Below are 56,224 nucleotides of genomic sequence, written 5' to 3'. Positions count from 1 at the left end.
ACGAACTCATCGTTGCCCACCAGAGCATTGGCACGCAGGAACGCCTGCGGTCGGTGGAACTGGTTGCCGAAGTTGCGGGGCTTGTCAGCGCGTAAGGGCGGGCGTCGAAAATAAATTCGAAAGCTTTACGCATTTGCAATGATTCAGGCATGACGCGGTAACTCCACAGGCGGAGACTATAGCTATCTGCAGTGGAAGGATCCGCTATGCCTACGCCCTTAAACCAATCAGCCGCAGACTCCGCGCTGCTGATGAACTCGCTGCCGCTTGGTCTGCTCCGCACCTTGCTCCGGACGGACGCTCAGCAGGGCATCACACCGCAGTTGATGGCGGAGCTTAGGGCCATTGCGCGTGTCCCGGGCCTGCTGGTGGCGTGCAACTATGGCGGCACCCTTTGCTCAGCTGAAGGGACCTCCACCGAGACCCTGCCCCTGGACAGTGCCGCTGTGGCTCTCCGTGCGCTCGCAGCACTTCCCAATACGCATACGGCCATCATTTCCGGCCGGTCATTGCGCGACCTTGCTGCGGTGTCCAGGTTGCCGGCAGAGGTTCATTTGGTGGGCTCCCACGGCGTGGAGTTCGACATGGGCTATGCGTACACCCTGTCCTTGGCCACGGAAACCCTGCTCCAGCAGGTGGCCACGGCATTGACTGAAGCGGTCGCCTTCGAGAAGGGCATCAGCATCGTCCGCAAGCCGGTGGGCGTTGCTGTCCACACCCGGCCCGCGACGCCGGAAGTGGTGGAACGCGTCATCTTCCGTTCCCAGCAGATTGCCATTGAGTACGGGCTCTACTTCATCATCGACGGCTCCGTGCTGGACCTTACCGTTGAGGAACCGGCCAAGGGCCAGGCCCTGGAGCAGCTTCGCTCGCGCCTGGGTGTGAGCGCTGCCCTTTACGCGGGCGACGCCGAAAGCGACGAAAAGGCGCTCGCCACTTTGCGCGGCCCTGACTTGGGCCTTCACGTCGGGCCCGGGAGTACGACGGCGGCACACACCATTCCGGACCCGGAAGCCTTTGCACGTGTGCTGGCTTTGTTGTTCGAACTGCGGCGGGCGTGGCTGTTCGGCGAGGACGCCGTGGGGCTCGAGCGGCATTCGATGATCGGGAATGGCACGTCGACGGCGTTGCTCACCCCTGACGCCAAGGTTTGCTGGATGACCCACCCCCTGCCGGATTCCGGGTCCCTGTTTGCCCATATCCTGGGCGGAGAGCCGGCAGGCCACTTCAGCATCGAGCCAGTCAAACCCTCGCAGGTACTCGCCCAGCGCTATGTGGACAACACCATGATCGTGGAGACCCGTTGGGCCGACGTCACGGTGACGGACTATCTTGAGCCCGCGCCTGAAGGCATCACCAGCCTGGTCCGTGTTCTGTCCGGCACGGGCACGGCCCGGATAGTGTTCGCGCCCCGGCCGGACTATGCCACTGCCCCGTTCAGCATGGAGATCCGCGGCGAGGAAGTCCACATCATGGGCACCTCGGATCCCATCATCCTCTCGGCGCCCGGGGTTGCCTTCCAGCTCACCAGCGACGGCAGGTACGCCACTGCCACCGCGGAAGTGCCGCTGCAATATGGTCCCGTTGTGCTGAACCTGCGCTGCGGAGACACAGAGCCGCCACCCGCGGACCCGGTTGGAGAGCCGGCGCGGCGTGCCGCCGTCGGGCAGTCTGCCCGGGAGTGGGTCAGGACGCTGCAGCTGCCCACCATCAAGACCGCGCTGGTGCGACGCTCGGCGCTGGTTCTGAGGTCGCTGGTGCATGAGCCCACGGGTGCTGTCCTTGCGGCGCCAACTACTTCCCTGCCGGAGGGAATTGGCGGGACGCGCAACTGGGACTACCGGTATTGCTGGCTTCGCGACGGGTCCATGACCGTAAATTCCTTGGTGAGCTTGGGTTCCACAGAGGAGGCCGACGGGTTCCTTCGTTGGCTTGGCCGCATCCTGGAAACTGCGCCCGGGCCGGAGTGGCTCCACCCGCTGTACTCGGTGACCGGTGCCCCGCTGTCCACGGAAGCGATCGTCGAGAGCCTTCCAGGCTACGCCGGTTCGCGTCCGGTGAGGATCGGGAACGCTGCGGACCACCAGGTGCAGCTGGACGTCTTCGGGCCGATTGCCGAGCTGATTCATGATCTTGGCGAGCGGCGCGGGTACCTGCCGGATGAGCATTGGTTCCTGATGGAGCAGATGGCCCACGCCGTCATTGCCCGCTGGCACGAGCCGGACCACGGAATCTGGGAAGCGCGTCGACCGCCACGGCACCACGTTTACACCAAGGTCATGTGTTGGGTGACGCTGGACAGGGCCTTGCGGGCTGCTGCTTTGCATGGTCGTGTGCCACACGAGGACTGGGCGCCGACAGCCGCCAGGATCCGGAAGGAAGTCCTGCGGAAGGGCTGGGACGAATCCGCACGGTCCTACACCGTGGCGTACGACAGCCCCGACCTGGATGCCGCAGTGCTCCATATCGGCTTGTCCGGCCTGCTGGATGTCCAGGACCAGCGGTTCCTGGATACCGTAACGGCTGTTGAGCGCGAATTGCGCGTGGGTCCCACCGTCTTTAGGTACAGGTACGACGACGGCCTGCCGGGTTTGGAGGGCGGCTTCCACATCTGTACCACCTGGCTGATCGAGGCGTACCTTGCTGTTGGCCGCTTGGACGATGCCCTGGAGCTGTTCAACCAGCTGGTGGCTTTGTTCGGTCCTACTGGCCTGCTGCCGGAGGAGTACGATCCTGCCTCGGAAACGCACCTGGGGAACCACCCGCAGGCGTACTCGCACCTGGGCTTCATCCGGTGTGCACAGCTCCTGGACCATTACCTGGCCAGCGCAGACGTGGAGTAGCCCAACTGAGTCGCAGTTGAGCGCGTTTTGAACGCCCAAAACGCGCTCAATTGCGACCTAGTTGGGGGAGGCGGGGCACTCAGGTGAGCAGCAAGGCCACGGCGATCATCGCGGGCACGGCGACGATTGTCGTGATGAGCACGGTGTCCTTTGCAACGGTGACGCCGGCGCGGTAGCGGGTGGCGGCGACGAACACATTCTGGGCCGTGGGGAGTGCTGCCGTCACCACCACGGCGAACAGCGCGTGGCCGTCCATTCCCAAGGCAAAGCGGCCAAAAACGTAGGCGATTGAAGGGTGCACGAACAGCTTGAACCCGCTGGCCAGCAAAGTGTCCAGGCGGCGGCCGGCATCCTTCTGCAAGGGCCTTGACCCATTCAGGCTCATGCCGAACGCCATCAACATGGCCGGAATCGCAGCGCCGCCAATCAGGTGGATCGGCTCCAGAATGAGCGTCGGTACCTGGAAACCCGTTCCTGCCACCAGAAGCCCAAGCCCCGAGCCCACGATCATCGGGTTTTTCACGATCATGAGCAGGAAACGCAAGGGAGTGGTGCGGTGGGTACTCGTGCTCGCGTCCAGGGCCATCAAGTACAGGGGAGTGAAGAAGGCGAGCTGGAAGATCAGCAGCGGTGCAACGTAGCTCGCATCACCCAGGACAAACACCGCAATGGGGATGCCAAGGTTCGCGGAGTTCGCCAATGAAGAACTCATAGACGACATCAGGGCTTCGGGCAGAGAGCGCTTTAGCCAGAACTTTACGATCAGGAAAAACAGCAGCCCAGTGATGATGGCCCCCACTGCGGTGACCAGCAGGGGAGCGGCAAACACCTCGTGCAGCTTCGCCTTGCTCAGGGTTTCAAACAGCAGGGCCGGGCTTGCGACGAAGAACGTCAACGAGCTCAACACGGAGCGGGCATTCTCACCCAGGATCCCGCGCCGCCCGACGAACATGCCCACCAGGATGATGGCCCACACCACGAAGAACCCGGACAGGACGCCGATCATGAGGGCGTGCGGGCGGGGAAGCGTTGGGTCACGAACAACAGCCTAGCCACATCGCCGCGGCGAGTAAGCGTTTTCTGGCGAGAGTTCCGTCATACGGACACTCAACGCGCGACGTCGGCACTCACCTGAGCGCCGACGTCGCGCGCTATTTGCTGGCCGCCGGCCCGTTCGTGGCCTCGAGTGCAGATATCAGCCGACCGACTTGGGTAACAGCCGAGCGGATTTTGGTGGCATCGCTGATGGTGAGGAATTGAAGCATGAGGCCGTCCAGGGCGGCGAAGATGGCAAGCGACGCTTCGCCGCTGGTATCGAGCCCCCGTTGGCTCAGTGCTTCTTCCACCGTGCCCACATAATTCGCGTACAGCCGTTCAACCATGGCGCGAATCTGTGGATTGCGCCTGGACTCGAGGATCATTTCGAACTGGAACAGCTGCAGCTCCGGTTCCGCGGAGACCGTGGCTATGAGCGAGTCGGCAAAAGCCTCATCAAAGTCCGCGATCCCTGCCAGCCCGGTTTCCTCGATGGACCTTTGAACTGACCACTCCATGGTGGCGGCGAGGAGTCCCTCAATGGAGCCGAAGTGGTGGGTGACCAAGGCGTGGTTGACGCCGGCGCGGGCAGCAACTGATCGGTATGTAACGCCGCGCAGGCCTTTCTCCCCAACAACGTCCACGACGGCAGAAAGCAAGGCGTCCCTGCCGTCTCCGTAGGGCAACTTGCGTGCTTCCCGACTCATACAGCGAGTTTAGCGGTGTGGAAATCAGTGAGGGGAACCCATTGACACTCAGAACTATACAAACGTATAGTTCTGAGTGTGGCGGGCGTCACCTCCCGCACCAAGAGCAGCTTCAGCCTCGCCGCCCGGGCATTCGTCCCCAGCCGCAGGGCTCCCTATCCCTCCGCAGTGGCGATGGCGCCAATGCACTTAGGAAAGAACAGCCTCATGAACAAACCCAGCCAGATCGCTGCCGTAGACGGCGTCAAACATGCTGCTCCAGCCGCAGGCCCCGTCCGGCTCAGGGCGGACAAGCTTGGCGTCGTAGCCGTCGCCTTCTTCGCCATAGCGGCGGCAGCGCCGATGGCAGCCGTGGTCGGAGCCAGTCCCGTGATCTTCTCTGCCAGTGGGCCGGCAACCCCGGTCATATATGTCATAGCGGCCCTGTTGGTAGCGCTCTTTTCAGTGGGCTACCTCAGAATGAGCCAACACATCACCAATGCCGGAGGCTTCGTTGCGTACATAGCCAAGGGGCTGGGCACCAAGTGGGCTACAGGCGGCGCTGGAATCGCAATTCTCACCTATGTCAGCCTCCAAATCGGCCTGTGGTCGCAGTTCGGCGTCTTTGCCGGGCAGCTGGTGGAGAGCCTCACTGGCGTTGGGTTGCCGGTCTACTTCTGGGTTGTCGCGGTGCTGGCGCTCACCACTTGGCTGACCATGAAAGGCGTGGACGCCAGCCTGAGGGTGCTCGGAGTGCTCATCCTCGGCGAAACGCTGGTGGTTGCCGTGCTGGTCGGGTCACTGATAGCCCAGAAAGGGCTTGGAATCTTCACCTTCGCAGGGTTCACGGGAGAGAACATTTTTGGGCCGGGCCTTGGGATCTCCCTGTTGTTCGCCTTTGCCTGCTTCACCAGCTTCGAGGCGACCGTAGTCTTCGCCGAGGAGGCAAAGAATCCACGGCGCACCATCCCGCGGGCTGCCTACCTTGTCATCGCCTTTGTTGGCGTCTTCTACGCTGTTTCCACGTGGGCCATTGGAGGTGCCATCGGGATCGACGGCATCCAGGCGGTGGCCACGGAAAATCCCTCCGGCATGATCTTCGACCTTGCCGAAGCCAGCGCCGGTGCCTGGCTGAGTGTCGCCATGCAGGTGCTGGTTGTCACCAGCTTCATTGCGATGCTTCTGGGCCTATCCAACATGTTTTCCCGATACTTGTTTGCGCTCGGTCGATCCGGCGCGCTCCCGGCCAAGCTGTCTTCTGTTTCGAATTCCGGGGCACCATCCCTGGCGGGTCTGGTCAACTCCCTGGTTGTCCTGGCAGTGATCAGTGCGTTCCTGCTGGCCGGTGCTGATCCACTGGCCACCGTCTTCGCGTGGTTCGTGGCCCTGGGAACGGCGGGCTTCATCTCCATCCTGCTACTGACTTCCGCCGCCATCCTCGCCTACTTCGCCAAAAACCGGATTCGGGACAACCTCTGGGTGACCGTCATCGCGCCAGCGCTCTCCCTCTTGGCGTTCATCGTGGTCGCCTACCTGACCTTGGACAACTATGACGTCCTGCTCGGAGGCGCGGGAGACGTAGCACGCTGGCTCCTCCTTGGCATACCGCTTTTCTTTGTGGCCGGCCTGGTTCGTGGAACGCAAAAGCCCACCATCAACTACGCCGCCGAAATCGTCTGAACACCTCAATCGTCTGAAACCCAGGAAAGGGCCACTTACGTGATTACAACCGAACTCCAGGACTACATTCCAGAAGAAGAATGGCCGCCGGTATCAACAATGCTCGACGGCTTTGGGGACCAGACCCTGCCGGCCTCGGACGCGTTGTCCGGCACCACCCTCCGGATCGCGACGAACCACTCTGAAGTCAGCGAGTACCGCTTCCAGGACGCCACGACCCTGGAATGGTCCGAGCCCACTTCAAGCGGGAGCGCCACCTACAAGGCCATCGAGGCCCGTCCCGGCATCTTCATCATCGATTTCGTCCGCGGACAGCACAAGGAAGAAAAATCCGACGCCGAAAACGTCACCATAATCTTCGACAACAACACCGGTGCCGTCACCACCGCCGTGTCCGGATTCGTTACCCGGGATAGCAAAGTCCGCTGCACCACCGAATTCGTGCACTCCAACGTCAACGGTCCCGCGGACGCAATCCACCAACGTTCCCCCGGACTTATCGGAAAACGCATCTTCTACCGTTACAGCGACGTCGAAACCTACGAGCACATCTATCTAAACCAAGGAACCTTCACGTGGCATTGCGTGCGCGGAGGGGAAGCAGGACTGGCTGATACTGACCGGTGCATGACCTGGGCCGTTGCAGAGGACCTTTTTCTCTTCTTCTGGACGGAAAAAGTCATGACGGTTGACGCGGTACTCCTGATTGACCTTCGAGAACAGCGCTCCATAGGCCGGATGTTCGGCTGGGATGATCCCGCCGCGGAACCGGTGATCCTGCCGTTCAACTCACGGCTCAGCGTCCTGAACACCACGGGTTACCCGCAGGACACCCACAAGCACTAGTCGCGCAACAACGCAGAACAACCCACGAATGAGGAGCAACACCATGTCCCGGATCTTCCATGCCCATATTGACCCCACAGCGTTTGAACCCTTTGCGCTCGGCAGCGTCCAATGGCTTCGTCGCCCGGGCGACAACGGGAATGAGTCGTTGAGCGGAGGCATCTGGAAAGTCACCCCGGAGGAGACGCCGGAACCATTCGACCTACCGATTGACCAGGATGAAACCATTTATGTCGTTTCCGGCTACCTGCTCATCGAGGTTAAGGGAGGAGAGCGCCTTGAGCTCACGGAGGGTTCCATGGCTTCCCTCTCCAAGGGGGCGATGACCCGCTGGACTGTCCTCGAGCCGACCATCGAATTCTTCGTTTACAGCTGAGTGGGGGAGCCAAGTGGAAACCTCCGACGTCATCATTATTGGAGCTGGCTTTGCCGGGCTCACGGCCGCCCGCGAGCTGTCCAAGGGCGGCCACACCACTATCCTGCTGGAGGCGAGGGACCGGATAGCTGGACGGACGCATCTCGACGAGCGCCTTGGACGAAACCTGGAACTCGGCGGCACCTGGGTGCACTGGACCCAGCCGTACGTTTGGGCAGAGATGGGGCGTTACGGGATCAAGGCCGTTCCTGGTCCGGAGTTCACCAAGGCCTATTGGACGGCGGGTGGCCACCAACACGAGGGCGACGCCGTGAGTTTACTGGAATTGCTGGACGCGCCAAATCGCCGGCTCCTGGCCGACTCACGGCGCTACTTCCCCATGCCGTGGTCTCCTTTGGACAACCCGGACCTGGCGGACATTGACGGGCTCACGCTCTCGGAAGCCATCGATCGCTTGGAACTGCCCGAGGACCAGCGCCAGCTCCTGAGATCATTCTGGACATTGAACTTTAACGGCAGGCTCGATCAAGCCGCCTACACACAGGCACTCCGATGGTGCGCCGTGGCCAGCGGTGACTGGCAGCTCATGTTTGAGGCATGCGCGAGCTTCAAGATCGACGGCGGAACACGTCGTCTCGCTGAGGCGATCCTGGCCGATTCAGCAGCGCAGTTGCGCCTGAACCAACATGTGGCGTCCATCGAGCAGGACGAGGCCGGGGTGGTCGTGACAACCGAAGGAGGCAAGCAATACACAGCCCGGCAGCTCATTCTCGCCCTCCCGCTCAGCGTGCTGAACGACCTCGAAATCCGGCCTGCTCTTTCGCCCGGAAAAAGGCAGGCGGCGGCCAAGGGGCAGGCCGGCCGCGGCGCGAAACTGTGGGTCAAGGTCCAAGGCCGGCAGGAACGGTTCGTCGCTCTTGGCCCTGAGGCAGGTGCACTGAACTTCGTCCAGGCGGAGTACATCGACCGCGACAGCACCACGCTCGTCTGCTTCGGACCCGACGCCGGCGCCGTGGATGTGGACGACATCGCCGCCGCGCAACGACACCTGGACAGCATTGTTCCGGGGCTGAAAGTGCTCGACGTCACCGGGCATGACTGGGTTGCCGATGAGCACACAAGGTCCACCTGGCCCATGCACTACACGGGCTATCTCACCCAGTACTTGGCGGAACTTCAGCGGCCCGAGGGCAGAATCCGTCTCGCGGGATCGGACTTTGCCAACGGTTGGGGAGGTTTCATCGATGGGGCCATCGAAAGCGGCCTCGACGCCGCACGGGAAGTATCGGGGGCGCTCGCGCTCGAGTGTCAGGACACGGCCGCCGTCAGCGGCTAAACCGACCCGAAACGCGCCCGACGTCGGCACTCACTTCTTGGGTGCCGACGTCGGGCGTTTGGCTTTGGCCGTTCAGCTGCTGAGGTGGGCGGCGTTGCTCAGCGCGTGGGGCGGGCGCATGAGCCCGGGTGTGTGGCCCTCCGCGGGGTCGTTGCCGAGCTGCAGGATCTTGTTGTCCTTGCCGACGTGGACAACCCTGGGCTCGTAAGCGCGGGCTTCTTCCGTCGTCATCTCGGCATACGTGATGAGGATGACGAGGTCGCCCACATGGACTTGGTGGGCAGCCGCTCCGTTGATCCCGATGACGCCGGAACCGCGCTCGCCGGCGATGGTGTAGGTCTCCAGCCGGGCGCCATTGGTCACGTCAACGATCGAGACGAGTTCGCCCGGAAGGATGTCAGCCGCGTCCAGGAGGTCAAGGTCGACAGTGACCGAACCGACGTAGTGAAGATCGGCATGGGTCACCGTTGCGCGGTGGATCTTGGACTTGAACATTGTGCGGATCATAATGCGATCAGTTTAGCGTGGCACCCTCATCCGGCGCTGTGACGTACCAGACGTTCGGCCTCAGGTCAGGAACGGCTGGTCTGCAGGGCCGGCTCGTAGCGTTCGAGGTTGGTTCCCGCTGCCACGAGTTCGCGCAGCTCAGCCAGCCCACCGGTCACGACGCCCGCCGCACGGGCCTGGAGCAGGACGTTGCCCAGTGCAGTCGCCTCAACGGGGCCGGCGACTACGGGTTTGCCTGTCGCGTCTGCCGTGAGCTGGCACAAAAGACGGTTCTGCGAACCACCGCCCACAATGTGCACCACGTCCACGCCCCGGCCCGCGAGCCGTTCAGCGTCCGCGAGCGTACGGGCATAACCCGCCGCGAGGCTGTCCATGATGCAACGCACGACGGCGGCGGGCCGGTCCGGGAGCAGCGCACCGGTGTTACGCACGGCTGAGCGGATACGATCCGGCATGTTGTCCGGAGCTGTGAAGACGGGATCGTCGGCGTTGATCTGCGGGCCGTCGGCGGGGAGTGCTGCCGCGGCGTCGAGCAACGAAGTCAGCGATTGGCTGAAACCTTGGGCCGCCCACGAGCGTTGGCACTCGCTGAGCAGCCAGAGCCCGCCGACATTCCGCAGATACCGGATAGTGCCGTCCACGCCGCGTTCGTTGGTGAAGTTGGCCTTGCGGCTTGCCTCGCTCAACACCGGGCTGTGCAACTCAACGCCCACCAGGGACCAGGTCCCGGAGGAGATGTAAGCAAAGTTCTCTGCTTGGGCCGGGACAGCCGCGACGGCCGAAGCGGTATCGTGCGAACCCACGGCAACCACAGTGGTGTCCGCGGGCAGTCCGGTCCGTTCCAGGATCGCCGGCAGCAGCGTGCCCACCGTTTCGCCGGGCTGGATGAGCGGAGGGAAGATGTCTCCGGGCAGGCCCAGTGCGTTCAGGAACTCTGTGGCCCACTCTCCCGCAACAGCGTCAAAGAGACCTGTGGTGGAAGCGTTGGTGGCCTCGGTGCGACGCTCTCCCGTGAGCAGGAAGGCGATCAAGTCCGGAATGAGCAGTGCCTGCAGCCCGTCCAGCTTTGGTTCCGCCGCCAGCTGGTACAGCGTGTTGAACTGCAGGTACTGCAAGCCCGTGGTGGCGTAGAGCCTGGCAGGGTCAATGACAGAATGCACTCGTTGCACGGTGCCGCGGCTGCGTTCGTCCCGGTAGCTGTAAGGCACAGAGACGAGTTCCCCGGCCTCGTTCACCAGGCCGTAATCGACGGCCCACGTGTCGATGCCGATGCTCGCGATGCGCTCGCCGTTTTCCTGCGCCAACGCAGTGGCCGCGGCCAGCCCCGTGAGCACCGCAGCGAACAGGGCGTCGAAGTCCCAGTGGAGGCCGCCGTCGAGCTCTACAACTCCGTTGGGGAAGCGGTGGATGGTCTCCAGGGCCACACCCGAAGTGGGCGAGACGCGGCCCAGCATGACGCGACCGGAGGAGGCGCCGATGTCGATGGCGGCGAAAACGTGCTTTGCGTGGTGCGAGGACACCGCCCCGGCGCGTGCCGGGGCGGTGTCTGCGGTTGAACTGTTGCTCATGACGGTCTTATCGCAGGAAGGCAGCAGCAACGCCCGCGTCCACGGGGATGTGCAGGCCGGTGGTGTGGGACAGTTCGTTGCTGGTGAGCACGGAGACTGCGTTGGCAACGTGTTCCGGCAGGACTTCGCGCTTGAGGAGCGTGCGCTGGGCGTAGTACTTGCCCAGTTCCTGCTCGTCCACGCCATATACCGCTGCACGCTTGGCGCCCCAGCCGCCAGCGAAAATGCCGGAGCCGCGGACCACGCCGTCGGGGTTGATGCCGTTGACGCGCACGCCGAACTCGCCAAGTTCAGCAGCGAGCAGGCGGACCTGGTGTGCTTGGTCTGCCTTCGTGGCGGAGTAGGCGATGTTGTTCGGGCCGGCGAACACGGAGTTTTTGGAGGAGATGTAGATGATATCCCCGCCCATGCCCTGCTCGATCATGACCTTGGCCGCGGCCTTGGACACCATGAACGAGCCCTTGGCCATGACGTTGTGCTGCAGGTCCCAGTCCTTCTCCGTGGTTTCCAGCAACGGCTTGGAGATGGACAGGCCGGCGTTGTTGACCACCAGGTCCAGGCCGCCGAACGCGAGCACGGCTTCCTGGATTGCGGCTGCGATCTGGGCTTCGTCGGTCACGTCGGCCTGGACGCCGATCGCGACGTCTGAGCCGCCCAGTTCCTCGGCGACCTTCTGCGCGTTCTCAAGGTTCAGGTCGGCAATCACGACGCACGCGCCGTCGGACGCCAAGCGGGTGGCGATCGCCTTGCCGATGCCCGACGCCGCACCGGTCACCAGTGCGATGCGGGTGGCGTGGGACTTGGGCTTTGGCATGCGGGCGAGCTTGGCTTCTTCCAAGGCCCAGTACTCGATGCGGAACTTCTCGGATTCCTCGATGGGGGCGTAAGTGGAGATGGCCTCGGCGCCGCGCATCACATTGATGGCGTTGATATAGAACTCGCCGGCCACGCGGGCGGTCTGCTTATCCTTGCCAAAGGAGAACATGCCCACGCCCGGGACCAGCACGATCGCCGGATCGGCGCCGCGCAAAGCTGGTGAATCGGCGTCGGCGTGCCGGTCGTAGTACGCCTGGTAATCCTCGCGGTAGTCCGCGTGCAACTCCTTAAGCCGGTCGACGGCTTGTTCCAGAGGGGCATCGGCAGGCAGGTCCAGGACCAGGGGCTTGACCTTGGTGCGCAGGAAGTGGTCCGGGCAGGAGGTGCCCAGCGCCCCGAGGCGCGGGTGCTCGGCGGACTCGAGGAATTCAAGAACGACGGCGTCATCACTGAAGTGCCCCAGCTGCGGTTTGTCCGTGGAGGCCAGGCCGCGGATCACGGGTGCGAGCGCGGCTGCCTTGGCTTTGCGCTCAGCTTCCGGGAGGGCGCCGTAGCCCGGGAGCTTGGCACCGAAGGGCTCGGCCTTGCCGTTCTCCGCGATGAACTTCTCTGCCTGGTCAATGATCCAGAGAGAGTTGGCCTCGGCCTCTTCGCTGGTGGCGCCCCAAGCGGTGACGCCGTGGCCGCCCAGGATGGTGCCGATGGCCTGCGGGTTGGCTTCCTTGATCGCGGCGATGTCCAAGCCGAGCTGGAAGCCGGGGCGACGCCAGGGAACCCACACCACCTTGTCGCCGAAGACCTTGGAGGTCAGTGCTTCGCCGTCAACGGCGGTGGCGATCGCGATGCCCGAGTCCGGATGGAGGTGGTCAACGTGGGCGGCGTCCACCAGGCCGTGCATGGCGGTATCGATTGATGGTGCAGCGCCGCCCTTGCCGTGCAGGCAGTAATCGAACGCGGCCACCATTTCGTCTTCACGCTCGACGCCGGGGTAAACATCCTTGAGTGCCTGCAGCCGGTCCAGGCGGAGTACAGCAAGGTTCTCTGCCTTCAGCGTGCCGAGGTCGCCGCCGGAGCCCTTGACCCAGAGGAGCTCGACGTCCTGGCCAGTAACAGGGTCCTTCTCGGTGCCCTTGGCGGAGGTGTTGCCGCCGGCGAAGTTGGTGTTCCGCTTGTCCGCGCCGAGGCGGTTGGAACGGGAAATCAGGTCTTCAACAGTCTTGTTGGTGTCTTGCAGGTTCATGCTTTATGCGCCCCATCCGGCTTGCTGGCCGCCTGCGCGGTCCTCGTTGATCTTCTTTTGGTAGCCGCTGGCCTTGTAGGCAGCGATCGGGTCGGCGGGCAGGCCGCGGGAATCACGCCACTCGGCCAGGACCGGGCGGACGTCGGTGTAGAAGGCATCATTGAAAATGCCGTTGGCGGCCAGGACATCCCCGGCACGCTGCGCTTCAGCCAAGGCTGCGGTGTCCACGAGCAGGGCCCGGGCAGTCATTTCCTGCACGTTCAGGACCGAGCGGATCTGGCCCGGAATCTTCTCTTCCAGGTTGTGGCACTGGTCCAGCATCAGGGCGACGCCGGAATCCTTCCCAAAGCCTCCACCGCGGATGACCTCGTGCATGATGCGGAACAGCTGGAACGGATCAGCCGCGCCCACAATGAGATCGTCGTCCGCGTAGAAGCGGGAGTTGAAGTCGAAGGAACCCAGCTTGCCCAGGCGCAGCAGCTGCATGACGATGAACTCGATGTTGGTTCCCGGGGCATGGTGGCCGGTGTCCAGGCAGACGAACGCCTTCTCGCCGAGGGCCAGGGTCTGGGCGTAGGAGGTGCCCCAGTCCGGAACATCGGTGTGGTAGAAAGCGGGCTCAAAGAACTTGTATTCCAAGACCAGCCGGTGCTCGTCGCCGAGGGCCGCGTAGATCTCCTGGAGGCTTTCCGCGAGACGGTCCTGCCGGCCGCGCATATCGTCCTGGCCGGGGTAGTTGGTGCCATCGGCCAACCAGATCTTCAGGTCCTTGGATCCGGTGGCGTTCATGATCTGGATGCACTCAAGGTGGTGGTCGATCGCGCGGCGGCGCACGGACTCGTTGGACGAAGTCAGGGAACCGAATTTGTACTCGTCATCCTGGAAAGTGTTGGAGTTGATGGTGCCCAGTCCAACACCCAAGCCCGCGGCGTACTCGCGCAGCTCCGAGTAGTCATCTACCTTGTCCCACGGAATGTGCAGGGCCACAGTGGGTGCCAGGCCGGTGAGCTCGTGGACCTTGGCGGCGTCGGCGATCTTTTCCTGGACGGTGCGCGGAGTTCCCGGGGTGCCGAAGACCTTGAACCGGGTGCCCGAATTTCCGTAGGCCCAGGATGGCACTTCAATGGCCAGTTCTCCCAAGCGGCCAAGTGCCGACTCTGTGGCGGCCGACTCTGTGGTGTTCATGCTTGTTCCTTCTGCTGGGTTGCGACGGTGCTGGCCTTGGCCAGCTGATCCTCAAGATTGAAAACTTCTTCGACGATTTCGAATCCCTGGTCCGGAGGCAGCTCGCTGTTCGCGAACAGGGAGGCCATCTCGGCCTGCCAGCGGGCGTTGACGTCCGTTACGGCCATGCGGGCTTGGACGGCTTGGTAGTCATCGCATTCCAGGTATCCGATCAATTGGCCATCGGAAGCCAGGAAGAGTGAGTAGTTGTTCCATCCGGCGTGCTTGAGGGCGTGCAGCATTTCCGGCCAAACGGCTGCATGCCGGCGCTTGTATTCGTCCATCAGCTCCGGCTGGACGGAAGATCGGAAACAGACCCTCATGTGCGGTTCTCCAGGTCACTCGTCTTTGAATCGTTTCATTTGTTACGATTCAAATTACCCTCGCAAGAACGGGGGTGTCAAGGCGTTTCCTGCAAATCGATGACAACCAGCGGAGATTGGAAAGCATGTCCCAAACAGCGAGCATCAAAGACGTTGCCACCCACGCCCAAGTAGCCGTGGGAACTGTTTCCAACGTGCTGAATTATCCGGACCGCGTATCGCAAAGGACCAAGGAGCGCGTCCTCAAATCCATCGCCGAACTCGGTTTCGTCCGCAACGACGCCGCCCGTCAACTGCGGGCAGGACAGAGCCGCACCATCGGGCTGATCGTGCTGGATGTGGGCAACCCGTTCTTCTCCTCCGTGGCCCGAGCGGCCGAGGACGCAGCCACAGCTCTGGGCAGCGTGGTGTTGGTAGGGGACAGCGGCCAGGATGCTTCCCGCGAAGCGCATTACATGGACCTGTTCCAGGAACAGCGGGTCCAGGGCCTGCTTATTTCGCCCGTTGGGGATGTTGGCGACCGGATCGATACGCTACGCGAACGTGGCGTGCCAACTGTCCTGGTGGACCAACTTGCTGACACCGACCGCTGCAGCTCAGTCTCCGTGGATGACGTGGAAGGCGGATATCTTGCCGCCCGGCACCTGCTGGACACGGGCCGCCGTCGTCTGGCTTTTGTCGGGAGCCCATCCATCCGTCAGGTAGCCAACCGGCTCACCGGTGCGCAGCGTGCTGTCGAAGAAGTAGCCGGGGCAACGATCGAGATCCTCGATTCCGCCGGGCAGACCGTCCTTGCCGGGCGCCAAGTGGGCAATGGTTTGGTGGAGCGGGCGCCAGCCGAAAGGCCGGAAGCCGTCTTCTGCTCCAACGATCTTCTGGCCTTGGGCGTCATGCAGTCGTTGACCATGTTGCGCACTGTGAAAATCCCTGAGGATATTGCCCTCATCGGGTACGACGACATCGACTTCGCGATTTCCGCCGTCGTGCCTTTGTCCTCCATCCGCCAGCCCACCGAGGCGCTTGGCCGCACGGCGATCGAGCTGCTTGCGGAGGAACAGGAGAGCGGCGGCACCAAGCATCGGGCGGTCGTGTTCACGCCCGAGCTCGTGGTCCGCCAAAGCACAGCCGGCGCCGACAGTTAGCGCGCGGCGCACCCAAGTAAGTCGCAGTAGTGCGCGTTTTGACCGTTGATAACGCGCACTACTGCGACTCAGTTGGGTAGTTACAGGGCGTAGATGGTCCAGGACGCGCTATGCGATGCGCCGGGTTCCAGACGGATCAGGTCCGTGGCGCTGTTGAAGGCGTCGGGCGGGCACGTCATGGGCTCCACCGCCAGGCCGAGCCGGTTGGGCAGCGGCATAGGCTTGTCTGCCGTATGGATCTGCAGCCACGAGCAGCTTTCGTCCCAGGACATCCCGACGCCGGTGCCCGCCGGGTCGCGCAGCGAAAGCCGCGCCAAGCCGCCGTCGAACGCTATTCCTGTGAACGCATGGTCGATCTCAGTGGTGCCAATGGCGCGCGGGGTCCGGAAATCGAAAGCGTGGCCCTCAACTCCCACAACACCAACGGGCAGCAGCCTGTCAGGGGTGACCTCAAGGAAGCTATCCGCAGCAAAATCGAGGACCCATTGATCCAACGGCAAGGAACCGGCCACAAGATAAGGGTGCGGGCACACTCCGTAGGGCGCTGGAGTGTCACCTGCGTTACGGGCAGTTAGCTGCGTGTGCAGCCCGGCGTCGTCCAGCACGTACTGGGCGTCAAGCTCCAGCACGAACGGATATCCCGGCGTGGGCCCAACGGTGCAGGTCAACGTGAGTGAACCGGCGTCGGACTCTTTCAGCACCCAATCCAGAGGGAAGGCGAGGCCGTGCAAGGATGTGCGCCGGTCCGGTTCGTTGACGGGCAGGTGATGCACCTTGCCATCGAAACGGTAGGTGCCATCCGCAATCCGGTTGGGCCACGGCGCCGCGATGATGCCCCGGTAATCGGGGATCGCTTCGCCGGCGGCAAAGGGAACCACGAGGTCGCGGCCCTGGAACTGCAAAGAACGCAGTGCCGCGGCCCGGGCTGTGATGACAGCCCGGTAGCCGCCGGACTGCAGCGTGAATTCGGTGCTCACAGGCCGCCGGCCAGCTTGTAGTAGGCCGCGTTCCAGTTCAGTTCCTTCTTGAACTGCTTGATGGTGGTGTCTTCGTCGATGGTCAGGAGTTCAGTCTTGGCGATTTCGGCAAAGTCCTCGAAAACGTCCAGGCCCACCTGCGTGGACAGCACGGTGTGGTGGGCGGCGCCGGCAGTCAGCCAGGCTGCGGCCGACGTAGCGAAATTGGGCTTGGGCTCCCAGAGCGCGCGGGCCACCGGGAGGTTGGGCAGGGGCTGGTCGAGATCGACGACGTCCACCACGTTGGCTACCAAGCGGAACCGATCGCGCATATCGGACAGTGCCACCACAATGCCGGGGCCGGCGTCCGTATCGAACACCATGCGGACGGGATCTTCCTTGCCGCCGATGCCCAGCGGGTGGATCTCCACACGCGGCTTCTTCGCGGTCAGGGACGGGCAAACCTCAAGCATGTGCGCGCCCAGGATCTTCTCCGAGCCGGGCTCAAGGTGGTACGTGTAGTCCTCCATGAGCGAGGCGCCGCCGGGCAGCCCCGCGCCCATGACCTTGGCAGCGCGGACCAGGATGGCAGTCTTCCAGTCGCCCTCGGCGCCAAAGCCGTAGCCGTCGGCCATGAGGCGCTGGACTGCCATGCCGGGAAGCTGGCGGAGTTCGCCCAGGTCCTCGAACGACGTCGTAAACGCGGCCGAGCCGTTCGCCTCCAGGAAGCTGCGGAGACCGAGTTCGATCCTCGCGCTGTACCGCAGCGACTCGTGGCGGGCGCCGCCCGCCTGCAGTTCCGGAACCACCTCGTAAAGGCGCTCATACTCCGCAACCAGGGCGTCGACGTCGGCCTCCGCGGCGCCGTGGACGGCGTCGGCGAGCTCGTTGACGGACCAGGTGTTGACCGAGACGCCGAAGCGGAGCTCGGCCTCAGTCTTGTCACCCTCCGTGACGGCAACGTTGCGCATGTTGTCGCCAAAGCGTGTCAGTTTCAGTGTGCGGACGGCGGCCCAACCGGCCGAAGCCCGCTGCCACGCGCCCACCTGGCGGGCGATCTCAGGGTTCGAGACGTGCCCGACGACGGTCTTCCGCGGCACACCGAGACGGGACTGGATGTACCCGAACTCGCGGTCGCCGTGGGCTGCCTGGTTCAGGTTCATGAAGTCGAAGTCGATGTCCGCCCAGGGGAGGTCCCGGTTGGCCTGCGTGTGCAGGTGCAGGAGCGGTTTGCGCAGGGCGTCCAGGCCCTGGATCCACATCTTGGCAGGGCTGAACGTGTGCATCCAGGCGCTCACGCCGATCACGGAGTCGTTCGAGTTTGCTTCCAGCGCAGTGCGACGGATGGCGTCGGAATCAGTGAGGACGGGCTTCCACACGAGTTTGACCGGTACGTCCGAGGAATCGTTGAGGGCGTTGGCAATCTCCTGCGATTGCGAGGCGACCTGCTTGAGGACATCTTCGCCGTAGAGGTGCTGGCTTCCGGTGAGGAACCAGACCTCGTACTGATCAAGGGACGTGTTGTTGGCGCTGGGCATTTTCATTGCTCCTGAAAGTGTGGTGGACGTCCGCTTTAGCGGCCGTAGACGTTTTGGTAGCGGTTGTAGAGCGAGTCGATCTTGGCCTGGTCAATGGGGAGGGGTTCGCCGAGTTGCCGGGAGACATGGACCGTCTTTGCCACTTCCTCGCACATCACGGCTGCTTTCACCGCGGACCTGGCATCCTTGCCGATGGTGAAGGGTCCGTGGTTCTGCATGAGCACTGCGGGGGAGTGGGAGTTCTTGAGGGTCTCCACGATTCCTTGTCCGATCGAATCGTCTCCGATCAGCGCGAACGGGCCCACCGGGATCGGGCCGCCGAATTCATCGCCCATCATGGTCAGCACGCAGGGGATCTCCTCGCCGCGGGCGGCCCAGGCCGTGGCATACGTGGAGTGGGTGTGCACCACGCCGCCGACCTCGGGCATGTGCCGGTAGACGTACGCATGCGCTGCAGTGTCAGAGGACGGCGAGAGGTCCGGGTTGCCCCAATCAACGGTTCCGCCGCTTCCGATATTTATGCCCCTGACGGGAGTCCCATACAGATCCGTGACCACCATTTGCTCGGGCGTCAGCTCGTCATAGGAGACACCGGAGGGTTTGATGACCATGAGGTCGTAGCCAGGGATCCGGCCGGAGACGTTGCCCGCCGTCCAGACAACCAGCTTGTAGCGGGTGAGCTCGGCGTGGAGGTCGCAGACTTCGCGCCGGACTCTCGCGATGGTTTCCAGGAGCGTGCTCATGCGTTGACCCCTTCTGTGATGGCGCTGTGGGCAGCGCGCTGAATTGCCTTCAGGCGGTGCATGACGCTGTTGGTGCCGCGGCCGAAGTAGTCGTGCAGGGTGCGGTATTCCTGGAAAAGTGCCTCGTAGGCCCTCACATTTTCAGGGATGGGCGTGTAGACCGCGCCCGGGGCAGCTGCCATGGATGCTGCCGCTTCGCGGATGTCCTTGTACTTCCCGGCCGCTACAGCGGCGTGGATTGCCGAGCCGAGTGCGGGTCCCTGCTCGGAGCCGATGGTGGAGAGCTGGAGGCCGGTGATGTCTGCGTAGACCTGCATCAGGAACTTGTTCTTCAGGAGTCCGCCAGCCACGATGAACTCCTTGACCGGTACTCCGGAATCACGGAATGCATCCACAATGGTCCGGGTGCCGAAGGCCGTGGCCTCCAGCAGCGCGCGGTAAGTGTCCTCTGGCTTCGTAGCAAGTGTCTGGCCCACTACGACGCCGGAGAGTTCGTGGTCCACCAGCACTGAGCGGTTGCCTGAGTGCCAGTCCAGGGCAATGAGGCCGTGCTCGCCGATTGCCTGCTTCTCTGCGAGTTCGGTGAGGTATTCGTGTATGCCCAGGCCTTTGGCGGCCGCGGCTTGGTGGTAGTGAGGGGGGACGCCGTTCTTGGTGAACCAGCCGAAGATGTCTCCAACTCCGGACTGTCCGGCTTCATAGCCCCACAATCCGTCCACGATGCCACCGTCCACAACGCCGCACATGCCAGGCACTTCACGCAGGACGTCACCGTTCATGACGTGGCAGGTGCTGGTGCCCATGATGGCCACAAGCTGCCCCGGCTCGACAGCATTGGCAGCGGGTGCGGTGACGTGGGCGTCCACGTTGCCCACGGCTACGGCAATTCCCGCGGGCAGGCCGGTCCAGGCCGCAGCCTCTTCCGTGAGGTACCCGGCGGCGTCGCCCAACCGGCCGATGGTGTGCTCAAGCTTTTCCGCCACGAAGCCCTTGAAGTCCGGGTTCAGCGCGCCGAGGAAATCCTCCGACGGGTAATTGCCGTCCTGGAAGATGCCCTTGTAGCCGGCAGTGCAAGCGTTGCGTACGTAGCTGCCGCACAACTGCCAGACGATCCAGTCGGCCGCCTCAACCCAGTGATCCATGGCGCCGTAAACTTCGGGATCTTCCTCAAGCAGCTGAAAGCCCTTGGCAAACTCCCATTCCGAGGAGATCAGGCCCCCATACCGGGGAAGCCATGACTCCCCGCGTTCCTCGGCGAGCTTGTTAATGCGGTCGGCCTGCGGCTGCGCAGCGTGGTGACGCCACAGCTTGACGTAAGCGTGGGGACGGTCCGCGAAGCGTTCCAGTTCGTTCAGCGGAGTGCCGTCCGCCGTCGTCGGGACCATGGTGCAGGCGGTGAAGTCTGTAGCGATACCCACCACGTTGGCCGGGTTGATCCCGGCATCGGCGACGGCGGCCGGTACCGCGTTGCGCAGGACGTCGCGGTAGTCATTGGGCACTTGGAGCGCCCAATCGGCGGGCAGCCGCTTGCCGGTTGTGGGCAGCCGGTCGGACACAACCGCGTGGGGGTATTCGAACACGCCGCTGCCGAGTTCGGCACCGTCCGAGACGCGCACGACGACGGCGCGGCCAGACAAGGTGCCGTAGTCCACGCCGATGACGAACTGTTCGTCGAACGGGAGATTTTCAGTGGTATTCATGGGGTCTCCATCCGGCTGGCCAAGGCCTCATTGCCGGGGGTCGGGGTGGAAGAAATGAAGAAGGTCTGATGCAATTGTTAGCGCTCACAACTTTGATGTCAAGAGAGGGCCGGAGAACTGCATGCTTCGGTTAGTTCGAGAGGGGCGCCGTGGTGGACCGGACAACGAGCCGGGGCTTCACGGTTACCGGAGTACCCGTAGTGCCGGTCTCCAGGCGATCAAGCAGCAAGCCGATGCAGCGTTGCCCAAGCTCCTCAAAGTCCTGGGCCACGGTGGTCAGCGGCGGGATGAAATAGGCGGCTTCAGGTTGGTCGTCGAAGCCCACAACACTGATATCCGCGGGGACGTGGACGCCCGCTTCATGGAACGCCCGGAGCACCCCGAGGGCCATTTGGTCGTTCGCGACGAACAGGGCCGTCATGGAACGCTCAGCGGCGATTTTCAGGCCCTCGAGGTAGCCGCATTCAGCGCTCCAGTCGCCTTCGATCAGGGCGGCTGGTTCCAGGCCGGCCTCCCGCAGGGCGTCCCGCCAACCCTCGGTGCGGGCAACCGCGTCAATCCAGTCAGCAGGCCCGGAAAGATGCCCGATGTGCTTGTGACCCAACCCGAGGAGGTGCTGGACGGCCAGGCGCGCTCCCTCGCGCTGGTCCACAGTGGCGCCGCTGAGGTGCTCGTCGCCGACAGAGCCCACTGCCACCAGCGGCACTTGAGCGGTGATGTCCTTGAGGACGTCAAAGGTCCCGGGGTGCGGCACTGTCACGACGATGCCGTCCACACCTTGGTCCATGAAGTGGGCCATGGCGTCCTTGATGGTTTCAGGCGTGACTTCCCGCAAGCCCGCGACGCTGACAAAATAGCCTGCGTCCCTGGCTGCCTGCTGCACTCCGAGAAGGGTGTGGGACGGGCCGTACTGCGCCAACTCGCTTCCCAGCACACCGATGGTCTGGGAGCGCCGGGTCACCAGGCTGCGTGCAGCGGTGTTGCGGCGGTACCCAAGTTCAGTGATTGCCTGCTCAACGCGCTCCCGGGTCTTTGAGCTCACGTTGGGGTGGTTGTTCAGAACACGGGACACAGTTTGGTGGGAAACGCCGGCAACGCGGGCGACGTCCTCCATGACAGGAGGCCTGTTTGCTGCGGATTGTTCAGTGCTCACCCTGTCACGATAGAGCACATACGCGGCGATCAGCCCAAGGCGGCCTTGGCGGCGTAATGGCGGTACCTCGTCAGGAACGCCGGCGTCCCGGAAGTCTTCGACGCAGCAACCTCGATTCCTTCAAGCGGCCAATCGGGCAGCTTTCCCGTGAGGACGCCGGCGGCTTGCCGTGCAGCACCGTTTGCCACGTATTCCCCTGGAGCGGGCACGAACACCGGCAATCTGAAGACTTCAGCCGCAACCTGCTGCACAGCCTCGGACTGGGCGCCGCCGCCCACCAGGATGATGCGGCTGGCCGCCACGCCCTGCGCCTGCAGGGCGGCGAGGCCATCGGCCAAGGAGCACAGGACACCTTCGACCGCGGCCCTGGCCAGATTCGCGGGGGTGTAGTTGGAAACCGTGAGCCCATGGAGGGAACCTGTGGCATCCGGAAGGTTGGGCGTCCGTTCGCCTTCAAAATACGGCACAAGCGTCAGGCCGCCTGCACCTTCAGCGGCGGACAGCGCCAGCTTGCCGAATTCCTGTAAGTCCACGCCAAGCAACGCAGCGGTGGCATCGAAGATCCGGGTGGCGTTGAGCGTACAGGCAAGAGGCAGGAAGTTCCCTGTGGCATCGGCGAACCCTGCCACCAGCCCGCTCGCATCCTGGGACGGGACCGCCGACACAGCGAACACGGTCCCTGATGTGCCGATCGAAATAACAACATCTCCCACTGCGGCGCTGACGCCCAGCCCTGCTGCAGCGTTATCGCCTGCACCGGGTCCGACCAGGGCACCGCCCGGCGTCTTGCCGGATGCTTCCAAAGGTCCGACGACAGCCGGCAGCACCGGGACATGGCCGAGGGTGCCTTTGAGGACTTCCGGGAAGTATTCGCCCGTTCTGGACGAGAAGTACCCCGTGCCGGAAGCATCGGAGCGATCTGTGCGGAGCAGCTCCAAAGAGGACGGTCCTGTGCCAGGCCCATGACCGGCCAAACGCCACGACAACCAGTCATGCGGAAGGCAAACGGCAGAAGTGCGCCGGGCATTTTCCGGTTCGTTCCGAGCCAGCCACCGAAGTTTGGTGGCCGTCAGGGATGCTACGGGCACCGTCCCCGTGCTGGCTGCCCAATACGAAGCTCCGGCCGCGGCATCGCCTTGGCCGGCTTCAAGGATCAACTCTTCGGCGTCCAGCGCGGACCGGGTGTCATTCCACAGCAGCGCCGGGCGAACCACGTTTCCTGATTCATCCAGGCAGACCATGCCGTGCTGCTGGCCCCCGACCGAGACAGCATCGACGTCGTCCAAGCCGCCTGCCTGGCTGATGGCTTCCTGGAGGGCGCTCCACCAGTGGTCTGGATGGACCTCGGTGCCCTCAGGATGTGACGCGCGCCCCTGCCGCACCAGGGCTCCTGTGTCTGAGTCCCTGATGACCACCTTGCAGGACTGGGTGGAGCTGTCGATCCCGGCTACGAGAGGCATGCGTTTGTTCCTTTGCGGACTGTTCTTTTGGGGGACCGTCGCCGGGACTGGCAGCCCGGAAAAACAAGGAACCTTGTGGCCCCGGCGACGGAATTGCGAATGGCTGGTCTTTAGCGCGCGCCCAGAAGGTGCTCGATGGCGAGCTGGTTGAGGCGGACGAACGCGAACGAGCGCTGGGCGGCCTTGTCGGCGTCGAACGTTTCGAAGGCGCCGACGTCAGCCAGGAGGTCGGCGGTGGTTTCGCCGGCGTTCAAGGTGGGCTCGCCGAGTTCGAACACGCCCGAGGTTTCCAGCGCTTCCTGAACCTCCGGATCTGCGCGGAAAGCAAGGGCGCGTTCCTTCAGGAGCAGGTACATGGACATGTTGGACTTGGCCGATTCCCATACGCCGTCGTAGCCGTCCGTGCGGGAGGGCTTGTAGTCGAAGTGGCGGGGGCCGTCGTACTTGGGCCCGCCGTTGGGGAAGCCATTCTCCAGGAGGTCCACCGTAAAGAAGGCGCTGGTGAGGTCGCCATGGCCGAAGACGAGGTCTTGGTCGTACTTGATCCCGCGCTGGCCGTTGAGGTCGATGTGGAAGAGCTTGCCGGCCCAGAGGGCTTGGGCAATACCGTGGGTGAAGTTCAGGCCCGCCATTTGCTCGTGGCCGGTCTCGGGGTTGAGGCCCACAATGTCGCCGTGTTCCAGCTGGGCGATGAACGCAAGACCGTGGCCAACAGTCGGCAGGAAGATATCGCCGCGGGGCTCGTTGGGCTTGGGTTCCAGGGCAATTCGAAGACCGTAGCCCTTCTCCTTGATGTAGCCGGCGGCGGTGTCGACGCCTTCCTTCATACGATCCAGCGCGGCGGAGAGATCCTTGGAGCCGTCGTATTCGCTGCCTTCGCGGCCGCCCCACATCACGAACGTCTCGGCGCCCAGTTCAGCGGCGAGGTCGATGTTGCGCAGGATCTTGCTCAGGGCAAAGCGTCGGACGGAGCGGTCGTTTGAGGTAAATCCGCCGTCCTTGAAGACGGGGTGGCTAAACAGGTTGGTGGTAACCATCGGAACCTTGAGGCCCGTTTCGGCCAATGCGCCCTTGAAGTTCTTCAGGATGAGGTCGCGCTCGGAGGCGCTGGCGTCAAAGGGGACGAGGTCGTTGTCGTGGAAAGTGATGCCGTAAGCGCCGAGTTCACTGAGCTTATGAACGGCTTCAATGGGGTCCAGGGCTGCCCGGGTTGCAACGCCGAAGGGATCGGCGCCCGTCCATCCCACGGTCCAAAGGCCAAACGTGAAACGGTCCTGGGGAGTTGGCTGCGGGGTCATTGTTGCTCCTTGCAAGGCGGCGGGGAGGCCATGGATAAAAAGCACTCCAATTAGTTTTCAATCTGAACTATATGGGGGATGATGGATCATGGTCAATGGAAGCCAGCAAAAATCTTTCAAGCCCTTGAGGAGGCTGCCCGAGTGAATGAGCAAGCTGCCCCGGGGCGCGTAGGTGACGTCCGCCGTCGTAATCTTTCGCTTGTCCTGGATTCGATCGCCCGCAACGGCGACGCCAAGCCCAGCCGCGCGCAAGTGGCGGCTGGAACAGGGCTGACCAAGGCGGCGGTATCGAGTTTGGTCGCTGATCTCGTGGAGTCAGGCCTCGTCTCCGAGGTGGGCCTGTATCGCGATGGGGAGCGGGGGCGGCCAGGCCAGGGCCTTGAGCTCAGCGCCCGCCGAGGCGTTGTCGGAATGGAAATCAACGTCGACTATCTGGCCGTGGGCTTGGTGGACCTCGGCGGGAACCTGCGTTTCAGTTCCACTGTGGAGTCCCGCAACCGCGGGCTCAAGCCGGATGCCGTCATGGACGAACTGGGCGTGCTGGCCGGTCAGGCGAAAGCCTCAGCCGCCTCTGCCGGCATCACGATCCTCGGTGGTGGTCTTGCGGTTCCCGGCCTGGTTGATGAGCAACACGACATCGTCCTGTCCGCCCCAAACCTCCATTGGGAGCACGAGCAATTGAATCCGCGGGCGTTGCTGGAGGACGCGCCGCTCGGTGTCAGGCTGTCCAACGAGGCAAACAGTGCTGCGCTTGGTGAGCTTTGGTACGGCGAAGGCCCCTCGGACTTCCTCTACGTTTCCGGCGAAGTGGGCGTTGGCGGTGGGGTCATCATCGGTTCTGAGCTCTACACGGGACCTGGCGGTTCCGCCGGAGAACTGGGCCACATCGTGGTGCATCCCGAGGGGCCTTCATGTTCCTGTGGAGGGGCCGGCTGCTTGGAAACATTCGCCGGCCAGGAAGCCATTTTCGAAGCTGCCCGCATCCCGGAGGGGTCTCTTGGCAGGCGAACCGAACTTCTGCTCGCCGCCTTGGCCGCCGATGAGCCGCATGCCAAGCGTGCAGTTCGGGACGCTGGACGGTACCTGGGCATCGCGCTTGCCTCTTCTGCGCGTCTGATGGACGTCGAAGCCGTGGTGCTCGGGGGGCACTTTGCCGTCCTCGCCGATTGGTTGAAACCGGCAGTGCTGTCGAGTTTGGAAAGATACGCACCGGGGCTGCTGAAGCCGGAAAGCCTCACAGTTTCGCGTTTGGAGCACAGTGGGACGCTGCTGGGCGCGGCGGGTCAAGTGATCCGCGCTGTCATTGAATCGCCGTCCGAATTCCTGCTGGGCAAACCCGCGTAGGGCACCTTTCCATGGGGCGGTTTCCGGGATCCGCAGGATCTCTGCGCCTGGTTCTTCCATGCAATTCATCAGCATGCTTACTATTAAGTGGTCAGTTTGTTCGCGCATGCTCAACCCACGAACAGGTGTCCCATGAGTACTCAAAATTCAGCACACACCAGCACGGCGAAGGCGGGCAGTGCTCCCGCCCCTGAAGACGAGCGCAAGCCGGATAGTCTCAACGACCTGGTGAAGCCCACGTGGATGTATATAGCCAAGAGGACGCTGCGGGAGTTCAACAAGGATCAGTGTCCCGACGCCGCTGCGGGCCTCACCTACTATGCAGTGCTTTCCCTTTTCCCAGCGCTTTTGGCGTTGGTTTCCCTCATCGGGATCTTTGGCGACGCCGGGAAAACCACCACGGCGTTGCTGGATATCGTGCAGCAGTTCGCTCCAGGGCCCGGTGTTGACGCCATGCGGCAGCCCATTGAGGAATTGACTCGCTCCAACGCGGCGGGCTTCGCGCTGGCCCTGGGCATCCTGGTGGCGTTGTGGTCGGCCTCCGGGTACACCACGGCCTTCAGCAGGGCGATGAACCGCGTGTACGAAGTGGATGAAGGCCGCGGCTTCATCAAACTGCGCGGGACGATGCTCGCCGTGACCGTCGTCGCGCTTGTGGGCGCGGCACTTGCCGCCGCGATGCTCGTCCTGAGCGGACCAGTGGCGGAGGCTATAGGTAAGGCAATCGGAATGTCGGACACGATCCTCACGGTGTGGAATATCGCCAAGTGGCCTGTCCTGATCGTGCTGGTGGTCATCGTCATTGCGGTGCTTTACTACTACACCCCCAACGTCAAGCAGCCCAAGTTCCGTTGGATGAGCCCGGGATCCCTCATTGCCCTGGTTATTTTTGCCCTGGCATCGCTCGGTTTTGGCTTCTACGTTGCGAATTTCAGCAATTACAACAAGACCTACGGAACGCTGGCAGGCGTCATCATCATGCTGCTCTGGCTGTGGATCCTGAACATGTCGCTGCTTTTCGGCGCGGAATTTGACGCCGAAATGGAACGCGGGCGGCAATTGCAGGGAGGTATTGAAGCTGAAGAAAGCATCCAACTCCCGCCGAAGGATACCAAGCGCAGCGATAAGCAGCAGAAGCAGGAAGACGAAGTTATCCGCCGCGGGCAGGAACTTCGTGAGAACTACGAAGACGAAACACGCTCCAACGAAGCCCGGGAACGAAACGCAGATGCCAAAGACAAGAAGTGAAGCGCAGCGCGTCAACGGGTCCGGCACCACGCGCAGGAAGCTTAAGGCTGTTCGCGACGGCGACAGTGTGGAAATCCATGGTGAGATTTTCCGTGTCAGCTCCGTCCAGCCCGAAGAGGGAACCCGGAATATCCGGGTGGAGTTACAAGCCAACGACGGCGGCACTCTCACCTTGATCGGTGTTCCGCGCGCGCAGGTCCACGTGCCCGCCAATCTTTAGCCGGGCTGGGGCTCCGCGCGGATTACGCCCCTGCAGGGAAGCCCTGGTCGGCGTCGTCCCACCAGCCCTCCCAGGCGCTGGACGACAGGCGCTCCGAGGCGAAGGCGGCAGCAGGCGAGTTATCTTCAGGGGAATCGCCTGAGGAGTCGCTGTGGCTGCTGCTGGCGTCCAGGAAAAAGTTGAGAGTCTTCAAGAGCATCATGGTGGTGTCCTTTCAGTGGTTTCTTGGACCTCTTTGTCCAGGTGAAACCAGCGTAGGCGGCCATTGTTTCCTCTCATCGACGCAATGTTTCAGCTATGTACCACTTATCTAACATGGGCATTCCGTGCCTCCCCGCTGAAACAAAACGGTATGCAAAAGCGAGCCCCTGCCGTGACCGGGCAGGGGCTCGCTTGCTTTGGGGGCGGTCCTCCCGCGGAGCTTAGGGCATCCGCGGGAGGACCACGTTCTTGGGGTTGTTGGGGTTTTGGGGTTCTTAGGCGTACGGGAGGACAAGCTCCGCGTAGCGCTGCTTCATGGTTTCCAGGACGGTGTCGCCATCGGCGTCCCAGATCTCCTGGTTGAAGATCTCAACCTCGATGTCGCCCGTGTATCCGGCGTCGCGGACCCAGGTGCCGATCGTCGCGAAGTCAATGACGCCGTCGCCCATCATGCCGCGGGATAGCAGCGCGTCTGAAGCGATCGGCAGGTTGAAATCACATACCTGGTAGGAGGCAATGCGGTCTTCGCGCCCGGCGCGTTCGATCTGCGCCTTCAGTTCCGGATCCCACCAGACGTGGAACGTATCGACGGCGACGCCCACAGCCTTCGCGTCGTATGGCGCGGCGAGATCCAGGGCCTGGCCAAGGGTGGAGATGAGCGCGCGGTCGGCGGCATACATCGGATGCAGGGGTTCCAGCACCAGCCGTACGCCGTTCTCCGAAGCGAACGGGACCAATTCTTCGAGGCGGTCGGCAACGCGCTGGCGGGCAGCCACCACGTCCTTCTCGCCTGGAGCAAGCCCGCCAACCACCAGGAACAGCTCCTGGGTGTCCAGCGCGACTGCTTCGCGGACGGCTTCGAAATTGTCCGCCAGCGCCGCAGCCTGACCTTCAGCATCAGCCGCCGTGAGGAATCCTCCCCGGCACAGGGACGAAACCCGGAGCCCGGCGTCCTTGATGAGCTTGGCGGCCTTGTCCAGGCCGGCTTCCGCTACGCGATCACGCCATGGGCCGATTGCCGGAATGCCGGCGCGTGCACAACCGTCAACGGCTTCGGCAAGGGTCCACTTTTTTGTAGTCGCGCTGTTCAGCGAGAGTCTGGAAAAATTGCTCATGCGCCCACTCCGTTGATCCTGAGGTAATCGGACATCCGGAATGCTGCCAATGACGGGTCCTTCAACAAGCCAGCCTGATCGGCAAGTTCGAAGGTCTTGGCCAGGTGCAGCACAGATCGTCCCGAGTGCAGTCCTCCAACCATCTGGAACCCGGGCTGCTTGCCGTTGAGCCAGGACATGAACGCGATGCCCGTCTTGTAGTAGAACGTCGGTGCGCTGAAGATGTGCTTTCCGAGCTCACGCGTAGAGTCCAGGATGGCCCGACCCTCTGCACCTTGGCCGGCGTCGTACTTCTGCAAGGCAACCGAAGCGGCGGGGTAGATGGCAGCGAAGATGCCCAGCAAGGCATCGGAGTGGTGCCTCTGGTCGCCGTCGATCAGCTCCGGATAGTTGAAATCGTCGCCTGTGTAGAGGCGGACTCCTTCCGGAAGGTTGGCGCGGAGGGCGACCTCATGGGAAGCGTCCAGAAGCGAGACTTTCACGCCATCCACCTTGTCCGCGTGCTCGCGGATCAGGCTGAGGAACGTCTCAGTGGCCACGGAAACATCATCCGAGCCCCAGTATCCGGCCAGCGCGGGATCGAACATGGTGCCCAGCCAGTGCAGGATGACCGGTTGGTCAACTTCCTGCAGGAGCGTCGAGTAGACGTGCAGGTAGTCGTCGGCGCCGCTGGCCACCTTGGCCAATGCACGGGAGGCCATGAGGATGACCTTGGGGCCTGCTTCGCTGACTACGGCGATCTGCTCGCGGTAGGCATCGATGACGGCCTGGATGCCGGCCGCGCCTTCAGGGAGTGCACTGATATCCAACTGGTCCGTACCTGCGCCGCAGGAGACAAGGTCCCGGACGGACTTGCCGGCCGTTGCTGCGTTGCCCGCTGCCACCACGGAAGCGGCCTCGGCGCCGGTGCGCTTGATGAGCTGCTGGGTAGCTGCCCAGTCCAGGCCCATGCCGCGCTGCGCGGTATCCATGGCATCAGCCACCCCAAGTCCGTAGGACCAAAGCTCATGGCGGTATGCCAGCGTGGCATCCCAATCAAGCTGCGCCGGAGCGCCGGGGGTGTTGTCAGCAGCGACCTCAGGGATGACGTGGGCTGCGGCGTACGCGCGGCGGGCCGTCAGCGGGGCGCTCGGCTTGACCCACGCAGTGGCGGGCTGGAGACGGTACTCGCGGGTGCCGCCGTCGTTCGTGGGAAGAATGAGTGACGTCATTAGAGGGTGATCTCCGGGATGTCGATGGTGCGGCGCTCCGCCGAGGACTGGAGGCCGAGCTCGGCAAGCTGTACACCGCGTGCTGCGGAGAGCAGGCCGAAGCGGTGCTCACGGCCGGCCACCACGTCGCGCAGGAATTCTTCCCACTGCAGCTTGAAGCCGTTGTCCAGTTCAGCGTTGGCCGGAACTTCCTGCCACTGGCTGCGGAAGGATTCGGTGACGGGCAGGTCCGGGTTCCAGACCGGCTTGGGTGTGTGGGCGCGCTGCTGCGCAACGCACTTGTTCAAACCGGCGACGGCGGAACCGTGCGTGCCGTCGATCTGGAACTCGACCAGTTCGTCGCGGTAGACGCGGACGGCCCAGGAGGAGTTGATCTGCCCGATGACCTCGTCGCCGGCCGGGGTTTCGAGTTCGAAGATGCCGTAGGAAGCATCGTCAGCCGTGGCCTTGTATTCCTTACCGGCCTCATCCCAACGCGCGGGGATGTGGGTGGCGGTCTTGGCGTTGACGCTCTTGACCTTGCCGATGATGCCTTCGAGCACGTAGTTCCAGTGGCAGAACATGTCCGTGGTCATTCCGCCGCCGTCTTCCTTGCGGTAATTCCAGGACGGGCGCTGGGCTGCCTGGACGTCACCTTCGAAGACCCAGTAGCCGAATTCGCCGCGGATGGAGAGGATGCGGCCGAAGAATCCCTCGTCCACGAGGCGGCGGAGCTTGACCAGGCCGGGGAGGTACAGCTTGTCGTGCACGACGCCAGCGGTGACGCCGGACTCCTTGCCGATTTGCGCCAGCTCGATTGCTTCCTCGAGGGTCTCAGCCGTGGGCTTCTCGGTAAAGATGTGCTTGCCGGCGCGCATGGCCTTCTTCAAGGTGGCGGCGCGAAGGCTGGTCATTGAGGCGTCAAAGACGATGTCCACCGTGGGGTCGGCGATGACGGCGTCCAGGTCCGTGGACCATTCGGAGACCTTGTGGAGTTCGGCGAGCTCACGGATCTTGGCTTCGTTGCGGCCAACCAGGATCGGCTCCACCTGAACCTTGCTGCCGTCTTCGAGCGTGAAGCCACCGGCGTCGCGGATGGGGAGGATGGATCGCAGCAAGTGCTGGCGGTAACCCATACGGCCGGTGATGCCGTTCATGGCGATGCGGATCGTCTTTGTTTCGTAGCCCATGTTTTCTCCAGGTCCTTGTGTGCCGGCCGCTGTGCGTTGCCGGTGTTTGCAATTCGAGAAGTTGGGAAAGCGCATTCCCGTTGCATCGATCATGCACTATGCCCAGCCGGATTGGCAAGCGCTTTCCCAAAAATGGGTGAAGACTGCCATAATTTCTTTAGCGCCAGTCTCGAAGGCTTGCAGAAAAGGAGGGCCTCGTGGCCGCCAGCACATTGAGTGAAGTTGCCCGTTTGGCAGGGGTCTCCCTTGCCACGGCGTCCCGTGTCCTCAACGGTTCCACCCGTAAGCCCGCAGAGGATATCGCGGAGCGCGTCCGTGAGGCCGCGGAAAAGCTCGGCTACGTCCCCAATGCCCAGGCCCAGGCGCTCGCAAAGTCCAGCTCGGGACTCATCGGACTGATTGTCCACGACATCGCCGACCCCTACTTTTCGGCCATTGCCCGCGGCGTCCAGGAGGCGGCCCGCCAACAGAACCGCATGGTCCTGTTGGCCAGCACCTCCGGCGCTCCTTCGGATGAACGGGAAGCTGTGGCAGCCTTCGCGGCCCGTCGCGCAGATTCAATCGTCATCGCCGGTTCCCGCTCGGCACGGCCCGAGGATGAGCAAGGCAATCTGGAGCTCGCTGCCGAGTTGGATCGCTATTGCCGTAATGGCGGGCATGTCGGCGTAGTAGGTCACCCGATCGTGGGCTCCACTACCAACGAGGGCTACCATGTGGTCGAGGTGCCCAACGAGGACCTCGCCGCGGAGCTCGCTGACCAGTTGGCTGCCGTGCATGAGGGCGCCTTCGTCGTTGTTGGCGGCCCTGAAGGGCTCCTTACCTCCGATGACCGGATCCGCGGCTTCCAGCGCGGACTCGCCGACACCGGCCGGCACCCCGCCGAGGTTATCCGTACAGGCTTCAACCGCGCTGGAGGGTACGACGCCGGGCTGGCGCTGGCCGAACGAATCAAGGCCTCCGGCGAACGCCTCTGCGTCTTCGCGGTGAACGACGTCATGGCCATCGGCGTGACAGCCGCATTGCGGTCACAGGGCGTGTGGATTCCCCGTGACGCAAACATCGCTGGTTTTGACGACATTGAAACACTGCGGGACTTCCGTCCCGCCCTGTCCACGGTCTACCTGCCGCTTGAAGAGATTGGAAGGCTTGCGGCCGGCGACCCGGATGGCGGCTCTGTGGTTGGCTCCGTCAAACTCCGCCGAAGCACCGAGCTTCCGGTGGAGAGCCGAACAGCCTAGTTGCTTGCAGTTTTCGTGAGCGTCGCGGGCCCCTTGGCCGGCCCGGCCCGGGCGCAAGCGTGTATCTGGTTTTCTCGGGGTCGCGCTGGGATTACACATTTGTAGCGTTACCGCTAGGTTTGTGTAATGGCACTGAGTATCCCCGAACTGGCGAAGCGACTTAACGTCAACGAGAGCCGAGCGCGGCAGCTCGTCCAGTCCGGACGTATTCGTGGCCAACGGGTTGGCGGACGGTGGATCGTTGACGAAGCTGACGCCGTCCAGTACCGGCCTGGTAAGCCTGCTGGCCGGCCGCTCTCAGAACGCAGTGCTTGGCAACTCATGTCCTGCTTCTGGGAAGACAGCCCGGGGCGCTCTCTCCTCGCTTACTTCGAACCCTCGCCGGTCGAGAAACATCGCCTGAAACAGCGGATCAACCGACTGGAGGAGTCCCCGGACTTACTCAAGCTTCTGGCGGCATGGTTGGCCAATCGTGCCGAAAAATTCGAGTTCTCTTCCAGCCCGGATGACATCGCCGAGCTTCGGGAGGACAAACGAATCCACCTCTCCGGAGTCTCTCACCCGCGCTCTCGACTGCTGGCCAACTCAGAGGTTGAAGCCTACGTGCGACGCGACGAACTCAAGGACGTCGTCAGGGATTGGTTCCTGGTTGAGTCAATCCCTCGCAAGAGGCCGAATGTAATCCTCCGCGCCGCCGAGCAAGTCCCCGACGAACTTCCCCCACTAGTGGTGGCGGCGGACTTGGCCGAACGGCCCGGTGTCCGTGAGCAACAAGCCGCACGCGAAATCCTCAGGAGCGTCCATGCCCATTGAACTTCCCGCAATGCTCACCGAACAGCAGGAAGCGTGGCAGGCTGTTGCGGAACGGGACCATCTGGCAAACATGCTTGGTCGCCTTTCCAATGAACCGGAGCTCATGGAGCAAGTGTCGGAAGGTGCCGAGGGCGTGGAACGTCTGCGAATCTCGCTGAACTAGGTGTCGACCGGACGGCGGGATTAGCCGGTCAGCGATTACGCTCCCTAACAGCATTTGAATCGAAGTGGCGCTAGTCTTCCCCGAGCGTAATAGTGTGCAGGAAAGCGGCGTCGTTGAGCACGTTGTCCGGAAGGTCATCCTCAACGAACTCCAACATGATGTCCATATCCTTGCCGTTGCCGCGAAGGACATCGGAGACGGTCTGCCACAGGAGCTTGCGCGACCTCAGCGGATGGCGTTCAGCCTCAGGTCCCCAGGAAAAGCAGTGGACGCCCACCAAATGGGGGAGGACTTCGTGCAGCGACTCCAGCGCCTGCTGGTCGGAAAGCCCGACGGCGGGCTGCCAGTAAGTGCCGACGTTGGCGTGGTTCACACGCCGCAGGAGCTCAAGTGTTGTTTCGGGGGAGTCCGTGAGTGTGTTGCCGTGGTACTCGAAGGCGATTGCGGTCCCTTGGGCCGCGGCCAGATCGGCGATGCGTTGCGTGTCCTTAACCACTGCGTCCCAGTGCTCCTGGCTGGCGTCGGCTGAACCAAGCTCCCCGGCCCAGACCCGGATCCGACGCGCGCCGAGCGCGGCCGCGAGGCTGAGGACGGGCTCGAAATCGCCGAAAGCTCCGGATCGGTAATAGGAACCGAGCGACATGACGCTGAGGCCTGCGGCCTCGGTGGCCTCCTTGGCATGGGCGGCGGATGCGGCGTCACTGACATGGACATCAGTGCCCCACTCGATGCCTGCCAAGCCCGCGTCGGCAGAAATGCGCACGACCTCGTCAATCCCCAACTCCCGCAGGGTGACGGAACAAATGCCGGGCGTGAGGTCCGCCAACGTCGTGAGATCGATCATTTGTTCAGGATAACTGGAATGCGCTTACCCAGTAAGGTTGTATCGCCTGTCGAACACATCGCTTCAGGCTTCAGATGAAATCGACGACGGGCGTGAGGTGTTGCGCTTCCGGACCTCACGCAACACGATCTGCTCCGGGCAGACGGTCGAGAGGAAGTCGCCGACTGAGAGGGCGAGCCGCTCGCCGACGAGTGAGTACAGGATGCGGTTGGCGTCCCGCCGTTCCGCGATCAAGCCTGCCTGGCGGAGCACGCTCAGGTGGCGGGAAATAGTTGGGCCTGTGGCGCTGAATCTCGCAGCGATCTCGCCCGCAGCCAACTCGCCGTCCTTGAGGTCCTGAAGAATCTGCCGCCTCGTAGGATGCGCGAGTGCGGCGAAGATGTCGGATGCCGTATCTGCCATGTTTGCAATATAGCACGATTGCTATATACAGTTTAGCTTCATTGCTAATAAGCGAAGGAGCAACGTTATGCGTGTAGCTATTACCGGTGGTACCGGGTTTGTTGGCCGTCACTTGGCAGCACGTCTAGGCAGCGAGAACACAGTGGTGATCTCTCGGCGGACAGGAGTGCAGATCGACAATGCGGATGCCCTGACGGCGGCATTCTCCGGGTGTGAGATCGTGGTGCACTGTGCCGGTATCAATCGAGAGATCGGAGACCAGACCTTCGATCGCGTACACGTCGACGGTACCCGGGCTGTGATTGAGGCCGCCCGACGAACGGGTGTGAAGCGGATAGTTATGCTGAGCTTCCTCAGGGCCCGGCCTGACTGTGGATCGCCCTACCACGAGACGAAGTGGGCCGCCGAGGAACTCGTCCGGCGGTCCGGGATCGACCACACCATCCTTAAGGCGGGCATGATCTACGGCCCTGGTGATCACATGGTGGACCACGTGACTCGGGCCGTGCGCACGTGGCCGGTTTTCGCCACTGTCGGCTATCGTGAGCGGACAGTCCGCCCGATACCCGTCGAGGAAGCCGTCAACGTATTGATTGCTGCCCTTGAGGGGCGGATTCCAAGCCCGACGGTCGCCGTTGTTGGAGCCGAAGAGCTGGAACTTGGCGCGGCTGTTCGTCGGATTGCACGAGTCGCAGGCAGGCGCCCTGTCTACTTCCCCGTCCCGGTGTGGGCCATCCGCCTACTTGCGCAGCTCACGGAGTGGACGATGGTGGTCCCGCTTGTTGCAAAAGCACAAGCACAGATGCTCGCAGAGGGTGTCAGTGAACCCTCCCCGTTCGCGCCGGAGCTGCCGGAGGAAATTCGCCCAGTTCTGAGGTTCGATGTCGATCGGATCCATGCGGCGCTGCCTGACGGTCGATTCGGTGTGAGTGATCTACGAATCGCACAATGGTGGGCCGGGCAACGCCGCAACCAGGCGGGCCGGCCCAGCCGTTAGTTCGACTTGCTCAGCGCCCGGCCCATGATCGCCTGCGTCAGCGCATCAATGACTTCGGCGTTGGCCAGGGGATTGCGGATCAGCGTGAAGTCGACGTCTCCCACGGGCGGGAGGTCAAAGCGCTGGGTGATGACTTTGAGGTCTTCGGGAACCAGGGACGCTGGCATCACGGCCACGCCAATGCCCGCCCGGACAGCGGCCAGTACGCCGCTGATCTGCTTGGTGCTGCACGTGATGCGCCACGTGCGGCCGGCGGCTTCCAGGGCGTCGATGGCCAACTTCCGGCTCAGGCTTGGCGCAGGGTATGCGATCAGCGGCACGGGCGCTCCCGGCTCCAGGACGGTTTGCTCAACGCCAACCCACGCGAAGTTGTCATGCCGGACCACGGTGCCTTCCTTGGCGCCAGCCACCCACTTCACGAACACGAGGTCCAGCTGGCCGGCGTTGAGGCGTTTGTAGAGTTGATCGCTTTGGCTGACGGTCAGTTCCAGGTTGATCTGCGGATACAGTTGCCGGAACTCGCGCAGGATCCGCGGGAGTCCTGTGATGGCGAGGTCGTCCGCCGTGCCAAACCGAAGGCGTCCCCGCATTGCGGAACCGGAAAAGTATCGTGCTGCGGAGTCGTGGGCTGCAAGGATGCTTCGGGCAAAACCAGCCATGGCGTCACCGTTGTCCGTGAGCCGGACTTCCCGGGTGTCACGGGCCACCAGGACCCGCTTGGCGGCGGCTTCGAGCTTGCGGACGTGCTGGCTCACTGTTGGCTGGGCCAACCCCAACCGCTCGGCCGCCTTGGTGAAACTCAGCGTCTCTGCGACGGCCAGGAAGGAGCGGAGCTGGACAGGTTCAAACACGGAACTCCTCGGGAGGGTGGAAAAACTGCGAAAGCGCGGGAGCGTCATTGCAATCCGCAATGCTAGTTATAGGCGTAATACGCTTCCATAATTGCTGCTGGCAACCATAGCGTTAAAGGCATCCCACCGAAACTCTCGATCCGAGGACTACCTTTGGCACCCCCACCGCCTTCAGCGGCAAACGTCAGCCAGCCCGTCATCGATTCCCTGTCCGCGCCGCAGACGCCGGACACCGTCACCCAGCCACTCGCCGTCGTAAGCGAAAAGCTGCCCTGGCGGCACACCTTCATCTCCTTGAAAGTACCCAACTTCAGGATCTTCGCAATTGGCCACTTCATCGCCGTGATTGCGATCTGGATGCAGCGCATTGCCCAGGACTGGATGGTGCTCCAGCTCTCTGGTTCCGTCACCGCGGTCGGAATTACCGTGGCGCTGCAATTCATGCCGTCGTTGTTCCTTGGCCCGTGGGGCGGCATGATGGCAGACCGCTTCGCCAAGCGAAAGATTCTCATCATCTGCCAGTCCGCGGCAGCCGTTCTGGCTGCGACGTTGGCGGCGCTTTCCCTCAGCCAGCGCGTAGAAGTCTGGCACGTCTACGCGATCGCCTTGGTCCTGGGCTTTGTGACCGTCCTGGACCAGCCGGCGCGGCAGGTATTCGTCAACGAACTCGTCGGTCCCAAGTACCTGCGCAACGCCATCAGCGTGAACTCAACAACCTTCCAGCTCGGTGGCCTGATCGGCCCGGCACTCGCGGGATGGCTGCTCACCGCCGTGGGCGCTGGTTGGGCATTCGCGGCCAATGCAGTCGCATGCTGCTCCACCGTGGCCATGCTCTTGATCCTCCGCAAAGACCAACTGCATCTTAGCCGGCCGACGCCCCGCAAGAAGGGCATGCTGCGCGAAGGCCTCCAGTACGCGCTCAGCAAACCCACTATCTACTGGCCGTGGTTGATGGCCGGGTTCGTGGCTGTTTTCGCAATGAGCCTCCCGGTCCTGCTGGCCGCCTTCGCGGACCACGTGTACGACGCCGGGGCCGGAGGCTACGGCCTGCTGAACGCGATGGTTGCGCTCGGTGCACTGATAGGCGCGGTCACGTCCACGCGGCGCCGCCAGCTCCGGTTGCGGTCGGTGGTGCTCTCGGCGGGCTTGTACGGCTTGATGCTCTGCCTATCGTCCGTGATGCCGTCCATGGTCTGGTTCAGCGTCTCGATGGTCCTGGCTGGATTCTGGTGCCTCATGTTCCTCACGGCGGCAAACCAGATGGTGCAGACCAGTTCCAACATGAGCATTCGAGGCCGGGTGATGAGCCTGTACTTAGTGGTGCTCATCGGCGGCCAGGCAATTGGCGGCCCCGTCATGGGGTGGCTGGCCGAGCACCTGGGGCCGCACCTGGCCATCCTTGTGGCTGGCGGTGTGCCGGCAGCGGCGGCGGCTGTTGTCGCCGTCGTGCTTGCCCGGAAGGCTTCCCTGCACATCAAAGTGGACCTGCGTGACCGGCGTCGAGTGCTCCGGATCGTGGACCGGACACAGACTGCATAGCGGTAAAAACCGAAACCAAACAGAAAGGCAGTGCCTGCGGGGAGCCGCAGGCACTGCCTTCTTGCTGTGGAGCCTTTAGCTTACGGACGCTTCCGCCGCAGCCGGCAAGTGTGGGTACTCCGCGGAGCGTCCCTGGAACTCGAGCACATCCGTGTTGCGGATCACGCCGTCGCGAATCTCGATCGCACGGGAGATCGTCTCATTGGTGTCCCACGCCTCCGGACCTGCGGCCACAGTCTCCAGGAATGGCAACAAAGCCTCGCTGATCTCCCAGCTGGCCGAGTTCCACAGGTAAGAAGGACTGTGATCAACGGCGTAGTAGTTCACGTGCCCGCCCACCCGGAACATGGGTTCATCGAACGTTGTGGACCTTGCCCAGCTGAATCCCATCCCGGGATCGCAGGACACATCCACGATCAGGCTGTCCGGCCGGAAATCGGCCAGGTCCTCTGTCCGCAGATACGTCAGCGGGGAATTCGGATCCTGCAAGGTGCAGTTGACCACAATGTCCGCGGCAGCAAGGAACGGGGCCAACGGCTTGCGACCACCGTCTGTGATGACTTCGCTCAGGAAGGGTGCATTGTTGTCGTGGTCGAACTGCACGATCCTCACTGAGTGGATCGGAGATCCCACCGCGGCGACACCCCTGTTCGTCAGGACCTGGACATCATGGACGCCGTGCGCATTCAACGCTGTCACGGCTCCGCGGGCAGTGGCGCCAAAACCGATGACCACTGCTGTCAGGCGACGACCGTAATCACCCGTTGAGCCGGTCAAAGCCAGGGCATGCAGCACGGAGCAGTATCCGGCAAGCTCGTTGTTTTTGTGGAAGACGTGAAGTCCGAAGCCGCCGTCGGCAGCCCAGTGGTTCATGGCTTCGAAAGCGATGAGAGTTAGCTTCTTATCTATCGCGAGTTGGGTGATGGCCTCGTCCTGGACGCAGTGCGGCCAACCCCAAAGGGTCTGCCCGTCCCGAAGTTCCGCAAGATCCTCGACCTGCGGCTTGGGCAGCAGAATGACGTCGTTCCCGGCGATGAGCTCCTGCCGGGTCCCCAGCCCACCCACAAGCCCGGCGAGTGTGCTGTCCGGAACACCAAAGCGTTCGCCGTAACCATGTTCAAGGTGGAGCCGTTGGCGCAGTTCCGGAGCAATGCGCTCAAGATGTTGAGGGTGGATCGGTAGCCGTTGCTCGTTGGGCTTCAGCGAAGAACCCAGGACGCCAATGCTTAGCGGACCTTGCGCCCCAATCACTTTTTATGGCCGGTTGCGGGTTTCGCGGCCGCAGTGTCGGGCGTCTCGGCGGCCCGTTTGTCAGCGCGCTTTTCCTTGATTGATTTACTGGATTTCTTCGATGCAGCTTGGCGCGGTGATTTGTCGCCCATGATGGCTCCCTAGAGCGGAGCCGAAATGGCTCCTGACTCCTGACGATACACCCCGCGCCTGAGCAGCTTGGTATCGGGCTGACTCACTGTGCAGGCTCGACGGCGGGCCGGCCATGCGTTACGCGGTGGCTGACGCGATCCGCGGTGTCGTCAACCCGAACGAAGTGCTCCACAGGCTCCATGTAGAACCGGGCACTGTTGATGACGCCCTCTTCCACGCCGAAAATGATGACGCCGGTGAGCTCATGCGGCGTGCCATCCCGCCACGAGCCCTGCATGTGCAGCTCGGTCCAAGCTTGGTTGCCGGACACGCTATGGGAGACCATGCGAACTCTGATGTTCGGCACTCCTGTGAAGAGCTGCTCCCAGTTGATGCGGATAGCGTCCCTGCCCGTGAAGCCCCTGGTGGGGTGGGCAGGCGTCTCATTGACGTAGCCAGGCGCGAAGCATTCGGCCAAGGCTTCCAGATCATGCTTGTTCGTGGCTTCCAGCAGGCGGTGGATGACGGCGAGTGGACCCGCCTCAGCATCGTCGGTGAGAGTCATTGGAGGACCTCCCGGATAGGTGGATGTATCTACGAGTTTAGGCTTGGTGGCCGTCGGGGTCGACGGGTGCGGGGCCTTATCTGGCGAGTGCCGGGTTTCACGCGCAAAGAGGGCCAGGACCATACAGGGTTCCCAACAAGATGACCCCCTGCCCGGAGGCAAGGGGTCATGATGGAGCGGGCGACGGGAATCGAACCCGCGTATCGAGCTTGGGAAGCTAGCGCTCTACCATTGAGCTACGCCCGCGTCGCTCCGGTTATTCGCCGGAGCGAGTCCTAGCTTAGCGCAGTTGCGGGGGTCCTCATGACAGGCGCGCAACCATGTCTACTTGAAGAGCTTCAGGCCGTTCCATCCGGATCCAACCTGCGCGTAGGTAGTCCAGGAACCCCTGCCGAGGCCGTAGTTGTACAGGTTGCCATCCGCAGTTTGTGCAGTGATGCCGCGCGTGCCTGCGCCGGTGAGCCCGAAGCCCGGAAGCAGCATGCGCATGTACTGCCAACCTGTGCCCACAGTGGTGGCCGGGCCAAAGAAACCAGCCCAGCCGTCTCCCCGGTAATTGATCAGGGATCCGGAAGCTGTCCTTGCCAGGATGTCGTTCGCGCCGTCGCCCTCCCAGTCCGCCATGGTCAGTTCCATGCCGTTCCAGCCCTTGCCGATGACCTGCGGAGCGCTCAGGGCACCGCCGAAGGTGTTGGGGTAGTAGCGCAGCACACCATCCGGAAAATACCCGACGACGCCGGGCCGCGGGTGCGCGTGCGTCCACTTGCCCACGGTGATGGTCATGCGATCCCAGCCGCCGTTCCCCACGACAACCTGGCCGGCGAAGCCGCCGCCCGGGAGGCCGCGGTAAACGCCCAGGACGCCGTTGTTCCACTGCGCAAGGATGTCGTAAATGCCATCAACGTCCCAGTCCACTACGAAGCCCTGCTTCAAGCCGGTCCAGCCCGAACCGATCTGGACGGCCGTCCCATACCCGCCTGCCGCCGTCGCGGGGTAACGCAGCATCCGGCCGGAAGAGTCGGCAGCTACGAGGTCGGCGCCGGACTTGATGCTCGCGGCGGCCGCCGGATTTCCGGCGAAGTAATGCTCCAGCGTCGGGAATCCGCGCCGGTTCATATCAGTGGCCAACGCGACGCCAACATAGCGCAAGTGCCAGGGCTCGTAGCTGTACCCGGTGGTGCCCGTGTAGCCGTTGGGGTACCGGACGATGAAGCCGTACTTGTGGGCGTTCGCTGCCACCCATTTGCCAGCCGCTGTGTCGCCGAAGCAGGTGCTCAGGCCACAGGAACCGGCAGCATTGCCGATGTCCATGGCGAGGCCGGTCTGGTGTTCGCTGTACCCGGGACGTGCCGAGATGGTGTCCGCATAGGCCTGGCCGTAGATGCTGACGTAGTAGGAGTAAACCTGCTGTTGCTGGGCATAGGACCGGTAGCCGCTCACGATCGACAGGCCGCCGGTCCCAGCGTCCGCCGCGCCCTGGAAGAGGCCATTGAGCCAGGCAGCGGCTTCGGCCCGCATGTACTGGCCGGAGCCGCGGGCATTGATGAGGTCGCTGGGGGCGTAGCTGACGGGATTCAGTGGCCGGGATTTATTGACCAGGACAGAGAAGCTTGCAGGGTTCCCGATGGGATCCACGCTGGGCAGGGGATTCACCGTGGTAGGCGCGGCCACTTTATTCGCAACTGTGGATGCCACTGCCGTAGGGGTTGTTGCTGATGCCGCCGACGCAGGCGCAGCGGCCATGACTCCACCAGCCACCGCCATGGCGAGGAATGCAGCGCAAGCAGCCAGCCGCCGTCGTGCGTTCCCACGGATAGAGTTCCCACGGACAAACGGATGTTTCAGTACTCGCATTACGCCCCCAATTTGGTTTTGCCAGCGGCACGAACTCTACCCGGCCCGGGACTATGTGTCAGCTGTGTCTCAGATACGCCGGCAGGTAACCATTCGGTCAAGGCTCGTTTGTCGTGTGTCGCAGGCAAGCGCGGCTGACTATTCTGAAGGTGTTAGCTGCAGTGTATGGGGAACCGGGCTACGACATTCGAACCGTACGCCGAAAGAGGTTTCCGTGGCATTTGCAGACTATGAAGTGGTGATCAGCAGGGATGCCATGACCGTCTATGGATTCCTGATGGATGGTATGAACAACTCCCTCTGGCGCTCGGGCGTGCGCAGCATCTCGCTCCGATCCGGTGTCCGTGGCCAGAAGGGCGCGGTCTATCAGCAGACGCTCACTGGCCCGGGAGGACGGCCGATCGCTGCAGACTTCGAGATCACGGAGGCCCGGCCGGGCGCAGAAGTGCGCTTCGCCGTGGTGGCCGGACCCGCCCGGCCCACGGGCGGCTACTACCTCAGCACCGAAGGCAAGACGACGCGGCTCAGGTTCGCCCTGGAGTACCACCCCAAGGGCCTGCAGAAACTCATGAACAGCATGATCCAGAAAACCATGGAAAGTGAAGTTGCCCAGTTGGAGCAGCTCAAGACCGTTATTGAGTCCGCCCAGGCGGTTTGATTGCCGGGCGATTTGATTACCCGGCGGTTCCCTACTGGGCGAGCTTGAAGCCACTCCAGCCGCCACCGACGCTGACCGGCGTCGTCAGTCCTCCCGAGGTGAGGTCCCAATACTCCAATACTCCATTGGTGCCCAGGCCTGCGATGCCCGTGGTGTTTGCGCCGGTAACTCCTTGAAGTGACCGCAAACCGGTGTAGTCGGTCCATGCCGCACCCACCACTGGCCTGGCCTCCTGCTTCGGAATGGCCAGTCCGCTGCCGCGATACAACCTCAGGTACCCATTGGGCTCAACCGTGAGGAGATCCTGGAAACCATCGGCGTTGTAGTCCACCATGCTGAGCCGGACTGCCTTGTTGCCTGTTCCGATCGCCGCCTGGGTTCGTATGTACGTCATTCCGGAATTCTTGTAGAACCAGAGCCCGCCGGAGGCATCCATGGCCACAATTTGCGGGAGGCGGTTGTTTGCACACCAAGTACCCACGGCTATGTTGAGGGACTCCCACCCCTGACCCAGGACTCCGGGCGATCCGAAGCCGCCAGACTGCCTGCCCGGGTACACCAGGAGCGCTCCATCCAGGCGTTGGGCGATGAGGTCAAAAACGCCGTCGCGGTCCCAATCCGACACGAACAGCTCCTTCAAACCGGTGAAACCGATTCCGATCTTGCGGGCCGCGCCGTACTTGGCGTCACCCAAGGACGGATAGGAATAGACCGTTCCGTCCGGGCTGATGGATACAAGGTCTGCAGCGCTGCGGATGGCGGCCGCGCTGAGATTCACGGTAGGCGGCTGGTACTTGCCGCCAGGTTCACACACACCCACTGGATCCGTCGGCGGCGTGACCGTCCCTCCCGGACGCGTAGTGGTTCCGGCGGGCAGCGTGGTGTAACCGAAGAAGTTCACAACGCCCCACAGTGTGTAGCGGTTGGGGGTCGTTTGCCAATTGCCGTCCGTGTAGGTGATCCCGATGCCCATCACATTGAAGCGCGGATCGCGCAGCAGGGCGTCGTGGCCGGGAGACCCCTTCCACCACTCCACCAATTGGGCAGCGTCACGATCCCACCGGACGGCAATGACCTCACCAGCACCGTTGTTTGGGTTGAGCGCACGTGGGTCCGTCCAGAAGTTTGGCCTGTGCTGGATCACTTCGCGGCTGGCGATGCTGTTCGACCATTCCTGCGCCATGCTCGCCACCGTTGCGTGATACTTCACCGGGGCAAGGCCCAAAGAAGCGCGATAGCTGTTGATGGCGTTGAACACGGTCAAGATGGCCGCGGTGTTGTCGTCCGGGAGTAGCGCGAGGGCACCGTTGTCCGGGTCCGCATCGCTGCTGGGGGTCTTGCCTGGGAAAGGGGTGAGTGAGGGGGAGGGGGCGGGCGTTGGCGGCGCTGGCGTTGGTGACGGCGCGGAAGCCGTTTGTGACGGCGTCGTTGTTTGGGTTGGTGAGGGTGTTGGCGACGGCGTCGTTGTTTGGGTTGGTGAGGGTGTTGGCGATGGCGACTCCGACGGACCAGGCCCTGCGGCAGGCGCTGTTGGCGTTGGAACGGAGGTGGGGGAAGCCGACGCGGCGGGAGGACCGGGGACCGCTGGCTCGTTGGCTTCTGGACTCCCGGAGGGAGTGCCTTCCGAGGAAGGATCGTCCGGACCCCATGAGGGACCGATGTTCGGCACCGGAGGAGGTGTCTCAACCATCGGATCTACTGCGACCGGCCTGGTCGGCGCTGCACTTTCGGAACCGGAATCCGGCCCCGAACCGGGGCCCGGCGTAGGGTCGCCAGCTGCTTCGCTGGCGGCGGGGCTCGCCTCCAAAGGTGCGGGGACCGGCGTCGTACTCGTTTCAGGGGCCGTGAGCCCGGACGGTACGCTGCCCGAAGAAGTAGTGCCGCCGCCTGGTAGGGCCTCTGTAGCTGGCAGGATTTGGCTGGACGCGGCTACCAATATGGCTAGCGCGCCAGCCAGCACGATAGCCGCAGGCGCTGACAATTTCCCCACAATTACCCCGCGAATGCTCGTTGCCCCCAAGTACGGGCGCGGCTTTACATGTCCGGGAACTATAGTCCCATGGGGCGGCCCGGACAATGCATGGGGTATTTTTGATGCTGTGCTGATCTCTGACCGCGATATTCGTGCCGAAATAGACTCCCAACGGATTGTCCTTGAACCGTACGATCCCGCGATGGTTCAGCCGTCTTCCGTGGACGTACGGATTGACCGGTTTTTCCGGCTCTTCGACAACCACAAATATGCCCACATCGACCCCGCCGAGGAGCAGCCCGAGCTGACCCGGCTGGTGGAAGTGGAAGGCAATGAGCCTTTCATCCTGCACCCGGGTGAATTCGTACTGGGCTCAACGTACGAGACAGTGAGCCTGCCCGACGACATCGCTGCGCGCCTTGAGGGTAAATCGTCCCTCGGCCGGCTCGGTTTGTTGACGCACTCCACCGCAGGCTTCATCGATCCGGGCTTCTCCGGGCACGTCACGCTGGAACTTTCCAATGTCGCGACGCTGCCAATCAAGCTGTGGCCAGGCATGAAGATCGGCCAGTTGTGCTTCTTCCGCCTGACGTCCTCAGCGGAACACCCCTACGGTTCCGGTGAGTACGGTAACCGCTACCAAGGCCAGCGCGGACCCACCGCCAGCCGCAGCCACCAGAATTTCCACCGGACGGCCATCTAGCCGGAACCGGACGGGCGTCAGGCGCTGACCGTCAGGCGCTGACCGTCAAGCCCTGACGGTCAGGCAGCGGCGCGCTCGGCAGCCCGCGGCGGTGTGCGGGGGCTCCTGCGCAGTGCCTTGACCACAGGCTCCACGAAGCGAGCGGCCAGCGGACCCGTGATGGCCATGATGAGGACATAAGCCGTGGCCAGGGCTGCCACCTCCTCCGGCACGGCTCCCGAGGCCACGGCCAGGCCAGCAATGACGATGGAGAATTCACCACGCGCAATCAGGGCCGCTCCCGCACGGAAGCGGCCCGGCATTGCAATGCCCGCCCGTTTGGCGGCCCAGAATCCGGTGAACATTTTGGTGGCCGTTGTCAGCAGGGCGAGCAGCAACGCCCAGCCCAGGACCGGTGGGATGGATGTAGGGTCCGTGTTGAGGCCAAAGGCAACGAAGAAGATTGCCGCAAACAAGTCCCGGAGTGGTTCAAGGATGCGGGTCGCATTGTGGGCCGTGGCGCCGGAGATGGCGATGCCGAGCATGAAGGCACCCACGGCAGCTGAGACCTGGAGGGCGGAGGCGACACCGGCCACCAGGAGCGCCAGGCCGAGCACGTTCAGGAGGAACACTTCCGAATTCTCGCTGTGAACGGCTTGGGAGACGCGGTGCCCGTGTTTGAGCGCGATCATCAGGACCACCGTGACGACAGCCAGCGCGATGCCCACCGTCTGCAGCCCACCCAGGAACCCGACACCGGCCAGGATGGCAGTGAGAATGGGTAGGTAGATGGCCATGGCGAGGTCCTCGAAAACGAGGATGGAAAGCACTACTGGAGTTTCGCGGTTACCGATGCGGCCGAGGTCCGTGATGACCTTCGCCGCGATTCCTGAGGACGATATATAGGTAACGCCACCCATCACGATGGCGCCCACGAGACCCCAGCCCAGAAGAACGGCAATCCCGGCGCCGGGAAGGAAATTCAGGACAAAGTCCAGGACACCGGCCTTCCACGAACGTCTGAGTCCGGTGACGAGTTCAGATGCGGTGTATTCCAAGCCGAGCATCAACAGCAGCAGGATGACCCCGATTTCGCCTGAAAGATGGGCGAATTCATGCATACCATCCAATTTGACGAAGCCGCCCGCACCGAAGGCCAAGCCACCCACCAGGTAAAGCGGAATGGGAGACATGCCAATCCGGCCCGCTAGCCGAGCAAGGAGACCGAGGCAGAAGACGACGGCCCCCAGTTCAACGAGGGCTAGTGCGAGCGGATCCATGGCGGGTCAGCCGTTGCGGAGGATATCGGCCGCCGAGTCGAGGCCTTCCTGGGTGCCAACCGCAACGAGCAAATCACCCGTGTGAAGTACGACGTCGGGTGCAGGCGAGGGGACGACCTCCCCTTCACGCATGATCGCGACGATCGAAACACCACTGCGGGTTCGGATCTGGGCTTTGCCCATGGGCTGGTTCACGAACGGGGAGTCAGGCGTGATGGAGAACTGGCGGGTCACGATGCCAGGTATCTCACGGTGGGCCTCTGCCAGGCGCATGGCAATGTGCTGCCCGCCGAGGAGATTGCCCAGGGTTGCGGCTTCATCGGCCGTGAGGGGAATGGAAGCCTGGCACGTATCCGGGTCATCCCATGTGGACACGAAGAGCTCGGTCTCGCCTTCTCGAAGCTCCACGACACCGATGCGACGGCCCGAGGCCGTGACGAAATCCTTACGGACCCCAAGGCCCGGGAGTTCAGTCTCATCCACGTTCATATCTCCACCCTAACTCTGTTGGATCTGCACTGGTACGGCGTTCGCGCTCAGCTGTTGCAGTGAAGTCAGTGATCCGGTACCACGGCGATTTGCGTCTTGCCGGGCGGCTTCACTGGCAGGATCACCAGGAGGCCGGCAAGCAGGACAACCATAATGCCGAGGATGCCCCATCGCTGGGCTCCACCTTCTTCAACAATCGGAGCGGCAATTGTGATGCACAGGGTGAAGAGGGTGGGAGCCAGGAAGCTGACAGCCCGGCCCGTGGTGGCGTAGAGCCCGAAGAGTTCTCCCGACTCGCCATCGGGGGCAAGCCTGGCCAGGAACGCCCTTGACGAAGACTGGGCTGGGCCAACAAAAAGGCACAGCAGCAGGCCGAAGATCCAGAACGTATTGGCGGCAGGCCAGCTGTTTCCAAAGAACACGTAGTTTCCGTTGCCAAGCACCAGGATGAACGTGCCCGCGATCAGCAGACCCACCAGGGAAAGCACGATGACTGCCTTGGGTCCGATCTTGTCGTCAAGGAAGCCCCCGATGATGGCGCCCACCGCTGCCACGACGTTGCCGAAAATCGCGAAGAAGATAACTTCCTTAAGTTCGAAACCAAAGGTCCCGGCCGCGATCACCCCGCCGAACGTGAAGACTGCAGCAAGGCCGTCGCGGAAGATCGCGCTGGACAGCAGGAAATAAATGGTGTGGGGACTGGTGCGATAGATGGCCACGATGCGCCTGAGCAGCAGCCGGTAGGACGCTACGAAGCCCAAGGACGCAGTGTCCTTCTTCACGGAAACTTCAGGAACGGCAAACAGCACGGGCAGGGCGAAAATGAAGAACCACAGGGCCGAGAAAATGGCCACAAGCCGGATGTTCAGGGATTCTTCAGTGGATGCACCGAACCATTCGAAAGACGGCTGGACGAACAGTTGCAGGACCAGCAACAATGCCACGATCCCACCGAGGTATCCCATGCCCCAACCAAAGCCGCTGACCTTGCCGATGTTTTTGGGGGTGGAGATCTGGGCCAGCATGGCGTTGTAATTCACACCGGCGAACTCAAAGAAAATGTTGGCAAGCGCAATCAGGCAGACACCCAGCAGGAGGAATCCTGGCTGCGGGAACACAAAGAAGCACAGGGCCGTGAGGACGGCTGTGGCCGCAGTGTTGACTCCGAGCCAGAGCTTGCGCCGGCCGCCGGCATCCGAACGTTGGCCTGTCACGGGTGCCAGCAACGCGATGGCCAGGCCCGCGACGGCCAAAGCAGCACCAAGTGCGGCAGAGGCAGCGTCCTCGCCGCCGAAGGCAGACGAGGTCAGGTACACCGTGAACACGAACGTGGTCATGATGGCGTTAAAGGCAGCGGAGCCCCAGTCCCAGGAAGCCCAGGCAAGGATTTGGCCCTTCTTGGAGGAAGCAGGTCCGGAGGCAAGCTCGGATGCTGGGTGGGAGGCTTCGGGAACTGCGGCCGCGTTCATAGCCTGAATGCTATCGGGACTCTGACAGCGACGGGCAGATGACAGACCGCTATGTGGATACCGCTATGTGGATAACGCAGAAAAATTCATCCGCAGGGCCCATCGGCTCCGGCCGAAAACTGTCCGGGCCCCTTGATAAACTGGTCCAACCGAACCCAACGTATGACCGCCTGCTCCAACTTTTGACAATTCGTTTCTGACTTTGCGGAGAAAACAGTGATCACAGTTCTCGCCATCACCTTTGTAGCGGCAACTGTGGCGCCCTTGATCTTCAGCAAACTTGGTCGGAACGCCTTCTATGTCCTGGCAGCGGTTCCCGGGTTGGCCTTCCTCTGGCTGGTCCTCCAGTACGCTCCCGTATATTCCGGCGCGGGCATAGAAGAAGTATTCCCTTGGATTCCGAACCTCAAGCTCGAGTTCGCGTTCAGGATGGATGCGCTCGCCTGGGTCATGTCACTGCTCATCCTCGGTGTGGGCTCCCTGGTGCTGGTCTATTGCGCCCGGTACTTCAAGAACAAGGACCCTGGGCTCGGTGGGTTCGGCGCCCAGCTCCTGGCTTTTGCCGGTGCCATGTTCGGCTTGGTGACATCGGACGACCTCCTGATGATGTTCATCTTCTGGGAGCTCACCACGGTCTTGTCCTACCTGCTCATCGGTTATGCCCGCACCCGCCTGGCTGCACGGCGTTCTGCCCTGCAGGCCCTGATGGTTACTACGGCGGGCGGCCTGGCGATGCTGGTGGGGCTCATCATTCTGGGCCAGGCCGCAGGAACCTACCGGATCTCCACAATCCTTGGCCAGGCCGGGACGCTCGTTAACGGCAGCACAAGTGGCATGGTGGGGGCCGCCGTCGTTCTCATCCTCGTGGGTGCCGTGACCAAATCGGCGCTGGTGCCCTTCCACTTCTGGCTTCCCGGTGCCATGGCGGCTCCAACGCCAGTGAGCGCCTACCTGCATGCCGCAGCCATGGTGAAGGCCGGTATTTACATCGTGGCGCGCCTGGCACCGGGTTTCGCGGAATCGCAGTTCTGGCTCCCGATGGTTCTGGGCCTCGGGCTGGCCACCATGTTGATTGGCGGCTACAGGGCCCTGCGCCAGACCGATATCAAGCTCATCCTGGCCTACGGCACGGTGAGCCAACTGGGCTTCCTCACCATGGTGGTGGGCCTGGGCAGACCTGACGCCGCCCTTGCCGGGCTTGGGCTTCTGCTGGCACATGGCCTGTTCAAAGCCGCGCTGTTCCTGGTGGTCGGCATCATCGACCACCAGTCCGGGACACGCGATATCCGGAAACTCTCCGGTGTCTTCCGCTCCTCGCGTGCCCTCGGGGTTGTTGCCGCGATCGCGGCCGCCTCCATGGCGGGGGTGCCGCCGCTTGCGGGTTTCGTGGCCAAGGAGTCCGTCTTTGAAGCCTTCGTGCACTATGGAAATGGCCAGGACGCGCCCGCCTGGGGCATCTGGATCCTCGTTGGGCTCGTGATCGGTTCAATCCTCACTTTCGCCTACAGCGCCCGCTTCATGTGGGGTGCCTTTGCCACTAAGCCGGGCATAGAGCGCACACCATTTAAAGCCATCAAGCCCGCCTTCCTGGCCGCGCCGGCGCTGCTGAGTTTCCTCACGATTGTGTATGGGGTGTGGCCCGCACCGGTCGATAGTTGGATCCAGCCTTACGCAGCGCTGTTCGCGGGCGGAGAGGAAGCCGTCGACGCCGGACATCTGGCTTTGTGGCACGGGCTCACTCCCGCTTTGGGCCTCACCGCGATCACCTTTGTGGCCGGTGCCGCGATGTTCTATGGCCGCAACGTCGTTTCACGGGTGCAAAGCCTGGTTCCCGATTGGGTGGATGGCGACCGCGCCTACCAACACACCATTGGCGCCTTGGACGACGTCGCCGTGTGGGTCACGGGCCGCACCCAGCGTGGTTCACTGTATTTCTATCTGACGGTCATCCTCACGGTTGCCTTCGCAGTGCCACTCGCGGCTCTGCTCCTGAACAACAAACCGTTGCCCGACGGCGTCTATTTCATCGACCCGAACTCTCCGTTGCAGTTGATCGCGGGTGTGGGCATCGTGGTGGGCGCCTTGGCTGCTGTCCGCGCCAACAAGCGCTTCCTGGCAGTACTCATGGTCTCGGTTACTGGTTACGGCATCGCGCTCATGTTTGCCCTGCAAGGTGCGCCTGATCTCGCACTGACCCAGATGCTGGTGGAGACCATCGTGTTGGTGGCCTTCGTTTTGGCTATGCGCAGCCTGCCCGCCGAGCTGCGGGACCGGACGGGTGGCCGCCTCCGGGTGATCCGCGTGATCGTAGGTGCCGCCTTCGGCATCACCATGATTTTCGTTGCCATCTACGCCATGGGTACTCGTGTTGCCACGCCTGTCTCCCTTGAATTCCCGCGCCTGGCCTACGAAGGCGGCGGTGGCCTGAACGTGGTCAACGTAACCCTGGTGGACATCCGCGCATGGGACACCTTCGGCGAAATTTCGGTCCTGGCCGTGGCCGCTACGGGCGTTGCAAGCCTGATCTTCGTGCGCAGCCGCGGCGATCGCATCAAAACCTCGGAGGCCGTGCCGGAAGGCAGCGTGGGGCGGCGCACCGGCGTCGACCGTGACTCCCGCGACGGCGCCCGGCTGGCTGTGGCGAGGAAGTTCACGGACGTGACGCGGGATGCCTGGCTCGTTGCAGGCAGGACGCTTGCCCCTGAGCGGAGGTCCATCATCTTCGAAGTGGTCACCAGGCTGATTTTCCACTCGATGATCGTCTTCTCCATCTATCTTCTCCTTGCGGGCCACAACCTGCCCGGGGGTGGCTTCGCAGGCGGCTTAACCGCAGGCCTCGCCCTCACCATCCGCTACCTTGCCGGGGGACGCTTCGAGTTGAGCGAGGCGGCGACAGTGAGTGCCGGCACGCTGTTGGGGACGGGACTTGCGACGGCGGCAGCGTCCGGTTTCGTGCCTCTCCTCCTCGGCGGACAGGTGTTCCAGAGCGCGATCATCGAGTTTTGGCTGCCCGTCTTCGGAGACGTCAAGTTCGTCACGTCCACGATCTTCGACATCGGCGTCTACATCGTAGTGGTGGGCTTGGTGCTCGACGTTCTGCGCAGCCTGGGCGCCGAGATCGACGAACATTTTGAAGAGAAGGGGGCGAAGGCCGGAAAGACCAGGGTCGCCGAGCCTGCGCCTGCTGAAACTGCCGCTTCCGGGAAGGGCAACCCATGAGCATCAACCTGACCCTCCTGATCGTCATGGGTGTGCTGTATGCCTGCGGCATTTACCTGATTTTGGAGCGGAGCCTGACGCGCGTCCTGCTTGGCTTGATGCTGCTTGCGAACGCCACCAACCTGCTGATCCTCAGTACAGGTGGGTACGCCGGCCTGGCTCCTTTGTTCGATAAGGAAACAGCCTCCAATGAGTACAACGACCCCCTGCCGCAGGCGTTGATCCTCACATCAATCGTCATATCATTTGCCGTTACTGCCTTCATGCTTGGCATCATCTACCGCACGTGGGCCCTGGCACGGCAAGACGAAATCCAGGATGACATCGAAGACCGCCGCGTGGCCCGGACTCCGAGCTTCGACGCGGAAGACGACGCCATTGTCCCGTTGGAAACATCAGAGTTCGTAGTGACAGCGTCCACGGCCGAGGAACGGCTGCATCCAGAGGCGACGGAAACACCCAAAACGGCATCCACCCGGGAAGGAAGCAGCGCGTGAATCTCGCAAACCTGTCGCCACTGGCTGTCCTCCTTCCGATCCTCGGCGCTGCCCTCGCGTTCGTGCTGATCCGGCACACGGCTGCGCAGCGGGTAGTCAGCATTGTGATCCTCAGCGCGACACTCCTGCTCGAATGCCTGCTCCTGGCATCCGTGTGGGAGGGAGGCACCACATCCGTCACGCTGGGTGGTTGGCTGCCGCCGTGGGGCGTGGTGTTGGTGGTGGATCAGTTCTCCTCGCTCATGCTGGTGGTTTCCACCGTGGTAAGCCTCGCCGTCCTGATCTACGCCACCGGCCAGGGCATGGCCGACGGCGACCAGGAAGCGCCCGTCTCGATCTTCCACCCCACCTACCTGATCCTGGTGGCGGGCGTGTCCAATGCCTTCCTGACAGGTGACCTTTTCAACCTCTACGTGGGTTTCGAAATCCTGCTAACGGCAAGCTACGTGCTCATGACGCTTGGCGGGACGGGGCCGCGAATCCGTGCCGGCGTCACATACGTGGTGGTGTCCGTGGTTTCCTCGGTCCTGTTCCTCATCGCCATCGCCATGATTTACGGAGCTACCGGGACCATCACCATGGCGGACCTTGCCATCAAGCTGGCGGAGCTGGATCAAGGAACCCAGAACCTGCTGCACGTGATGCTGCTGGTGGCGTTCGGGATCAAGGCGGCCGTGTTCCCGCTGTCGTTCTGGCTTCCCGACTCCTATCCAACCGCTCCGGCCCCTGTGACAGCCGTGTTTGCCGGTTTGCTGACCAAGGTGGGTGTTTATGCCATGGTCCGCACCGAGACACTCCTCTTCCCCGGCGATACCCTCAACGTGCCCCTAATGGTGGTGGCGCTGCTGACAATGGTGGTGGGCATCCTGGGCGCCTTGGCGCAGAGCGACATCAAACGTCTCCTGTCCTTCACGTTGGTCAGCCATATCGGCTACATGGTGTTCGGCCTGGCGATGTCCTCCGTCACGGGCCTTGGCGCGGCCGTGTTCTACGTGGCGCACCACATCACCGTGCAGACCAGCCTGTTCCTGGTCACTGGCTTGATTGAGCGGCGGGGCGGATCGTCGTCCATTGACCGCTTGGGCGGCCTGGCCAAGCTCTCGCCACTCCTTGCCCTGTTGTTCTTCGTCCCGGCAATGAACCTTGCGGGCATCCCGCCATTCTCGGGTTTCCTGGGCAAGCTCGGGCTCCTCCAAGCGGGCGTGCAACTGGGTACGCCGCTGGCCATCGTTTTGGTAGTAGGCGGCGTCGTCACCAGCCTCCTCACCTTGTTGGCAATTGCCCGTGTTTGGAACAGGGCATTTTGGCGAAAGCCCGAGGACGCCGAGTACCCGGACCCCGTCCTTCAGACCCCAGGCAAGGTAGGGGTACTTCCCCGGACAATGGTGGGGTCCACTGCGGGCCTTGTGGCCTTCGGTGTTGCCCTCACAGTCTTTGCGGGCCCACTCTTCCACCTCGCCGACGGCTCGGCGGAAATAATGTTGGACCGCACTGCCTACATCCATTCAGTCCTGGGGGACTCCGCACAGGTGCCAGCCGTGGGTCAGCCAGGGGCTGCCAAATGAGCCGAAAACCAATCTCCTTTCGCACTGAACTCCCGCTGCTGGTATGGCTGGTCATCGTCTGGGGCGCCTTGTGGCGGGATTTCAGCCCGGGCAACCTGCTGTTCGGTGCGCTCATCGCCGTGCTCGTGGCCAAGTTCTTCTACCTTCCGCCGGTGGAGCTCAGTGGCAGGTTCAATGTTCTCCGCGCCCTTTCGTTCGCCCTGGTATTCCTGGGCAAAGTGGTGGCAGCGAGCTTCCTGGTCCTCTACCTGGCCGTAGTGAAGGGGCCAAAGGTGCGTAGCGCCGTCGTCGCTGTTCCGTTGCGCAGCCATTCGGACCTCATAGTGACGGCAACCGGGCATGTTATTTCGCTGATCCCGGGCTCGCTGGTGGTGGAAGTGGACCGCTCGACGTCCACCCTGTACCTTCATGCACTCAATATTTATGAGGAAGCCGGAATCGCCAGGATCCGTCAGGAAGTCCAGAAGATCGAGGCCACATTGATCCGGATCATGGGGACGCGTGAGGAACTCGACGCTCTCCAGGATGAAGCAACCCCCGGCATGGAGGGGGCAGCTCTGTGAAAGAACTCGTTCTGCTGGTGACTGCTGTCATCCTGAGCCTGGCTGCGGTGGGAGCGATCATCCGCATCGCCATTGGCCCCTCCTTGCTGGACCGCGTTTTGGCATCGGATGTCCTGCTGGCCATTCTTGGAGCCGCGCTGGCGATCGATATGGCGATGAACCGGCACCTGAACAACCTGGTGTTGCTCGTGGCTCTCGCCGTGATCGGCTTTGTAGGCTCCGTAACGTTTGCCCGGTTTGTCGCGGATCGGAGGGATCAGAGCAATGACTCCTGAACCTACTGGCGTGGATGCCGTAATCGACGCGGTGACGGCCATGTTTCTTGTGGTGGGTGCCCTGATGTCGCTTGGCGCAGCAATTGGCCTCCTGCGGTTCCCCGACCTCATGAGCCGAATGCACGCGGCAACGAAGCCGCAAGTCCTGGGTCTTTTCCTGATGCTTGCAGCCATGGGTCTGCAAATGCGCACATGGTGGGTTTGGCCGGTTCTCGTGGTGGCCTGGATATTCCAATTGCTGACCGCACCGGTCTCCGCACACATGGTGGGCCGCTCCGCCTACCGAACCAAACATGGGCACCGCGAACTGCTCACCAAGGATGAGCTTGAAGCGGTTGTCCAAAGGGCAGCCGGCAACGGTTCCACCCCGGATCCTTAGGGTTCCACTGCGGATCCTTAGGGTTCCACCCCGGACTTAAGACAACGGGATGGCTGTGCCCGGCCTAGACGATGTCGTGCGTCTTTGCGAAGCGGGCGATGGCACGCTGGGTGCCACGGCTCGCGAAAACCTGGATGAGCGTGCTGACGAAGGCCGAAATCAGCGCGAAGGACAAGGCTGACCGGAGGCTCGTTTCCATATCGTCGTGGCCCGTGGGCGGCTTGTTGCCGGTGGCCTTTTCCCAGCCCTTGTTGACCAACTTGGTGCCGACGAATCCGGCTGCAAGGCTTACTCCGGCACCCAGCAGCTTGAAAAAGAGGTTCATGCCCCCAGCCTAGCCTCACATGCAGGCGGGTTGGGACTAGCGGCGGTTTTCGCGTTCCTTGAGGAAAGCCGCCATGGAACCGCGTGGTGCCAGGACAGGAACAACATCGTGATCGGCTTCCCAAACGGCATCCACGGTTCCGAGCCCGGAAATTTCCTTGAGCAGGTAATACGTGGGCGGCATCAGCTGCAATTTACCGGCCGCCTCGGCCGCCAGGATCCCGTCCACCGGCATCCAGAGTGATTGCCACGCTTCAGTAGTTTGGTGCTGGGGTGCTGCTTCCGGAGCAGGCTTGGCTACATAGAAGTACGTGTCGAAGCGCTTGGGCATGTCCGTGGGCGTGACCCAGTTTGCCCAAGGGCGAAGGTCTGAGGCGTCAAGGCGAAGTCCGGCCTCCTCCCAAACTTCCCGCAGGGCAGCGGTGAGCAGCATGCCTGACTTTGCCGGGGCCTGTACAGGATCGACGGCGATGGAACTCAGATGCCAGTCTGCAGCGTGCTGTTCCAGCAGCCGGACAGGGTAATCCCATCCATCCTGGTCAGCGGCATCAACCCGGCCGCCCGGAAAGACCACCATGCCGGCGGCGAAGTCCATGGTGGCAACCCTGTGCTGGACGAAGGCCTCAAGCCCGCCCGGGGCGTCGCGGAGCAGGATGACGCTCGCGGCAAGGCGGGGTTGGGGAACTGGCATGTCCGTAATGGGAAGGTCCGTCATGAATTACCCCTTTGCCGCGTCGATTCCTGCTGCATCATTGTCTCAGGTCCTGTTGTCGGGCTGGTGTGCGTGCTAAGACCGGAGAATGGGGCGCAGAGCCGGCCCCGCAACGCAGGAGAAGGGGAGCCAACCGCTTTGTGACTAGTCCGAGGAGCCCACGAACACCCACAGGTGTAAACTGAACCACGCCCATAAGGGCAGATTAATAACGACAGGGGAGCGCCGCCGTCGGACCTTGCAGAGATGCAGGTGACGCGAGGGCGCTGAGAGTGCGGACAGCCGCAGACCCTCGAACCTGATCCGGTTAGTACCGGCGCAAGGGAGTCGAGCTTCTCAGAGTGTCCGGATCCGGGCGGCGCAGGCCGGCCGGGGGTTTCCGGGGAGCACTTTCCCCTCCTGTACCTCAGGAGGCAGAAAAAATGACCACGGCAAGCGTGAAGAAAACCAGTTATAACTGGCGTGTTGTAGACATCGTGGTGGCAGCTTTGATTGCCATCGCCGGCGGCGTGATTTTTTGGGCCTGGTCCCAGG

55 protein-coding genes, 1 tRNA gene and 1 riboswitch (2 of these 57 only partly in view) are annotated in these 56,224 nt (G+C 62.8%); of the genes, 24 read left to right on the top strand and 32 right to left on the bottom strand.

Annotated features, from left to right (window positions below; genetic code table 11):
* Both J2Y41_RS12140 and J2Y41_RS12135 read left to right on the top strand, forming a co-directional pair.
* Window positions 1-95: the end of an LLM class flavin-dependent oxidoreductase gene (locus J2Y41_RS12140; RefSeq protein WP_224089414.1), read on the top strand. Its footprint begins 895 nt before the window's first position; only the last 95 of its 990 coding nucleotides appear in the window; its start codon lies off the left edge, out of view; it ends in the stop codon at window positions 93-95.
* A gap of 111 nt (window positions 96-206) precedes the next feature.
* A complete protein-coding gene (locus tag J2Y41_RS12135) occupies window positions 207-2,843 on the top strand; it encodes a trehalase-like domain-containing protein (RefSeq protein WP_309928637.1) in 2,637 nt (878 codons plus the stop codon).
* Window positions 2,844-2,922: 79 nt separating this feature from the next.
* Here the strand turns inward: J2Y41_RS12135 and J2Y41_RS12130 are convergent, their stop codons facing one another.
* Together J2Y41_RS12130 and J2Y41_RS12125 are read right to left on the bottom strand one after the other, a co-directional pair.
* Window positions 2,923-3,849: an AEC family transporter gene (locus J2Y41_RS12130; protein WP_309928636.1), complete on the bottom strand. Its 927-nt coding sequence runs from the start codon at window positions 3,847-3,849 to the stop codon at window positions 2,923-2,925.
* A gap of 145 nt (window positions 3,850-3,994) precedes the next feature.
* Complete coding sequence (locus tag J2Y41_RS12125) at window positions 3,995-4,585, bottom strand: TetR family transcriptional regulator (RefSeq protein WP_309928635.1); 591 nt, start codon at window positions 4,583-4,585, stop codon at window positions 3,995-3,997.
* A gap of 78 nt (window positions 4,586-4,663) precedes the next feature.
* Between J2Y41_RS12125 and J2Y41_RS12120 the strand changes: the two genes are divergently transcribed.
* Genes J2Y41_RS12120 through J2Y41_RS12105 form a run of 4 tightly spaced genes read left to right on the top strand, consistent with a single transcriptional unit; the run spans window position 4,664 to window position 8,802 of the window.
* The gene (locus J2Y41_RS12120) at window positions 4,664-6,244 is read left to right on the top strand and encodes an APC family permease (RefSeq protein WP_309928633.1); all 1,581 of its coding nucleotides are present in this window, start codon (window positions 4,664-4,666) and stop codon (window positions 6,242-6,244) included.
* Window positions 6,245-6,283: 39 nt separating this feature from the next.
* Window positions 6,284-7,090: a MoaF C-terminal domain-containing protein gene (locus J2Y41_RS12115; RefSeq protein ID WP_309928631.1), complete on the top strand. Its 807-nt coding sequence runs from the start codon at window positions 6,284-6,286 to the stop codon at window positions 7,088-7,090.
* 28 nt (window positions 7,091-7,118) lie between these two features.
* Window positions 7,119-7,466: a cupin domain-containing protein gene (locus tag J2Y41_RS12110; protein ID WP_309928630.1), complete on the top strand. Its 348-nt coding sequence runs from the start codon at window positions 7,119-7,121 to the stop codon at window positions 7,464-7,466.
* 13 nt (window positions 7,467-7,479) lie between these two features.
* Window positions 7,480-8,802: an NAD(P)/FAD-dependent oxidoreductase gene (locus tag J2Y41_RS12105; protein ID WP_309928629.1), complete on the top strand. Its 1,323-nt coding sequence runs from the start codon at window positions 7,480-7,482 to the stop codon at window positions 8,800-8,802.
* Window positions 8,803-8,874: 72 nt separating this feature from the next.
* Here the strand turns inward: J2Y41_RS12105 and panD are convergent, their stop codons facing one another.
* The 5 genes from panD to J2Y41_RS12080 all read right to left on the bottom strand — a co-directional run bounded on the left by panD (window position 8,875) and on the right by J2Y41_RS12080 (window position 14,480).
* Window positions 8,875-9,309: an aspartate 1-decarboxylase gene (gene panD, locus J2Y41_RS12100; RefSeq protein WP_224089392.1), complete on the bottom strand. Its 435-nt coding sequence runs from the start codon at window positions 9,307-9,309 to the stop codon at window positions 8,875-8,877.
* Window positions 9,310-9,374: 65 nt separating this feature from the next.
* Complete coding sequence (locus J2Y41_RS12095; RefSeq protein WP_309928625.1) at window positions 9,375-10,877, bottom strand: rhamnulokinase family protein; 1,503 nt, start codon at window positions 10,875-10,877, stop codon at window positions 9,375-9,377.
* A gap of 7 nt (window positions 10,878-10,884) precedes the next feature.
* On the bottom strand, window positions 10,885-12,933 hold the full coding sequence (locus J2Y41_RS12090; RefSeq protein ID WP_309928623.1) for a bifunctional aldolase/short-chain dehydrogenase: 2,049 nt from the start codon (window positions 12,931-12,933) through the stop codon (window positions 10,885-10,887).
* Between the two features lie 3 nt (window positions 12,934-12,936).
* Entirely contained in the window at window positions 12,937-14,118 is a 1,182-nt protein-coding gene (rhaI, locus tag J2Y41_RS12085; protein ID WP_309928622.1) for an L-rhamnose isomerase, read from the bottom strand.
* Window positions 14,115-14,480, bottom strand: coding sequence for an L-rhamnose mutarotase (locus J2Y41_RS12080; protein ID WP_224165565.1), 366 nt, complete (start codon window positions 14,478-14,480; stop codon window positions 14,115-14,117). The genes rhaI and J2Y41_RS12080 overlap by 4 nt, the downstream gene beginning before the upstream one ends.
* Before the next feature lie 125 nt (window positions 14,481-14,605).
* On the opposite strand from J2Y41_RS12080, the gene J2Y41_RS12075 reads away from it, so the two are divergent.
* The gene (locus tag J2Y41_RS12075; protein WP_309928619.1) at window positions 14,606-15,622 is read left to right on the top strand and encodes a LacI family DNA-binding transcriptional regulator; all 1,017 of its coding nucleotides are present in this window, start codon (window positions 14,606-14,608) and stop codon (window positions 15,620-15,622) included.
* 80 nt (window positions 15,623-15,702) lie between these two features.
* Here the strand turns inward: J2Y41_RS12075 and J2Y41_RS12070 are convergent, their stop codons facing one another.
* The 7 genes from J2Y41_RS12070 to xylA form a co-directional block, all read right to left on the bottom strand.
* Window positions 15,703-16,599: an aldose 1-epimerase family protein gene (locus J2Y41_RS12070; protein WP_309928618.1), complete on the bottom strand. Its 897-nt coding sequence runs from the start codon at window positions 16,597-16,599 to the stop codon at window positions 15,703-15,705.
* Complete coding sequence (gene araA / locus J2Y41_RS12065) at window positions 16,596-18,116, bottom strand: L-arabinose isomerase (protein ID WP_309928675.1); 1,521 nt, start codon at window positions 18,114-18,116, stop codon at window positions 16,596-16,598. The genes J2Y41_RS12070 and araA overlap by 4 nt, the downstream gene beginning before the upstream one ends.
* A gap of 35 nt (window positions 18,117-18,151) precedes the next feature.
* Entirely contained in the window at window positions 18,152-18,859 is a 708-nt protein-coding gene (locus J2Y41_RS12060; protein ID WP_309928617.1) for an L-ribulose-5-phosphate 4-epimerase, read from the bottom strand.
* Window positions 18,856-20,559 carry a ribulokinase gene (gene araB, locus J2Y41_RS12055; RefSeq protein ID WP_309928616.1) on the bottom strand — a complete coding sequence of 568 codons (1,704 nt, stop codon included), beginning with the start codon at window positions 20,557-20,559 and terminating at the stop codon, window positions 18,856-18,858. Before araB ends, J2Y41_RS12060 begins: the two co-directional genes overlap by 4 nt.
* 130 nt (window positions 20,560-20,689) lie before the next feature.
* Complete coding sequence (locus J2Y41_RS12050) at window positions 20,690-21,673, bottom strand: LacI family DNA-binding transcriptional regulator (protein ID WP_309928674.1); 984 nt, start codon at window positions 21,671-21,673, stop codon at window positions 20,690-20,692.
* Window positions 21,674-21,741: 68 nt separating this feature from the next.
* Window positions 21,742-23,172, bottom strand: a complete 1,431-nt coding sequence (gene xylB / locus J2Y41_RS12045; protein ID WP_309928614.1) for a xylulokinase — start codon at window positions 23,170-23,172, stop codon at window positions 21,742-21,744.
* A gap of 110 nt (window positions 23,173-23,282) precedes the next feature.
* Complete coding sequence (gene xylA / locus J2Y41_RS12040) at window positions 23,283-24,470, bottom strand: xylose isomerase (protein WP_309928613.1); 1,188 nt, start codon at window positions 24,468-24,470, stop codon at window positions 23,283-23,285.
* An 81-nt stretch (window positions 24,471-24,551) separates the two neighbouring features.
* On the opposite strand from xylA, the gene J2Y41_RS12035 reads away from it, so the two are divergent.
* From J2Y41_RS12035 to J2Y41_RS12025, 3 genes are all read left to right on the top strand, one after another.
* Window positions 24,552-25,814, top strand: coding sequence for an ROK family protein (locus J2Y41_RS12035; RefSeq protein ID WP_396133527.1), 1,263 nt, complete (start codon window positions 24,552-24,554; stop codon window positions 25,812-25,814).
* Between the two features lie 132 nt (window positions 25,815-25,946).
* Entirely contained in the window at window positions 25,947-27,062 is a 1,116-nt protein-coding gene (locus J2Y41_RS12030; RefSeq protein ID WP_309928611.1) for a YihY/virulence factor BrkB family protein, read from the top strand.
* Complete coding sequence (locus tag J2Y41_RS12025) at window positions 27,043-27,282, top strand: hypothetical protein (RefSeq protein WP_309928609.1); 240 nt, start codon at window positions 27,043-27,045, stop codon at window positions 27,280-27,282. Before J2Y41_RS12030 ends, J2Y41_RS12025 begins: the two co-directional genes overlap by 20 nt.
* 22 nt (window positions 27,283-27,304) lie before the next feature.
* Here J2Y41_RS12025 and J2Y41_RS12020 read toward each other — a convergent pair whose 3' ends face one another.
* The 4 genes from J2Y41_RS12020 to J2Y41_RS12005 all read right to left on the bottom strand — a co-directional run bounded on the left by J2Y41_RS12020 (window position 27,305) and on the right by J2Y41_RS12005 (window position 30,978).
* Window positions 27,305-27,484 carry a hypothetical protein gene (locus J2Y41_RS12020; RefSeq protein WP_309928608.1) on the bottom strand — a complete coding sequence of 60 codons (180 nt, stop codon included), beginning with the start codon at window positions 27,482-27,484 and terminating at the stop codon, window positions 27,305-27,307.
* A gap of 274 nt (window positions 27,485-27,758) precedes the next feature.
* Window positions 27,759-28,598, bottom strand: coding sequence for a sugar phosphate isomerase/epimerase family protein (locus J2Y41_RS12015; protein WP_309928607.1), 840 nt, complete (start codon window positions 28,596-28,598; stop codon window positions 27,759-27,761).
* Window positions 28,595-29,809 (bottom strand): dihydrodipicolinate synthase family protein, encoded by a 1,215-nt coding sequence (locus tag J2Y41_RS12010; protein ID WP_309928606.1) that lies wholly within the window; start codon window positions 29,807-29,809, stop codon window positions 28,595-28,597. The genes J2Y41_RS12015 and J2Y41_RS12010 overlap by 4 nt, the downstream gene beginning before the upstream one ends.
* Window positions 29,809-30,978 carry a Gfo/Idh/MocA family oxidoreductase gene (locus J2Y41_RS12005; protein WP_309928605.1) on the bottom strand — a complete coding sequence of 390 codons (1,170 nt, stop codon included), beginning with the start codon at window positions 30,976-30,978 and terminating at the stop codon, window positions 29,809-29,811. The genes J2Y41_RS12010 and J2Y41_RS12005 overlap by 1 nt, the downstream gene beginning before the upstream one ends.
* 197 nt (window positions 30,979-31,175) lie before the next feature.
* Here J2Y41_RS12005 and J2Y41_RS12000 point away from each other — a divergent pair, with 197 nt between their 5' ends.
* The 3 genes from J2Y41_RS12000 (at window position 31,176) to J2Y41_RS11990 (ending at window position 33,192) form a co-directional block, all read left to right on the top strand.
* Window positions 31,176-32,216 carry a LacI family DNA-binding transcriptional regulator gene (locus J2Y41_RS12000; RefSeq protein WP_309928604.1) on the top strand — a complete coding sequence of 347 codons (1,041 nt, stop codon included), beginning with the start codon at window positions 31,176-31,178 and terminating at the stop codon, window positions 32,214-32,216.
* Between the two features lie 126 nt (window positions 32,217-32,342).
* The gene (locus J2Y41_RS11995; RefSeq protein WP_309928603.1) at window positions 32,343-33,029 is read left to right on the top strand and encodes a helix-turn-helix domain-containing protein; all 687 of its coding nucleotides are present in this window, start codon (window positions 32,343-32,345) and stop codon (window positions 33,027-33,029) included.
* A complete protein-coding gene (locus J2Y41_RS11990; protein ID WP_309928602.1) occupies window positions 33,019-33,192 on the top strand; it encodes a hypothetical protein in 174 nt (57 codons plus the stop codon). Before J2Y41_RS11995 ends, J2Y41_RS11990 begins: the two co-directional genes overlap by 11 nt.
* Before the next feature lie 70 nt (window positions 33,193-33,262).
* Here J2Y41_RS11990 and J2Y41_RS11985 read toward each other — a convergent pair whose 3' ends face one another.
* Complete coding sequence (locus J2Y41_RS11985; RefSeq protein WP_309928601.1) at window positions 33,263-34,036, bottom strand: TIM barrel protein; 774 nt, start codon at window positions 34,034-34,036, stop codon at window positions 33,263-33,265.
* Between the two features lie 63 nt (window positions 34,037-34,099).
* Window positions 34,100-34,438 (bottom strand): metalloregulator ArsR/SmtB family transcription factor, encoded by a 339-nt coding sequence (locus J2Y41_RS11980; RefSeq protein WP_309928600.1) that lies wholly within the window; start codon window positions 34,436-34,438, stop codon window positions 34,100-34,102.
* Window positions 34,439-34,505: 67 nt separating this feature from the next.
* Between J2Y41_RS11980 and J2Y41_RS11975 the strand changes: the two genes are divergently transcribed.
* Window positions 34,506-35,435, top strand: coding sequence for an NAD-dependent epimerase/dehydratase family protein (locus J2Y41_RS11975; protein WP_309928599.1), 930 nt, complete (start codon window positions 34,506-34,508; stop codon window positions 35,433-35,435).
* Here J2Y41_RS11975 and J2Y41_RS11970 read toward each other — a convergent pair.
* A complete protein-coding gene (locus J2Y41_RS11970; RefSeq protein ID WP_223934726.1) occupies window positions 35,432-36,286 on the bottom strand; it encodes a LysR substrate-binding domain-containing protein in 855 nt (284 codons plus the stop codon). The genes J2Y41_RS11975 and J2Y41_RS11970 overlap by 4 nt on opposite strands.
* Window positions 36,287-36,439: 153 nt before the next feature.
* Here J2Y41_RS11970 and J2Y41_RS11965 point away from each other — a divergent pair, with 153 nt between their 5' ends.
* A complete protein-coding gene (locus J2Y41_RS11965) occupies window positions 36,440-37,825 on the top strand; it encodes an MFS transporter (protein WP_224089353.1) in 1,386 nt (461 codons plus the stop codon).
* 75 nt (window positions 37,826-37,900) lie between these two features.
* Here J2Y41_RS11965 and J2Y41_RS11960 read toward each other — a convergent pair whose 3' ends face one another.
* The 5 genes from J2Y41_RS11960 to J2Y41_RS11940 form a co-directional block, all read right to left on the bottom strand.
* Window positions 37,901-39,076 carry a N(5)-(carboxyethyl)ornithine synthase gene (locus J2Y41_RS11960; RefSeq protein ID WP_309928598.1) on the bottom strand — a complete coding sequence of 392 codons (1,176 nt, stop codon included), beginning with the start codon at window positions 39,074-39,076 and terminating at the stop codon, window positions 37,901-37,903.
* Entirely contained in the window at window positions 39,073-39,207 is a 135-nt protein-coding gene (locus tag J2Y41_RS11955; protein ID WP_263422272.1) for a hypothetical protein, read from the bottom strand. Before J2Y41_RS11955 ends, J2Y41_RS11960 begins: the two co-directional genes overlap by 4 nt.
* A gap of 83 nt (window positions 39,208-39,290) precedes the next feature.
* Complete coding sequence (locus tag J2Y41_RS11950; RefSeq protein ID WP_309928597.1) at window positions 39,291-39,752, bottom strand: nuclear transport factor 2 family protein; 462 nt, start codon at window positions 39,750-39,752, stop codon at window positions 39,291-39,293.
* 172 nt (window positions 39,753-39,924) lie between these two features.
* Window positions 39,925-39,998, bottom strand: a tRNA-Gly gene (locus tag J2Y41_RS11945).
* Between the two features lie 78 nt (window positions 39,999-40,076).
* Window positions 40,077-41,495 carry a M15 family metallopeptidase gene (locus J2Y41_RS11940; protein WP_309928596.1) on the bottom strand — a complete coding sequence of 473 codons (1,419 nt, stop codon included), beginning with the start codon at window positions 41,493-41,495 and terminating at the stop codon, window positions 40,077-40,079.
* Window positions 41,496-41,820: 325 nt separating this feature from the next.
* Here J2Y41_RS11940 and J2Y41_RS11935 point away from each other — a divergent pair, with 325 nt between their 5' ends.
* Window positions 41,821-42,264 carry an SRPBCC family protein gene (locus J2Y41_RS11935; RefSeq protein ID WP_224089345.1) on the top strand — a complete coding sequence of 148 codons (444 nt, stop codon included), beginning with the start codon at window positions 41,821-41,823 and terminating at the stop codon, window positions 42,262-42,264.
* A 31-nt stretch (window positions 42,265-42,295) separates the two neighbouring features.
* Here the strand turns inward: J2Y41_RS11935 and J2Y41_RS11930 are convergent, their stop codons facing one another.
* Window positions 42,296-43,522, bottom strand: coding sequence for a CAP domain-containing protein (locus tag J2Y41_RS11930; protein ID WP_309928673.1), 1,227 nt, complete (start codon window positions 43,520-43,522; stop codon window positions 42,296-42,298).
* An 841-nt stretch (window positions 43,523-44,363) separates the two neighbouring features.
* Between J2Y41_RS11930 and dcd the strand changes: the two genes are divergently transcribed.
* On the top strand, window positions 44,364-44,939 hold the full coding sequence (gene dcd / locus J2Y41_RS11925; protein ID WP_216927188.1) for a dCTP deaminase: 576 nt from the start codon (window positions 44,364-44,366) through the stop codon (window positions 44,937-44,939).
* Between the two features lie 59 nt (window positions 44,940-44,998).
* Here the strand turns inward: dcd and J2Y41_RS11920 are convergent, their stop codons facing one another.
* From J2Y41_RS11920 to J2Y41_RS11910, 3 genes are all read right to left on the bottom strand, one after another.
* Entirely contained in the window at window positions 44,999-46,198 is a 1,200-nt protein-coding gene (locus tag J2Y41_RS11920; RefSeq protein ID WP_309928595.1) for a cation:proton antiporter, read from the bottom strand.
* Window positions 46,199-46,204: 6 nt separating this feature from the next.
* Entirely contained in the window at window positions 46,205-46,687 is a 483-nt protein-coding gene (locus tag J2Y41_RS11915) for a cation:proton antiporter regulatory subunit (protein WP_309928594.1), read from the bottom strand.
* Window positions 46,688-46,752: 65 nt separating this feature from the next.
* Window positions 46,753-48,156, bottom strand: a complete 1,404-nt coding sequence (locus J2Y41_RS11910; RefSeq protein WP_309928593.1) for an MFS transporter — start codon at window positions 48,154-48,156, stop codon at window positions 46,753-46,755.
* Window positions 48,157-48,372: 216 nt separating this feature from the next.
* Between J2Y41_RS11910 and J2Y41_RS11905 the strand changes: the two genes are divergently transcribed.
* The 6 genes from J2Y41_RS11905 to mnhG are packed head-to-tail and all read left to right on the top strand — an operon-like array spanning window position 48,373 to window position 54,654.
* On the top strand, window positions 48,373-51,375 hold the full coding sequence (locus J2Y41_RS11905) for a Na+/H+ antiporter subunit A (protein WP_309928592.1): 3,003 nt from the start codon (window positions 48,373-48,375) through the stop codon (window positions 51,373-51,375).
* The gene (locus J2Y41_RS11900; RefSeq protein ID WP_309928591.1) at window positions 51,372-51,872 is read left to right on the top strand and encodes a Na(+)/H(+) antiporter subunit C; all 501 of its coding nucleotides are present in this window, start codon (window positions 51,372-51,374) and stop codon (window positions 51,870-51,872) included. Before J2Y41_RS11905 ends, J2Y41_RS11900 begins: the two co-directional genes overlap by 4 nt.
* Window positions 51,869-53,437: a Na+/H+ antiporter subunit D gene (locus J2Y41_RS11895; protein WP_224089335.1), complete on the top strand. Its 1,569-nt coding sequence runs from the start codon at window positions 51,869-51,871 to the stop codon at window positions 53,435-53,437. The genes J2Y41_RS11900 and J2Y41_RS11895 overlap by 4 nt, the downstream gene beginning before the upstream one ends.
* Window positions 53,434-54,000 carry a Na+/H+ antiporter subunit E gene (locus J2Y41_RS11890; RefSeq protein WP_224089333.1) on the top strand — a complete coding sequence of 189 codons (567 nt, stop codon included), beginning with the start codon at window positions 53,434-53,436 and terminating at the stop codon, window positions 53,998-54,000. Before J2Y41_RS11895 ends, J2Y41_RS11890 begins: the two co-directional genes overlap by 4 nt.
* A complete protein-coding gene (locus J2Y41_RS11885) occupies window positions 53,997-54,275 on the top strand; it encodes a monovalent cation/H+ antiporter complex subunit F (protein WP_224089332.1) in 279 nt (92 codons plus the stop codon). The genes J2Y41_RS11890 and J2Y41_RS11885 overlap by 4 nt, the downstream gene beginning before the upstream one ends.
* Entirely contained in the window at window positions 54,265-54,654 is a 390-nt protein-coding gene (mnhG, locus tag J2Y41_RS11880) for a monovalent cation/H(+) antiporter subunit G (protein WP_309928590.1), read from the top strand. The genes J2Y41_RS11885 and mnhG overlap by 11 nt, the downstream gene beginning before the upstream one ends.
* Window positions 54,655-54,718: 64 nt before the next feature.
* Here the strand turns inward: mnhG and J2Y41_RS11875 are convergent, their stop codons facing one another.
* Entirely contained in the window at window positions 54,719-54,979 is a 261-nt protein-coding gene (locus tag J2Y41_RS11875; protein ID WP_224089327.1) for a DUF4235 domain-containing protein, read from the bottom strand.
* A gap of 36 nt (window positions 54,980-55,015) precedes the next feature.
* Window positions 55,016-55,693, bottom strand: a complete 678-nt coding sequence (locus J2Y41_RS11870) for an NUDIX hydrolase (protein ID WP_224089325.1) — start codon at window positions 55,691-55,693, stop codon at window positions 55,016-55,018.
* Between the two features lie 203 nt (window positions 55,694-55,896).
* Window positions 55,897-56,033, top strand: a riboswitch (TPP riboswitch).
* A 79-nt stretch (window positions 56,034-56,112) separates the two neighbouring features.
* Here J2Y41_RS11870 and J2Y41_RS11865 point away from each other — a divergent pair.
* Window positions 56,113-56,224, top strand: partial view of an ECF transporter S component gene (locus J2Y41_RS11865; RefSeq protein ID WP_224089324.1) — the beginning only. 509 nt of this gene lie beyond the right edge of the window; 112 of the gene's 621 nt are visible here — the first part of the coding sequence; it begins with the start codon at window positions 56,113-56,115; its stop codon lies beyond the right edge, outside the window.

This window comes from Arthrobacter sp. 1088 (assembly GCF_031455315.1).
Lineage (GTDB): Bacteria > Actinomycetota > Actinomycetes > Actinomycetales > Micrococcaceae > Arthrobacter.
Note: the sequence above shows the minus strand (reverse complement) of the source record. Positions and strands in the feature narration are given on the sequence as shown.

Coding starts and splice junctions, on each gene's coding strand:
- J2Y41_RS12125 (WP_309928635.1), bottom strand. CDS start 4,585: ATGAGTCGGGAAGCACGCAAGTTGCCCTACGGAGACGGCAGGGACGCC.
- J2Y41_RS12080 (WP_224165565.1), bottom strand. CDS start 14,480: ATGAGGGTCTGTTTCCGATCTTCCGTCCAGCCGGAGCTGATGGACGAA.
- J2Y41_RS11940 (WP_309928596.1), bottom strand. CDS start 41,495: ATGGCCGCTGCGCCTGCGTCGGCGGCATCAGCAACAACCCCTACGGCA.
- J2Y41_RS12020 (WP_309928608.1), bottom strand. CDS start 27,484: ATGATGCTCTTGAAGACTCTCAACTTTTTCCTGGACGCCAGCAGCAGC.
- J2Y41_RS11980 (WP_309928600.1), bottom strand. CDS start 34,438: ATGGCAGATACGGCATCCGACATCTTCGCCGCACTCGCGCATCCTACG.
- J2Y41_RS12095 (WP_309928625.1), bottom strand. CDS start 10,877: ATGAGCAACAGTTCAACCGCAGACACCGCCCCGGCACGCGCCGGGGCG.
- xylB (WP_309928614.1), bottom strand. CDS start 23,172: ATGCCTCTCGTAGCCGGGATCGACAGCTCCACCCAGTCCTGCAAGGTG.
- J2Y41_RS12110 (WP_309928630.1), top strand. CDS start 7,119: ATGAGGAGCAACACCATGTCCCGGATCTTCCATGCCCATATTGACCCC.
- J2Y41_RS12005 (WP_309928605.1), bottom strand. CDS start 30,978: ATGGGCTACGAAACAAAGACGATCCGCATCGCCATGAACGGCATCACC.
- J2Y41_RS11890 (WP_224089333.1), top strand. CDS start 53,434: ATGAGCCGAAAACCAATCTCCTTTCGCACTGAACTCCCGCTGCTGGTA.
- J2Y41_RS12050 (WP_309928674.1), bottom strand. CDS start 21,673: ATGGAGGACGTCGCCCGCGTTGCCGGCGTTTCCCACCAAACTGTGTCC.
- J2Y41_RS11990 (WP_309928602.1), top strand. CDS start 33,019: ATGCCCATTGAACTTCCCGCAATGCTCACCGAACAGCAGGAAGCGTGG.
- J2Y41_RS11985 (WP_309928601.1), bottom strand. CDS start 34,036: ATGATCGATCTCACGACGTTGGCGGACCTCACGCCCGGCATTTGTTCC.
- J2Y41_RS11995 (WP_309928603.1), top strand. CDS start 32,343: ATGGCACTGAGTATCCCCGAACTGGCGAAGCGACTTAACGTCAACGAG.
- J2Y41_RS11915 (WP_309928594.1), bottom strand. CDS start 46,687: ATGAACGTGGATGAGACTGAACTCCCGGGCCTTGGGGTCCGTAAGGAT.
- J2Y41_RS11875 (WP_224089327.1), bottom strand. CDS start 54,979: ATGAACCTCTTTTTCAAGCTGCTGGGTGCCGGAGTAAGCCTTGCAGCC.
- J2Y41_RS11955 (WP_263422272.1), bottom strand. CDS start 39,207: ATGGGCGACAAATCACCGCGCCAAGCTGCATCGAAGAAATCCAGTAAA.
- J2Y41_RS11950 (WP_309928597.1), bottom strand. CDS start 39,752: ATGACTCTCACCGACGATGCTGAGGCGGGTCCACTCGCCGTCATCCAC.
- J2Y41_RS11975 (WP_309928599.1), top strand. CDS start 34,506: ATGCGTGTAGCTATTACCGGTGGTACCGGGTTTGTTGGCCGTCACTTG.
- araA (WP_309928675.1), bottom strand. CDS start 18,116: ATGCCCAGCGCCAACAACACGTCCCTTGATCAGTACGAGGTCTGGTTC.
- J2Y41_RS12075 (WP_309928619.1), top strand. CDS start 14,606: ATGTCCCAAACAGCGAGCATCAAAGACGTTGCCACCCACGCCCAAGTA.
- J2Y41_RS12130 (WP_309928636.1), bottom strand. CDS start 3,849: ATGATCGGCGTCCTGTCCGGGTTCTTCGTGGTGTGGGCCATCATCCTG.
- J2Y41_RS12015 (WP_309928607.1), bottom strand. CDS start 28,598: ATGAGCAATTTTTCCAGACTCTCGCTGAACAGCGCGACTACAAAAAAG.
- J2Y41_RS12030 (WP_309928611.1), top strand. CDS start 25,947: ATGAGTACTCAAAATTCAGCACACACCAGCACGGCGAAGGCGGGCAGT.
- J2Y41_RS12135 (WP_309928637.1), top strand. CDS start 207: ATGCCTACGCCCTTAAACCAATCAGCCGCAGACTCCGCGCTGCTGATG.
- araB (WP_309928616.1), bottom strand. CDS start 20,559: ATGAATACCACTGAAAATCTCCCGTTCGACGAACAGTTCGTCATCGGC.
- xylA (WP_309928613.1), bottom strand. CDS start 24,470: ATGACCCCGCAGCCAACTCCCCAGGACCGTTTCACGTTTGGCCTTTGG.
- J2Y41_RS12025 (WP_309928609.1), top strand. CDS start 27,043: ATGCCAAAGACAAGAAGTGAAGCGCAGCGCGTCAACGGGTCCGGCACC.
- J2Y41_RS12060 (WP_309928617.1), bottom strand. CDS start 18,859: ATGAGCACGCTCCTGGAAACCATCGCGAGAGTCCGGCGCGAAGTCTGC.
- J2Y41_RS12090 (WP_309928623.1), bottom strand. CDS start 12,933: ATGAACCTGCAAGACACCAACAAGACTGTTGAAGACCTGATTTCCCGT.
- J2Y41_RS11920 (WP_309928595.1), bottom strand. CDS start 46,198: ATGGATCCGCTCGCACTAGCCCTCGTTGAACTGGGGGCCGTCGTCTTC.
- J2Y41_RS12010 (WP_309928606.1), bottom strand. CDS start 29,809: ATGACGTCACTCATTCTTCCCACGAACGACGGCGGCACCCGCGAGTAC.
- rhaI (WP_309928622.1), bottom strand. CDS start 14,118: ATGAACACCACAGAGTCGGCCGCCACAGAGTCGGCACTTGGCCGCTTG.
- J2Y41_RS11910 (WP_309928593.1), bottom strand. CDS start 48,156: ATGAACGCGGCCGCAGTTCCCGAAGCCTCCCACCCAGCATCCGAGCTT.
- J2Y41_RS11900 (WP_309928591.1), top strand. CDS start 51,372: ATGAGCATCAACCTGACCCTCCTGATCGTCATGGGTGTGCTGTATGCC.
- J2Y41_RS11870 (WP_224089325.1), bottom strand. CDS start 55,693: ATGACGGACCTTCCCATTACGGACATGCCAGTTCCCCAACCCCGCCTT.
- J2Y41_RS12035 (WP_396133527.1), top strand. CDS start 24,552: ATGGATCATGGTCAATGGAAGCCAGCAAAAATCTTTCAAGCCCTTGAG.
- mnhG (WP_309928590.1), top strand. CDS start 54,265: ATGACTCCTGAACCTACTGGCGTGGATGCCGTAATCGACGCGGTGACG.
- panD (WP_224089392.1), bottom strand. CDS start 9,309: ATGATCCGCACAATGTTCAAGTCCAAGATCCACCGCGCAACGGTGACC.